We start from the raw sequence: 46,931 nt of genomic DNA, 5'->3' as shown, positions 1-46,931 counted from the left end.
CTCTTGGCCCCAACCCCCTCCGGCCAATTCTCTTGGGCTCGGCTGTTGCCCGTTCAATCCGTCTCGAAATTGCCGCGAGGAACGACGAGATGGTATTCGAGACGATCCCCGCTGATTTCAAGTTTCGCCGTGCCGTTCAACGACGCAGGCACGACGCGCTCGAGCGCGACGCTGCCAAAGCGCTTCTCGCTGGGCTGATTGTCATTGGCTCCGATGGCCTCGGCCCATGTCAGCGACAGCGCGGTCTCGCCAGCGGAAGCGGCCGTCAGATCGGCCGTCACCTCGACGAAGCCGTCGGCTCGCGACAGAGCGCCGTAGCTGACAGAATTGACGGCAAGCTCGTGCATGGCCAAGCCGATATGCAGGGCGGCATTGGGATTGAGGTATGGGTTTGCACCGCGAAAACGCAGGCTGCGCACAGGGTCGGCGCCATAGCGGCCGACCTGGCCGGACACCAGTTCGCGCAATGCCGCTCCCCGCCAGTTGGACGAGGTCACCAGGTCCTGGGATGAGGCAAGCGACTGCAGCCGGCCGCGAAAGCGCGTCAGGAAATCACTGAGCGTGTCCGAATAACGGCTGGTCTGGGTGGCGATGCTCTGGATGATGGCCAAAAGGTTCTTCGAACGGTGGCTGACCTCGCGCAGCAGCGTCTTCAGGGTTTGCTCGCGACGTTTCTGCTCGGTCGTTTCGACCATTGTGGTGACGACGCCCTGCACGGCGCCGCCGTCGTCATGATCCGCGTCTATCCATATTTGGAACCAGCGGACGCCATCGTCGGCGGGAATGCTGAGCTCAAGATGTTCCGGATTGCCGGATGCGACGACCTTGCGTTTGGCTGCGCCGATGCGCTCCGCCTGCGCAAGCGGCAGGATGCCGTTGCCGTCGCCAGTGTCGGAAACCTCCGTGTCGGGAACAACTGTGTCGGAAATCCAGGGCGGGCGCATGTTGCGGGCCCAGACGGTTTTCATCTCGCGATCCTGATAGAGGACCGAAATGCCGGCATTGTGCAGCGCATGGAGAAGGGCCCGGCCAAGCTGCATTCCACTCTCAGCGGACTGCAGAGCGATGATCTCATCGCTCCGTCCGCTGTCTCTCATGTCTCCGGCTCTGGATTGCATCGTTCACTTCACCCGCCCGATGCAGGCTGAACGGCTGACGGAAAATTGGGTTCCAAAAAGAAGTCCGCCGAGCGACGTCCGGCTAAGGACACCGCCCGGCGGTGGCTGGAAACCGCTTGAGGGGTGCGGCTCCCAGTGTTCGATCGCAGTTCACGACGCGCGTTTGAACAAGCCCGCAATAAGCGAAATGATCAGGAAAGCGAGAAAGATGAAAAACAATATCTGCGCTATACCAGCCGAGGTGCCGGCGATGCCGCCGAAGCCAAGAGCGCCTGCAATGATCGCAACGACGAGAAATACGAGGGCCCAGTAAAGCATGGTCCATCTCCTTCAAATAGTATGCCAAAAACGTCTTTCGCTGCCGTTTGTTCCAGCATTTCCCGAAAAAGACGAGCCCCGGAAAGCTTTCCCGCTCGAATTGGATCGTCATGCGCAGGTGAGTTGCAAGTGGCGTGTGCCGGCCGCAAGCGGCCAGCGTTACTCATCTGTGGAAAACGGGCGATCAGTGAAACTGTGGAAAGGGCCGCTCAGGGCCGGGCTGCCCGGCCCTATGCAGCGGCTTTCGCGTGCCGGTCGAAGAAGAGCGCCTGGCTGATCAGGGCCTTGACCATCTCCGGATTGAACGGCTTGGTGACGAGGAAGGCCGGCTCCGGCCGCTCGCCGGTCAGGAGGCGTTCGGGAAAAGCGGTGATGAAGATCACCGGCACCGGGGTGATCGACAGGATCTCGTTGACCGCTTCGATGCCCGAGCTGCCGTCGGCAAGCTGGATGTCGGCCAGCACCATCTTCGGCCGCATCTTGGCGAACATCGCCACCGCCTCGGCATGGGTACGCGCCGTTCCGACAACGCGATGGCCTAGGCTCTCGACCATTTGCTCGATATCCATGGCGATCAGCGGCTCGTCCTCGATGATCAGCACATCGGTTGCCACCTGGCGGGAAATCTCGTTGCTGGCCTCGGCAAGAAGCTCGGAGAACTCCTGGTCGTCGACGTCGAGAATCTCCGCCGCCTCGTCTTCGCTGAAACCTTCGACGGCGACCAGCAGGAAGGCCTGCCGGGGACGGGGTGAGATCGCGTTCAGATTGGCGGCGGCGCGCTGTTCCCACGCCGATTGCGGGTGTTCCTGCGGAACGCGGATGGCGACCGAGGTGAACAGCCTGGCGAAGACCTTGTAGAGTGCGATGCGGTCATTCGACGCGTTCGGAAAGATGTCGACGTCGGCGATGATGGCTTCGAGCATCGCGGCGACCAGCGCGTCGCCACTCTCCTGCGATCCGGAGACGGCCCGCGAAAAGCGGCGCAGGAACGGCAGGTGTGGAGCGATGGTTGCGGACAGGCTCATGATGGACGTCTCCCTCTGACGTAATTGCATAGATTGGAAGCCAAGCTGATAACAAGCCCTGAAACAAACCCTGAAAATACAAACGCCGGCCTGCCGAAAAAGTTCCGACGGCCCTGGAACTAATATAAGAGGAAGGCGTTTGAGATCGGGACGGGCAACCAGACGAGGGGGTCGCCTGCTTTGCGTCGTGTATTGAAGGGCGGCAGGGTACTGGGAACGAAGGGCGAAATGACGACATGAGGAAAGACAACACGGCTGGCGCTGCAACGAACAGGCGCCGGGCTGCTTCCGGCGACCCGCTCGGGCCAAACTCGGAAATCGGCCGCAAACTCAAACAATATTACGACGAGCTGGTCTCCGACAGCGTGCCGGATCGCTTTGCCCAATTGCTCAGCCAGTTGGAACAGGCCCAACCTGCACGGAAAAAGGACTGAGGCATGGCGGCCGTGTCCCAGAGCTTCAAGACGGATCTGCTCGCCTCGATTCCGAGCCTGCGGGCCTTTGCCGTGTCATTGACACAAAATGCCGACAAGGCCGACGATCTGGTGCAGGAAACGCTGGTCAAGGCGTGGGACAAGCATGAGAGCTTCGAGCCGGGCACCAATCTCAAGGCATGGCTGTTCACCATCCTACGCAACGAATTCTATTCGCAGATGCGCAAGCGCGGCCGCGAGGTGCAGGATAGCGACGGCATCATGACCGCCAGGCTAGCCGTCCATCCGGCCCAGCACGGCCAGCTCGACCTCAAGGACTTTCGGAGCGCGCTCGAGCAATTGCCAGAGGACCAGCGCGAAGCCATCATCCTCATCGGCGCGTCGGGCTTTTCATACGAGGAAGCCGCCGAAATTTGCGGCTGTGCGGTCGGAACGATCAAGAGCCGCGTCAGCCGCGCCCGCACGCGGCTGCAGGAAATCCTGAAGATTTCCGGCGACGACGGGTTTGGCCCGGATGCGATATCGGCTCAGGTGACGGGGTCGAACGCCGCCTGAATACGGATCACCGGTAATGTAGGACCTGGTAATCGGGCTCCGGTTTGCAGACATCACACAACCGGACATCAAACAACAGGTCTGCGCCCGCACGCCGACGCCACTGCCTCCACGAGATCGTCTCCCGAATAGGGCTTGGTGACCAATCTGACATCGGGAAATGTCACCTTGATTTCGTCCATGTCGGAATAGCCCGAGGCGAAGACGAAAGGCACGCCCGATTCGCGCAGCCGCGAAGCGAAATCGAGTGTCGAAGTGCCGCCCAGCATGAGGTCGACGATGGCCGCGTCGAATCGCGAGGCAATGCTCTGCCGATCGATCTCAGCCAGATCGCGGGCGACGACCACATCGCCGGCGCCATAGTCGCGGCAAAGCTGCTCGACATCCATGGCGATCAGGAATTCATCCTCCAGAACTAGAATCCGCAATCCGTCCAGCAATGGGGGCACGTGGCAATGTCTCCGTGGGGCGCAGGGAACAGGGAGCGCAAGGGATAGAGGAGTCATGATCCCTATTTGGCTTCCTGTCATTTAAAGTTATTTCGCATCCTGTCATTTAAAAAAGACATGCCGCCGCAGATGGCGGAACCTCGACGCCGGCAGGGCGTTTGCTATCGCCCTCCGGAAGAGGGCTTCGAAGAGGGATTGAAATGTCTGGCCAGAACGGCCGTTCCTTGTCCGCCCGCCGGTATTCATGTGAGAACTGCCCACTGCGGCCGTTGCCGGCGTTCCGGGCGTTCGAGAAGCAGGAACTCGTCTTCGTCAATGGCTTCAAGAAGGGCGAACTGGCCGTCGAGAAGGGCGACACGGTTCTGGTGGAGGGAAGCCGCAGTGCCCATCTGTATACAGTGCTGTCGGGTTGGGCCTTCCGCTACAAATTGCTGTCGGATGGCCGCCGGCAGATTCTGAATTATTCCATGCCAGGCGACCTCATCGGTCTGCAAGGCAGTCTGATGGGCGAAATGCAGCACTCCGTGGAAGCTCTGTCGCCGATGCTGCTCTGCCTCTTCGAGCGGGAGGCCCTCCCCGAACTCTACCGCAGCCATCCGGGCCTCGCCTACGACATCACCTGGATCGCCGCGCGAGAGGAGCGCATGCTCGACGAGAACCTGCTCAGTATCGGCAGACGCACCGCGCTCGAGCGTGCTGCCTATCTCATCGCCTTCATCTCCACTCGCGCCAGGGTGGTCGGGTTGAACGGCAGGACGCCCGTGCAGATTCCGATCACCCAGCAGCACCTCGCCGATACGCTCGGCCTGTCGCTGGTCCACACCAACAAGACAATCCGCAAGCTGATCGATCGCAAGCTTATCTTCTGGCGCGACGGCGGCTGCGAGGTGGTTGACAACGAAAGGCTCAAGGACCTCGCCCACTGGGAAGGGTTGAGCGAAGGTCGCCGACCGCTGATCTGAGCGGCTAGCGGAGACGTGCCGGGCTGGACTCGGCTGCGTAAACACCCTTTCATGGCAGTTGTTCCGATTTCGGAACCTTGGGGTGGGTCGAACGTTTCGACCCGAGCAAACGCAAGGAGTCAAGCAATGGCGACTGCCGCAGGAAAGTCCCCGAACGAAAGCCGGCCGAATTCGGACCTTGAAGAAGACATCAGGCAGCTGAAAGTCGACATTCAGAAACTCACCGAACAGCTGGCCGAGACCGGCCAACACGGTTACGGGGCTGCTCGTCGGGTTGCCGCGGAAGGGGTCGAGCACTTGCGCTCCCAAGGCGAAGCAGCCTTTGAAAATATGCGTAGCAACGCCAAGGATATCGAAGCTCAAGTGGTGGCGAGCGTGCGCGAAAAGCCGGTCACGTCGCTGGCAATCGCGGCAGGCGTCGGCTTTCTGTTTGCGCTTCTCGCACGCCGCTAGTCTCAGCCCAGATGGGGATGCTGGCATCGTTGATCTCGGCTCTTGCCTCAGGTGAAGTCGTTGCAGCCGTGCGCCGCGCGCGCACGGCTGCGATCGTCTATGCGCTCGCAGCACTTGCCGCACTGTGCGGCCTCGGTTTCCTCGTCGGAGCGGCCTATGTCTGGGTGGCGGGTCGCTATGGGCCGATGGCAGCCTGCCTTGGTTTCGGGGTCGGCTTCCTGCTGATCGCAGGGCTCCTCCTGCTCATCCATCAGCTGTCGGCTGGCGCGCGCGCCCGACGCCGGGCGCGGAGGCGCAATGCCGATATGAAGGCGGTCGGCATCACGGCAGCGCTCGCCGTGCTGCCGGCGCTACTCAAGGGGAAAGGCGGCTTGGGCACGATACTCGCCCCGGCGATTGCACTCGCCGCCTACGCAATCTACCGCGAGAACACAAAGCCCGATGCCGACGATCCGGATGCCGGCGAAGCGAAATAGCTCGAAGTGGTTCTTCTTCGGGTTGGCATCGTGTTGGCAATGATCCGAAAAACCGGGTTCCACTTTTCGCTGACATGGACCTTTGGTTCGAGATCCATGGTCGAGCCGTCACTTCGGCAGATCCTCCAGCGGCATCGATATTTCGGCGAATACGCCTTCCGGCCGGAATTCGTGGGTCACTTCACTGGAGATGACCTTGGCCAGGCTGCGGCGGATCAGGATCGAGCCGAAGCCGTGGCGTTCGGGCGAGGCAACTTCAGGCCCGCCGCTTTCGCGCCAGGTCAGGACCAGGCGCCGAGCGCCTTTCCTAACCTGTGCCTTCCAGTCGAGATCGACCTTGCCCGAGGCCGCCGACAGCGCTCCGTGTTGCAGCGCGTTGCTGGCCAGTTCATGCAGGATCAGGCCAAGCCCGACTGCCTGGTCAGGCGAAAGCAGCAGATCGGCGCCTGAGATCGTCATGCGCGGCTGATCGGCGGTGTCGAACGGCTTGACCTCGATCTGCACGAGTTCGCGGATGCCAATGCCGCGCCACTCGCGGTCGGACAGCAGGCTGTGGGCGGCGCCCAGCGCCTGAAGCCTGGCGCTGAAGGCGTCGAGGAAATCCCTCGGCTGGCGGGCATGGCGAACTGTCTGCGTCGCCAGCGCCTGGACGGTGGCCAGCGTGTTCTTGACGCGATGGTTCAGCTCGCGCAGCAACAGCCGCTGCCGCTCATCGCCGAGCTTGCGTTCGGTGATGTCGTAGTTGACGCCGAAGATCAGCGTCGGCTTGCCGTCGCCGTCACGCTCGATGACCCGGCCGCGCGTAGCGAGCCAGCGCGGCGGGCTGAGGCCCTTCACGCGGTATTCGCCAAAATAATCGTCGCCGCCGCTCAGCACGTCGCGAAAGCGCGTCTCGGTCTGGTAGGCGTCACGCGGGTCGATGGCGGCGAGGATATCGCGTGCTCTCAGCCGGGTCGAGCGCGGCAGGTCGAACAGCTCGGACAATCGGGCATCGCATTCGATCATATCGCTATGGATATCCCATGCCCAGCTCGCGAGCGATGCGGCATCGAGCGCAATGCCGCGCCGCTTTTCCTCGCGCGCCAGTGCCGCAGCGGCGCTGGCGGCGTTGCGGGTGGCGTCCTTCAATGCGAACAGGCTGGCAGCGAGGCTGGCGAGCGCCGTCAATTGTTCGAGCTGCGCGGCAGACGGCGACCCGCGCGGCCTCCGGTCGAGCACGCAGAGCGTGCCGATCCGGGCGCCGGCCACCACAATCGCCGCACCCGCATAGAAACGGAAATGATGCTCGCCAGTGACCAGCGGGCTGGCGTTGAAGCGTGAATCCATGGTCGCATCCGTCACCACCATCGGCTGGTCGCCGGCAGCAATGGTGTGGGCGCAGAAGGATGTATCGGTCGCGGCCTCGGTCTCGTCCAGGCCGACACAGGACTTGAACCACTGCCGCTCGACATCGACGAGCGTCACCAGCGCGACAGGTGTTTGCATCACCGCGGCGGCGAGCCCACTGATAGTGTCGAAGTCAGGATCGGCCGCCGTGTCGATTGCATCGAGATCATGGAGCACGGCAAGCCGATCCTGCGCCGTTACCACGCTAAGGACATCGACCGGCAGATTCGGCTTTGTCACTACCCTGCTATCCACAAGTCCCCCAGATGCATCGGCTTGCAGCCATCCGCGCTGGGCCCAGTTGCCGGGCCCTGAAACCGGAACCTTCGCCCTGAGGAACCGTTACCCAACCACATTTTGCCAGCCGCGCCGCCAGCCGCCAACCGACATGCCAGCGCCAAACGAAATGCCAGCGCCAACCGAAATGGAGGCCGATCATGCCCAAGATCGTTCCTGAAGACAAAGCCCGGCAGGGACGCTGGGGGTGGCACACCTTCCGTATCTTGATCGCGGCGCTGCTTTTGGCGTTTATCGCCTGGGGCATCGCCGAGATCTACGGCAACATGATAGACCGGACGCCGACAACCGAACAGGGCGAGCTTCCCAGGAACGAGCAGCAGGGCGAGATTCCCAGAGGCTGAAGCCTTCCGATCGACTGTGCCGGGATGCATCACGCTGCCCTCGCCTGGACGGCGCGCGCCGGGACGAGAACGTTCAGCGCACCAGGATGAATTTCGATCGTCGTTTCGCGGTCAAGCCTGACCAGTTCGCCATCCATGACGGCGCGAAATTTCTTCGTAGCCGAGTGGAGTTTCAAAACGGCCCGGTCAGCCTGGTGGATCTCCACATGCTCGCTGTCGCGCCATTTGCCGCGCGCCATGTCGAAGAGGACCCTGACCAGTTCGCCACGCCGCCGCGCCACCGTGACATAGATGCCGAGCACGCCGCCGGCGGGATTGTCGGCATAGGGCAGATGACCCTCACCGAACAGATTGTTGGTGACGCCGATGCCGGTGGTGCGCGACACGATCTCGGCCTCGCCGATGGTCAGCGTCACCTTCATCGCCGAAGGGTTGTTGATCGCCGCCCAGGCAGCCTTTGCCGAAGCCCGCATCTTTCCCAACCGCGAGCCATACTCCATGGCCTGGCGAAGCTGAACCATCCTGGCATGCATGCCGATCGAGAACTGATGCACGAATGGCTTACCATTGGCGGTTGCCATATCGACTGCGATCACCTCGCCGTCGGCAAAGGATTTCACGGCCGCGTCAAGGGTTTGTGGAATGCCGAGCCCGCGCGCGAACAGGTTCATCGTGCCAGCCGGTAAAATGGCAAGCGCTTTCTTGCTGCCCATCACCCGAGCCGCCGCGGCCGAAATGGTGCCGTCGCCGCCACCGGCCAGCACAATGTCGACACTATGCCTGGAAGCGATGCGGTCCAGCGTTGCGACAATGTCCCTGCCGGCAACGATTTCGATATCGATGCGGTGGCCTGCTGCCTCCAATGTCTGGCGCATTCGGTCGGTGAAGGCGGAGAGATCAACCGTTCGCAGGGTGCCGCCCTCCTGGTTCAGCACCGCCGCAAATCGCATTCCCCCGCTCCGATTTTTCTTGGCTACCATTGGATAATCATCGGCCGTAACAGACCGAGCCATGGGCCGAAACGGGGCGGTTGAAAAAAAGTTCCGCAGCTCTAACGAAAATACAGGAGCCAATCTCACCCGGCCAAACGCATAATTGAGCGCGATTCGGGTGGTTTTTGCAGGACGCTCGCCATGGTGTCGGAACAACCGCGCGGTCACGACGTTGTGAATGTGTAACGCCGCGACCAATCTCCACCGGCGGCTTGTGGCGTGAAGAAATAACGCACGAGGAGAGATTACGATGATCCGCACCCTTTTATCCACCACCGCACTGGCAGCGTTGATTGCGACCGGTGCGTATGCGCAGGAAGCCACAACACCGGCGCCCACCCAGGACCCGGCGGTCCAGGAGACCACTCCGGCGGCTCCCGTTGCGCGGGCCGAGGGCAGCCTGATGACCAATATCATTGGTGAATCCGTCTATAACGGCACCGGCGACGATGCCGAGAACATCGGTGAGGTCAGTGATGTCGTCTTCGATGAAAACGGTCAGGCGAAATCCGTCGTCATCGGCGTCGGCGGCTTTCTTGGCGTCGGTGCCAAGAATGTCGCTTTCGACTACAACAAGCTGCAATGGGCCGAACGGAATGGCGACCGCTGGCTGATTGCCGAAACCACAAAAGATGAGTTGACGGCTCAGCCGGACTTCGATCGCAAGCCCTATGATCCGGCTCCTGCGGCCACCGACACCACGGCTACGGCTCCCGCTCCATCGACCTCGACGGATACAACGGCGCAGAATGCTCCGGCGGCTCCAGCCGATAGCGCCGCAGCTCCGGCCGAACCAGTGAAGAGTGCCGACGGCAACCTTGCCACGAATATCATCGGTGAAACCGTCTATAACGGCACTGGCGACGACGCTCAAAACATCGGCGACGTGAACGACATCGTTCTGGCCAAGGATGGCAAGGCCGAGTCGCTGATCATTGGCGTCGGCGGCTTCCTCGAGGTTGGCGAAAAGAATGTCGCCTATCAGTTCGACAAGGCCAAGTGGGCGGAGAGGGACGGCGACCGCTGGCTGGTGGCCGAGACCACGAAGGAAGACCTGGAGGCGCTGCCGGAGTTCGACCGCGAGCCCTATGATCCCGCCCCGGCGACAACCGCAGCGACTGACGCGGCGACGCCGGCGCCAGTGACCACCACCCCTGCTGTCACTGCGGCTCCAGCCCCGGCGGAGAAGACTGCGGAAGCTCCGGCGGCAACGCCGGAACCCGCGGCTCCGGCTCCAATGGACAAGACAGCCGAGGCTCCGGCGACGACGCCAGACCCGGCTGCTCCGGCACCGGCGGACAAGACAGCCGAGGCTCCGGCTGCAGCAACGCCTGACCCAACCCCCGACCAGACGAAGACCGCGGCGATCGACAAGTCGGCGCTGACCGAAATGCCGATCAACGAAATCCGCTCCGAGGATTTGGTTGGAACCACCGTCTATGGCGCCAACGATGTCAACGTCGGTGAGATTGGTGACGTCGTGCTGACCGGCGACAAGAAGGTTGACGCCGTCATCATCGACGTCGGCGGTTTCCTCGGGGTTGGCGAGAAGGAAGTGGCGATCGGCATGGACAACCTTAAATTCATGACCGACAAGGATGGCAATCGCTATCTCTACACGAACTTCACCAAGGAGCAGCTCGAGGCGCAGGCACCCTATGACAAGGCCACATATGCGCAAAACCGCGACATCCAGCGCATGATGATGCGCTAGCTTGCGCCAACGACGAAAAAGACCCGCGCCGGCAACGGCGCGGGTCTTTTCATGATGGGAAAGATGGCAGGCCTGCGACGTGGCCGGCAACCCCATCCTCGGTCAGTTCGGCAAGCGCCAGCGACTGATCGAGATGTTCGGCCCGCCAGGCAAGCAGCCTTTCGGCAAGCTCCAGCCGGACCGGCAGATAGGCCGGATCGGCAGCGACATTGGTCAGTTCGTCCCGATCCTGCTCCAGGTCGAATAGCAGCGGCGGCAGGCCGCCGCCGAAATGTACATATTTGAATTGTTTCGTGCGGATGACGGCCAGATTGCACTGGCGCGGACCGATGCCGAAACGGCGCTCGGCATCACCGTCGGCGACCGAGCGGAAATCGAACTCCCAATGCGCGGCCTCGCGCCAGTTGCCCGGCTCCCCGGCATCCAGGAACGGCTTCAGCGATTGTCCGTCGAGGTGCGGCGGGGGTTCCTCGCCAAGCAGATCGAGCAATGTCGGCGCTATGTCGACCGCTTCGGTGAAGCGGTCGACGCTGGCGCCGGCTGCCTTGCGGCGACGCGGGTCGCGGATGATCAGCGGAATATGAAAACTGCCGTCGAAGAAGCCGCCCTTGCCCAGCATGAAATGGTCGCCCATCATCTCGGCATGGTCAGAGGTCAGCACGACGATGGTGTCGTCCCAGGCATCCGCCGCCTTTACCGCCTGCCAGATGCGGCCAAGCTGCGCGTCGACTTCCGAGATCATGCCGAAATAGAGCGCGCGGATGCGGCCAAAATTGCCGTCGCCCCAATCGCGCACCTTGCCCTCGGCGCCGGGGCGGAAATTTGCCCGCTGCTGCTGGTCAAGTTCATAGGCGAGGTAGGGGTGGCTCTGCGCCTCGGCCTGCCAGCTCGCAGCGTGGCGGAAGGCTGTTCCGTCGGCTGGGTCATACATCCTGTTGTAAGGCTCCGGCACGATGAAGGGCGGGTGCGGGCTGAGGAAGGAAAGATGCGCGAACCACGGTGTATCGCGCTCCTGTTCGCCGAGCCAGCGGACGAATTCGCCGGTCAGGAAGGCGGCTGGGGTCTCGTCCTTCGAGTAGACGGGCGGTGAGGTGGTCACGGCACCGTCCGTCGTGGCACCAACGATTTCGTCCGCTGGGCGATGGATATCGGGAAAACCGGCGCTGCTATCGATGCCGCGCGCCTTGAGCCATGACAGCCACGGTTTCTGGTGCTCCGGCAGGAGTTGGCGCACGGTGAAGCCGGGCAGCACGCCTTCATAGCTTTTCAGCCGCGGGTCGCCTGGCGCCAGCGTGCGCGGATCGGGCGATACGTCGGTATAGCCGAACAGCGTCGGATCATAGCCGAGACTGCGTGCCGAGAGCGCAATGTTGCCATGGCGGACGTCGAGCGGCGTGCCGTTGCGGCAGACGCGGTTGTTCATCTGGTAAAGGCCGGTGTAGAGGCAGGCGCGTGCCGGCGAGCAGGGCGCCGCCCCGCCAAAGTGCTGTCGAAACAGCACACCCTCGGCGGCGAGCGCGTCGGCATTCGTCGTTCGCACCACCTTGTGGCCTGCCGCCGACAGGCAGTCGCCGCGCCACTGGTCGCAGGTGATCAGGAGAACATTCGGGCGTCTGTCTTTTCTGACCAATGCTGGTGTCCTTCATTGAAAACCTGTCGCGAATACCTGCCGGTCACGGGAGCCGAATTTTTGTGGCGACACAAGCCTCAAGTGTTCGCTAAATGGTGAACAAAAGTCGCTTTATTGTTCACTTATAGAGCACAGTCTATTCGGTGTTTGCGGCCTTTGCCGCCGGCTGGCGGATCCTCATATTGGCGTGGACCGCGGCATGGGCCGCACAGGACAAGGAAGGAGCAGGAAAATGCTCAACCAGATCAGGGGCCTGCATCACGTCACCTCGATGGCCAGGGATGCGCGCCAGAACAACGCGTTCTTCACAAAAAAGCTCGGCCTGCGCCGGGTCAAGAAAACCGTCAATTTCGACGCGCCGGATGTCTACCATCTCTACTATGCCGACGAGCTCGGCACGCCCGGTTCGGTGATGACCTATTTTCCGTTCCCCAACATCGGCAAGGGCCGCCACGGCGTCGGCGAGGTCGGCACCACGGTCTATTCGGTGCCCGAAGGCACGCTTGACTATTGGGAAAAGCGTTTTGCCGATGAGGGCGTCGCCGGGCTGTCGCGCGACGAGAGCTTCGGCGACAAGCGCCTTGGCTTCGCCGGTCCCGATGGCGACGGGTTTGCGCTGGTCGAGAACAAGGCCGATACCCGTGCGCCATGGGCGAAGGGCGATGTTCCGTCCGACGAGGCGATCCGCGGCTTTCACTCGGTGTCGCTCAGGCTGAAGGATGGCGGCGCCACGGAAGAGCTGCTGAATTTCATGGGCTATGAGGAAGTCGACACGTCCGGCACTGTAAAAAGGCTGGCGCTGAAGGACGGCAACGGCGCCAACATCGTCGATATCGAATCGCTGCCGGGCGCCGCTTTTGCCGATCTCGGCGCCGGCTCGGTCCACCACGTCGCCTTCGCTGTCGAAAACCGCGCCAAGCAGCTCGAAGTGCGCAAGGCGCTGATCGACACCGGCTACCAGGTGACGCCGGTGATCGACCGCGATTATTTCTGGGCGATCTATTTCCGCACGCCGGGCGGCGTGCTGTTCGAAGTCGCCACCAACGAGCCGGGCTTCGACCGCGACGAGGACGCCGCCCATCTCGGCGAGGCGCTGAAGCTGCCGTCGCAGCACCAGCATCTGAGGCCCTATCTCGAGCAACATCTGCAAAAGCTGGAAGACTAAAAGCGCATCGCGTTTGACCAGGTTGGGCGACGCGCCTTTAGTTTGGTCATCGCAAAACCGCTGCGCACTTTCGCGCGACATGCATTAAGGACAAGGCCATGAGCAAGGACGCTTACACCTACAAGACACTGCCGGGTTCGCCTGATGGATCGCTGCTCTTCGTCTTCCACGGCACCGGGGCCGACGAGAACCAGCTTCTGTCGCTCGGGCGTGATCTCGCGCCGCAGGCGACTATCGTTTCGCCGCGCGGCGATGTCTCGGAAGACGGTGCTGCGCGCTTCTTTCGCCGCACCGGCGAGGGCGTCTACGACATGGACGACCTGGCGCGGGCGACGGACAAGATGATTGGCTTCGTCAAGGCGCATATCGAGGCGGCAAAGCCCGCGTCGGTGCTTGGCCTCGGCTATTCCAACGGCGCCAACATCCTGGCCTCGGTGATGTTCGCGGCGCCCTCTCTGTTCGACGCGGCGGTGCTGATGCATCCGCTGATCCCATTCGAGCCGGAAATCGAGGGAAGTCTCGCCGGCCGCCGCATCCTGGTCACAGCAGGCAGGCGCGATCCGATCTGTCCGCCCAACCTGACGTCGCGGCTAGAAGCCCATTTGCGCGCCGATGGCGCCGATGTCACAGTGGAGTGGCACGACGGCGGTCATGAGGTGCAGTCGAACGAGATCGAGGCGGCGCGGCGTTTCCTGTCCGCTACGCCGGCAGAAGGAGCGTAAGCAATGCCTGACCAATTGCCGGAGGTCGAACTGGAGGATCGCGGTTCCAAGGGCCGTTATCTCCTGCGCGGGCCTGACGGCGCCGAGGCGGAGATGACTTTTACCAAGGTCGGCGAGCACCAGATCATCATCGACCACACCGAAGTGCCGGATGCGTTTCGCGGCCAGGGCGCGGGACTCAGGCTCGTTACCCGCGCCGTCGAGGACGCGCGCGCGGCGGGCAAGAAGATCATTCCGCTCTGCCCGTTCGCCAACGCCCAGTTCCGACGTCACCAGGAATGGGCCGACGTGCTGAAGCAATAGCGCCGGTCCTGGCGCCAGTGGCTCCCCCTTCTCCCCTTGTGGGAGAAGGTGGCCGAGCGAAGCTCGGTCGGATGAGGGGTGCTCCAGCTTGGCACCGACAGCATTCCGTCCAACACCCCTCAACCGTCTCGGCGCTGCGCGCCGATCCACCTTCTCCCACAAGGGGAGAAGGCAAGAACGCGCCCAAAGCCCTTCGCCTTCAATTCGGCGTCTCCTACCCGATCGTTCGAGCGCTCGTCTTGCCTAGTGGGTATTGCCTTGCCTAAGTAGGATATTGCCCGCCCGACCAATCGAACCGAAATGATCCCTGATGACCGAAACCGATCTTGTTCCCGTCTTCGACGGCCACAACGACACGCTGCTCAGGCTCTACCAGTCGAAAGACGCGGATGTCGAAAAGCTGTTCATCGAGGGAACATCGGGTGGCCACATCGACCTGCCGCGTGCGAAACAGGGCGGCTTTGCCGGCGGCATGTTCGCGATCTTTCCGCCGCCGGTCGAGAAATCCAAGCGCAGTGCGGTTCCTCCCGCGCCAAGCGATATCGAGCCCTTGCCGCCCGAAATTCCGCGCGCCGACGCGCTTGCTTCCACCATCGCCATGGCCTCTATCCTGTTCAGGCTGGAACGAGCGTCGGCGCTCACCGTCTGCCGCAGCGCCGGCGATGTGCGAAACGCGATGGCGCAAGGGGCGATCGCAGCGGTGTTCCATATCGAAGGCGTCGAGGCGATCGACCCCGAACTGACCATGCTCGACGTGCTGCGTGCGGCCGGCTTGCGCTCGCTCGGCATTGTCTGGAGCCGCCCGAACGCTTTCGGCCATGGCGTGCCGTTCCGTTTCCCGTCGACGCCCGACACCGGACCTGGCCTGACCGATGCCGGCAAGGCGCTGGTCAAGGCCTGCAACCAGCTCGGCATCATGGTCGATCTTTCGCACCTCAACGAGAAGGGGTTTCGCGACGTCGCCGAGATCAGCGACGCACCACTGGTCGCGACCCATTCCAATGTCCATGCGATCTGCGGCCATTCGCGTAACCTCACCGAATGGCAGCTCGGCGCGATCCGCGACTCGGGCGGCATGGTCGGGCTGAATTTCGCGACCGGGTTTTTGCGCGAAGACGGCAGGATGAATGCCGATACCAGTCTCGACGTCATGGTGCGCCACGTCGATTCACTGTTGCAGGCTTTGGGCGAAGACGGCGTCGGGCTCGGGTCCGACTTCGACGGCGCCATGATCCCGGCTGTGATCGGCGACGTCACCGGCCTGCCGAAGCTGCTCGACGCGTTCGCCGCGCGCGGCTTCGGTCGCGCGCTGATCGAGAAGATCGCCTACCGCAACTGGATAAGCATGCTGGAAAAGACCATTGGCTAAAGCGGGTCGCCCGGCGGAGCGGCCAGCGACCTGCAATTCGATCGAGCGGGTTTGATGATCTCGACAGGACCGTTGTCTCCGAAGCTCAAGCCGCGGATGATTGCGGACTTCGAGACCTTCAGGGCCGGCCCTTGAAGCGCCAGACCGTACGAACCGATGTCGCCATCGTCGGCGCCGGCTTTACCGGCCTGTCAGCCGCGCATGAATTGAGCAAGGCCGGCATCGATCTTGCGCTGCTCGAGGCGCGCGGCCGCGTCGGCGGGCGGGTCGAATCCCAGTGGAACGGGCTGGGCGAGCGGATCGACAGCGGCGGTCAGTTCCTGTGCGAGGACATGCCGGAACTGATGGCCCTGGTGCGAACGCGCGGCAAGACGTTGGTCGAGACCTATGCCAAGGGCGAGTTCGTTGCCCAGCCGCTGACCGGCGCAAAGCAAGTCGAGCGAATCTACTACGCCTCGACGTCGATCCGCGACCGCATGAACGCGATCGCACCGGGCGATCCGGCTATCGCCGGCTTGACCGTCGCCGCATGGCTCGATCGCCAGAACGATCCCGGCGAGGCCAAGGCGGCGTTCCGCTCGATGATCGAGGGGCTGTGGTGCCAAGCGCTTGAAAAACTGCCGCTTTGGCACCTCATCGACAATGACCGCCGTATCACCAACGAGGTGTCGGAGCTGCAGTACTTCGTGCACGAAACCATGCAGTCCCTGGCGGATGATCTGGCTGGCGATCTCGGCAACCGCCTGCGATTGAACACGCCGGTCAGAACGATCGAGCGCAGACCGGGAGGCGTTCGTCTCGCGTCGACGACGGGCTCGATCACGGCACGAATAGCGCTGATCACCATGCCGCCGATGATGGCTTCGAAGCTGGACTTCGCGCCGCCGTTGCCGGCTGTCTTGCAAAAGGCTCTCGGCGTCTGGCAAAGCGGCGCGGTGATCAAAATACAGCTGCGCTATGCCACCGCGTTTTGGCGCGCCAAGGGCCTGAGCGGCATGGTGATGTGGCGCGATCCGCCGGCACTTTTTGCCTGTGACGCCAGCAAGGATTGTGGCCACCCTGCGTTGGTCGTCTTCGTCGGCGGGCCGCTTGCCCTCCGCTGGCGGGAACTGGGAGATGCCGCGTTGCGCACCGAGGTTATGGCGCGGCTGAGGCAGGCGCTCGGCACGGACGCGGACGGCTTCATCGACTTCAGCTGTCGCGACTGGACCGATGATCGCTGGAGCGGTGGCGGCTACGCCGATCTCATCATCGATACGAGTGCCACCGAGGCCGAACAAACCATCCTGGCCGGCGCGTCGCCGGTGTATTTCGCATCCTCGGAATTGTCGCCGTCGTTTCCGGGCTATGTCGAAGGCGCAATCGTGGCTGGGCGCATTGCGGCACAGAAAATCCTCAGGGAATTTAATCCGCAGTAATCACCAGCGCCTCATGGCCGCAGGCGAGGGCGTCTCAAGGTGGCGACCGGACGTCGCCGGGCCAGAGCGGCGCGATTTGATCCCGTGAACATGCGACTGCACGAAAACAGTTCGGCAACGAACGCCCTCGCCCCTGCATGGCCGCCCGCCGAATTCCCGTTTCAAAGCTGTTACATGGTCAGTTTGCGTGCGTCGTTCGTCCGTTACAAGGTGCGACTAAGTTCGTTTCAACAGAAAAAGAAGATCGCCGAAGGGAAGCGCGATGTATACGAAAATCCGGACTGCCTGCAATGACCGCCGTCTGCAAGCGCCGGGGCGCAAGGATCGGCGGCCGAAGCTGGCGCTGCGCCAGCGCGCCAACGACCATCCGATGGCGCTGTTCGTGGTGCTGGGCGCCGCCGCGTTCGCCGGCATGGCGTTCGCGCCAACGGTCGGTCCCGCCTTTGCTTCACTGAATCCGCCGGCAAACATCGTCAAGGGCGCGCCGACCACGACCAAGACCGCGCGGCTGCCGATGCCGGAGATCGATTTTGTCTGCAAGGGGCAGGCCTGGGGCGCCGAGAGTGCGGACTGCCTGCGCGTCATTGCCGAGCAATCCGGCATTCACAAGGCCCGCGCGGTTCGCGTGATCGCCAATGCCGCGCCGCTGACCGATACTCCGAACGTTTTTTGATGCCCGAGCGACCCCTCCAGCGCTCCAGGCAGGCTCCCGCCGCTCCTCGGCCGGGAGTCTTTTTTCTCTGGAACTTAGCCCTTTGTTGAGCATCGGATTTTTTCAAAAACCGATTTCCACCAGTCCGAAATCTAGCTGCCCAATGCGGCCTGCTCGGCGATGGCCGAGAGCACGCCGCGCACGTCCAGCGTGCTGAACGGCTTTTCCAGGATCTGCGGCCGCTGCGGCGCCGGCAATGCCTCGATTTCGGCTTTCGCGCCGATCAGGTCGCCGGTGACCAGAACGAAGCGCCGCGCCAGATCAGGCTTTTCGGCGAGCAGTTCGCGATAGATCGATATGCCGCTGGTGCCGGGCATGCGCAGATCGGAAAAGACGATGTCCGGTGGCATATGGCCCGACAAGGTCGCGGCGGCCGACGCCCAGGCCGGCACGATCCGCGACTTGATGCCCATCAACTCCAGAATGTCGGACAGCGAGGCGGCGACATCCGGCTCGTCGTCGATGATCAGGGCATGGCGCAATCCGCTCGAGCGCGACGGGCTTTCGCCGGCGGCGGCCGCGCCGCCGGCGATCGCCGGCAACTGGACGACGAAACGGGCGCCTCTCGGCAGAACTTCCTCGAACCAGACATTGCCATTGTGCCGTTCGATGATCGATTTCGAGATCGACAGGCCGATGCCGGTGCCGACGCCGACCGGCTTGGTGGTGAAATACGATTCGAAGATGCGAGAGCGTATCGCTTCCGGCACGCCCGGCCCGTTGTCCTCGACCGAGAAACAGGGATTGCCGCGATCGCTGCGAAACGTGCGAACCTTGATCAGCCGGTCGCCGCCGATGCCGGCCAGAGCGTGCTGGCTGTTGATGAGGAAGTTGGCGGCCACTTGCGTCACATGGTCGGCGTCGGCCATGGCCAGCAGCGGGCCGCTGGCGAATTCGGTGTCGATAATGATGCCGGTCGACCTGGCGCCGTAGGCGGTCACTTCGAGTGCCGCGCGGACCACCTGGTTGAGGTCGGTCTCGGCCTGAGTCGCCGGATGCAGGCGCACCATCGAGAGGAAACTCTTGACGATGCGGCCGCAGCGCTCTGCGGCGGCGCGCACCTTTTCGGCGCGCACCTTGGTCTGCGGGTCAGAGGCGAACTCGTGCAACAAGGTCGATTGGGCGACGACCACGGCAAGCGGGTTGTTGAGTTCGTGTGACACGCCGGCAAGCAGCGAACCCATCGCCGCCATCTTTTCGTTCTGGTGCAGCTTTTCGCGCTGGCGGCCGATCTCCTCCTCGGCACGCAATTTGTCGCGCAGGTCGCGGATCGAGCCGAAGATCAGGCGGCGGTCGGCGACCCGCATCTCGGTTGCCGTCAATTCGATCGGAAAGACCTCGCCGGCAGCGTTCTGGGTGACGGTCTCGATCCGCTGCCCGACCATCGGCGCGCCGCGGCCCGACATGTATTCGGCGCCCGACACGTAGCCCTTGCGATAATAGTCCGGAACGACGGTGTCGAGCAGGTCCTTGCCGAGGATGGTGCTGCGCTGGTAGCCGAACATCTTTTCGGCGGCCGGATTGAATTCGATGATCGAGCCGGTCTCGTCGATGACGATGATGGCGTCGAGCGAGGCCTGCAGCATGGTGCGGCGGATGACTTCGCTGGCGTGGGCATCGGAAAGCGATCGTTCGATGGCGTCGCCGATGGCCAGCGCCACGATGTGCAGCGTTGCCTCTTCCTCGTTGGTCCATTCGCGCTCGTTCACGCAGTCGTTGACCGCCAGCGTGCCCCACAGATGGCCATGCGCAAAGACCGACACCGACAGGAACGACTTGATGTGCTGCTTTTCGAAGTCGGTTCTCAGAAAGCCTTCGAGGTCGCGCGTGTGTCCCGCGAAGATCTTGCCTTGCCGCTCGTCCTCCGCCAACCGTTCCAGCAGCGGGTCCGAATTGACAACCGACTGCATGATCACCGTCGGCGATGCCAACTCGCCACCATATCGGGGGTCGATCCAGTAGGCCGCCACCGATTGGGCAAAGCCTTGGCCGGGCAGCTCGCGCAGCCGAAACAGGATGCCGCGCTGGCAATCCATGGCCCCGCACAGCGTTTCAAGGATGCTGCCCATCTCGCGCTGCCAGTCGCCAGCTTCGTGAAGCCGGCGAACGATGTGGACAGCGGCCATCGCGGCGCCCTGCCTGACGCCGTGCCTATCGCTGCGTGCTTCAGCCGTCATGGTCAACCGTCATGGGGTCAGCCGTCATTTCACAGTCGTGCCACCGAGAGTGGTTGGTCGCGCCGCTCAGTTGCCTTCGCCGGTCGGCAGCGAGAAGATATAGCCTTCGCCGCGGACTGTGCGCAGGAATTTCGGATTGGCCGGGTCCGCCTCGATCTTCTTCCTCAGCCGCATGATGCGGATGTCGACTGCACGTGAGGATTCAGGATCTTCCGCGAAGCCGATAGCCTCGGAGATCGCCGCACGCGTCAGCAAGCGGTTGGCACGCGTCAGGAAGACCTCCAGCACGTCGAACTCGCTCTTGGCCAGGTCGATGACCGTCCCATTGGTGCCGGTGACGAACCGACCGTCGAGATCGGCATGGAAAGGTCCGAAGCTCATGGAACGGCGGTTGGCAGTTGTTTCGGCCTTGGCGGCCTGCGGCTCGGCCGGCTGCGGCACGCGGCGCAGCACGCTGCGGACCCGCGCCAGCACCTCGCGCAATTCGTAGGGCTTGACGATGTAGTCGTCGGCGCCGAGTTCCAGTCCGACGATGCGGTCGAGCGCGGTGCCCGCGGCAGTGGCATAGATGATGCCGATCGGCGTTTTCGAGCGCATCCAGCGGCCAAGCGACAGGCCGTCCTCGCCCGGCATGGCGATGTCGAGGATGGCCAGGTGAAACGACTGCGTTTCCAGCAAGGTTCGAGCAGCGCTGGCACTCTCGGCCGTAGCGACATCGTAGCCGCTGGCGTCGAGATACTCGGCAACCGCGTCCCTCAGATCCGGCTCGTCCTCGACGACGACAATTCGTGCCCGCACGATGTTTTCGCTCCCACTTTCAGCGGAAAGTAGATTGGGTATAAACATCATGTCCAGCACTCATCTCGGGTTGCCGGGTTGCAGGGTGGAAAAAAATGGCTGCACGATCCATCATCGCGCTTGTTTCCGTCGCCGAAGTGGTCGCGACCGATCTCGCCGACCATCTCGAACGGCGCGGTCATGACGTGCGCGCAGTGCGGCAGCCGTGGGAGGCCGAATCCTTGCTTTCCGGAAACGGCATCGATGTCGTCGTCGTCGGCGACAGCCTCAGCCAGGCGGAAGGGCGTGATATGCTCAAGCGCCATGGCGGCGAGGGCGGGCCGGATTTCATCTTGATCTGCAGGCCGGCCGATCTCGTCGACAAGGTGCTGGCGCTCGAGCTCGGCGCCGCCGACGTCGTCGAGAGCCCGCTCAACGTCAGGGAACTCGCCGCCCGTATCGGCGGCTTGCTGGCACGGCGCGGCCGGAACGCCGGGGAATTGGTCGTGCTGGAGAACGCGACGGTCGACCTCCGGTCGGCCATGGTCATGCATCGCTCCGGCACGGAAGAACAATTGTCGCCGGGCCAGGTGGCGCTGCTCAGATTGTTCCTGGCCAGTCCGCGCAAGGTCTTGACGCGCGACGATATCATTGCCGCCGCGCCAGCCGAAAATGCCGATGCCTTCGATCGCTCGATCGATTCGCGCATCGTGCGACTGCGCCGCAAGCTCGACACCGAATCCATCACCACCATAAGGGGTGCGGGCTACCGGTTCGACCCGCCGACGCAGTTCGCCGACTGAGGCTGGGGCGCTCACCGCAGGCCCAGGCGTTCAGCGCACCACAAGAAGAGATGGACCTGACGGCATTTCGCTGGCCGCGACGAATTCACTCGCATGGGCACGATCCCTGAGAAGCACGGTGGCGAGGCCGGCAAAACCGAGCAGGCCCTGTGCGTAGAGCAGTGCGGAAAGCACCGAAGCTGCAAATTTCGTGTTCATCGTTTTCGTCCCCCAAATTTGGTTTCAGGTTCGCTTCAGGGAAAACCCCGAAGTGCCCGCGCCGCCTGCGGAGCCCCCCGTCGCGGCGCGGGCCTTCGGTCCTCTCGGCTGCAAGTTGCCGGAGGTGCCGCGCATCTTCTTCAGCCCAAAACCGACCCGCCAGAGGGCCTTGAGCCGGTTATGCGCAGGCTGGACACGATCCAGACCGTGGCGAAAACAGTGCGGCATGCAAATCAACGCTGCTTCTATGCTTATCCTGAACCAGGAGATCACGTTCGATTGCATGTTCATCTTGGTTTGTGCCGGCTGTTTTCGTTGGGTCAACTTTGCCGGCGGCCTGTATCAACATCATGCCGCTCGAGTCCGCGCTTTGTTGCCGATTGGTTTCGAGCTTTCTTTCATGTGAGGGAAGACCGCGCTTCCGCCAGGAGATGGCAGTAGCTTTTCCGGTCCGGGCTCGACCGGGCAAGCCGCCCTGTCCTTGGTTTCACCCCTGCAAATGCCTCGGATGGGCCTCCGGCCGTTAACCAGAGGAAACAGTTTCGAAACAGAAACGTCGGCCGTGCGAAATCAATTCGAAACGTGACCCAACGACAAGCCAGTCATCGAATTGGAGCCGGGCCATGCCCCGGCAGACAGGGGGATATCATGTACACTGCCATTTCCGCCAAGCTCATCAACATCGCCGCCGCCGTCACCGCGGGCACGGTTCTTCTGTTCGGCGCCGGCAACGGCGTTGCCGATGCTGCCAATCGGGCCGCCAATCGGGCGGCCAATCAGATCGTGGCGCGGATTTCGCTTTCGCAGCAGACGATGGAAGTCCTCGTCGACGGCCGGCCTACCTTCGCGTGGAAAGTCTCGACCGGCGGTAGGGGGCATCACACCCCGACCGGGTCGTTCAAGCCGACCCGCATGCACCAGATGTGGTATTCGAGGAAATATGACAACGCGCCGATGCCGCATTCGGTCTTCTTCAAGGGTGGCTACGCCGTGCATGCGACCAATTTCGTCAGGCGCCTCGGCCAGCCGGCCTCGCATGGCTGCGTGCGGCTGCATCCGGACAACGCCGCCGACTTCTACCAGCTTGTCGAGATGTTCGGTCCGACCAACACCAGGATCGTCATCGTCAAATGATAAGCAAGACGATCCGCCTTTATAAATACGTTGCGGTCGGACATCACTGCCCAAGAAAAAGGCCGGAAATTTCCGGCCTTTTTCTCATCAATCGACAGGCACCGGCATCAGCTTCGGGTCCGGCTTCTCGGCGTGATGCGGCAGGTCCTTGCTGGCGATGAAGGTGTAGAACATCGGCACCACGAACAGGGTGAACATGGTTCCCACCAGTATGCCGGTGAAGATCACCAGGCCCATCGAATAGCGCGCTGCGGCGCCTGCGCCGCTGGAGACGATCAGCGGCACCACGCCGAGCGCCATCGCCGCCGTCGTCATCAGGATCGGTCTTAGCCGCACCCTGGCCGAGGCGACGATCGCATCGCGCCGCCGCATCCCGTGGAGCTCGCGCTGCTGGTTGGCGAATTCGACCAGAAGAATGCCGTGCTTGGTGATCAGGCCGATCAGCGTGATCAGCCCGACCTGCGTGTAGATGTTGAGCGTCCCCAGCCCCAGATTGAGCGGCACGATTGCGCCGAAGATCGACAGCGGTACCGACATCATGATGATCAACGGATCGCGGAAGCTTTCGAACTGCGCCGCCAGCACCAGATAGATCACAAGAACAGCTGCCGCGAAGGCGATGATGATCGTGTAGCCCTGTTCCTTCTCCTGCCGCGACTGGCCGGTATAGTCGATGAAGAACGTGTCGGGCAGGCTTTCCCTGGCGACGTCCTCGATGGTCCTCAGCCCGTCGCCGGTGGTGATGGTGGGCAATGGCAGAGCGGAAATCGTGGCGGAGTTCAATTGATTGAACTGCTCGATCACGGCCGGCGAGGCGTTGGTCGAGATCTTCACCACCGCCGAGAGCGGCACCATCTCGCCCGACGAGCTGCGGACGAAATACTCGGCCAGCTTTTCAGGGTTGTCGCGGAAGTTCTGCGGCACCTGAGGGATGATGTCGTAGCTGTTGGATTCGCGGTCGAACTGCGCCACTTCGGCGCCACCGACCAAAAGGGTCAGCGTCCGGCCGATGTCGGCGATCGGCAGGTTGAGGGCCGCGGCGCGGTCGCGGTCGATCGTCACCGTCACTTGCGGCGCATCGAAGGACATCGAATTCTGCACGGCGAGGAAGCGACCGGAGGCCTGCGCCTTGTTCTTGATGTCCTCGGCCGCCTCGAACACCTGGGAGGCATCGCCGGTCGAGCGCACCACCATGGTGACCGGCAGGCCGCCGCCGGAGCCGGGCAGCGTCGGCGGTGCGAAGACGAAAGCCTCGACGCCCGCCACCTTGGCGAGGCGGGCGGTGATGTCTTCCTGAAGTTCCTTCGAGCTGCGCGCGCGCTCGGCCCAGTCCTTGAAAGCGAAACCGACGAAGGCGCTGTTCGTCGGGCCCCCGAAGGCGACGGCGGAGAACCGCGCCCTGGTTTCGGGAATATCATTCACCAGCCCGAGAATCTGGTTCACATAGGTTTCGGTGTAGTCCGACGTGGCGTAGCGCGGCGCGTTCACAAGAGACAGCAGGAAGCCCTGGTCTTCTTCGGGCGCCAGTTCGCTCGCGGTCTTGGTGAACATGAAGCCGGTCGTGGCGACCAGTGCGATGACGATCATCAGCGTCACTGGGCGGTATTTCAACGAGCCGCTGACCAGCCGCTCATAGACGTTTTCAACGCGCCTGAACGTGTTGTCGACAATGCGCTGGAAGCGGCTGTGCGAGCCGGCCCTCAGGATGCGTGCCGACATCATTGGGGTGACGGTGAGGGCGACGACACCCGAAAGCACCACCGAGCCGGCAAGCGTCACCGCGAATTCGCGAAACAGGGCGCCGGTCAGGCCGCCGGTGAAGGCCAGCGGCGCGAACACGGCGGCCAGCGTTATCGTCATGGCGATGACGGCGGACGAGATCTCCCGCATGCCGTTGAAGGCCGCCTGCATCGGCGACAAACCGTCTTCCTCCATGTGGCGGTGAATGTTTTCCACCACCACGATGGCATCGTCGACGACGAGGCCGATCGCCAGCACCATGGCCAGCAACGACAAAAGATTGATCGAATAGCCGAGCGTAAACAGCAGGAAACAGACGCCGATCAGCGACAGGGGAATAGTCACGATCGGCATCAGCACCGAGCGGAACGAGCCGAGGAAGAGCAGGATGACGACGATGACGATGACGACCGCCTCGCCGATGGTCTTGAACACCTCCTCGATCGATGCGCTGATCTGCTCGGTCGAATCGTAGACGATCTCGATCGTCATGCCTTGCGGCAGCGTCTCCTGGATCGTCGGCACGATGTCGTGGATCGCCCCCGCCGTCGTCAGCGGATTGGCGGCCGGCGTCGGGAAAATGGCGAGAAAGATGCCGGGCTTGCCGTTGAAAGTGACCCTGGTGTCGGTATTCGCCGCGGCGAGCTCGACGCGCGCCACATCGCGCAATCGCACCACATTGCCGCCTGTCGAACGAAGCGGAAGAGCGGCGAAAGCCTCCGGCGTCTGCAGCGTCGAGCGGACGGTGATCGAGGAGGCGACATATTCGTTTTCGGTATTGCCGGGTGCTGAGAGGAAATTCGATGCGTTGATGGCGGTCAGCACGTCCGACGCCGTCACGCCGCGCGCCGCCAGTTTGATCGGGTCGATCCAGACGCGCATCGAATATTCGGCGGCCCCGAAAATCTGCACGTCGGCGACACCCTCGACCGTCGACATGCGCGGCCGCACGACGCGCTCGATATATTCGGTGAGCTGTTCCGGCGTCATGTTCGGATTCTGCATCGAGATATACATCATCGCGAACTGCTCGCCGGTGCCCTTGACGATCACCGGGTCTTCGGACTCGTCCGGCAGGTCGCCGCGCACGCTTTGTACCTTCGACAAGACTTCGTTCAGCGCGACGTCGGGGTTGGACCCGAGTTTCATCTGCACCGTCACGGTGCTTGAGGACGGCCGGCTCGCCGACGTGACGTAATCGATGTTTTCAGTCGAGGCGACGGCACGGGCGATCGGCGCGGAAATGAACCCCTGGATCAGGTCGGCGCTGGCGCCGGGATAGGCTGTGGTGATCGTGATGGCCGTTTCTTCGACCTCCGGATACTGCCGGATCGAGAGGCTGAAGATGCCCTGGAAACCCAGAAGCAGGATCATCAAGGCGAGCACGGTCGAAAGGACCGGACGGCGAATGAAGATGTCGGAGAAGCTCATTTCTGGGCTGCCTGCTGGTTTGCCGGCTTGGTCGGATCGATGGTGTTGTCGACGGCAACGGACATGCCGTTGGAAAGGCGGTTCTGGCCGGCGGTAACGACTTCGTCACCGGGCGCGATGCCATCCAGGATCTCAACCAGGCCGGCATTACGGCGGCCTGGCTTGACGAACACCTGGGCAAGCACGAGCTGCGGCTTCTGTTCTTCCGCCGTCGGTTCGGCCGGCGCAGCAGCTGGTCTTTCCTCGGGTTTTGCTGCGGACGCTTCGGCCGCGGGGTCCGTGGCCGGCTTTTCTTCCGGCTCCGCAGCGGCAGGGGCGGCGCCGTTGGCCGCGGCTGGCTTTGCCGGACGCACCACGTAGACGAAATCACCGTAGAGGCTGGAGGTCAGCGCGGTCTGCGGCACCGTTAGCACGTTGTTTTCCTCGGGCAGTTCGACGCGCACCTGCACGAACTGGCCAGGCGTCAGCTTGCCTTCGGGGTTGGCGACCTCGGCCCTGACCGTTACCATCCGGCTGGTCGGATTGATCTTCGGGTCGATACCGCGGATGGTGCCGGCGAACGGAAGCTCGCCGTCGCCAATGCCCAGCCGCAGCGTCTGGCCGATCTTCAGCAGCGAAAGCTGCTGTTCGGGAACCGAGAAATCGGCTCGCATCGTCTCCAGATCCTGCAGGGTGGCTACGGAAGTGCCGGGTGAGAGATACTGGCCGAGATCGATCCTGGGGATACCAATGGTGCCGCTGAAGGGCGCTGTCAGCAGCTTCTGCTCGAGCACCGCCTGCAGCCTGTTGACCCGCGAAGCGGAAGCCAATGCGGCTGCCCGCGCTGAATCGAGCGTCGATTCCGAGCCGACATCGCGTTTCTGCAATTCAAGGGCGCGTGTCAACGCCGTCTGGTCGAGCGCTGCTTGCGCCTTCGTCGCATCGAGATCGGCGCGCTCGGCAGCATCGTCGAGCTGAAGGAGACCCGCGTTGGCTTCAACCTTCTGATTGGCGTGAAACAGGATATCCTTGACGATGCCGGCGGTTTCGACGGTCAGGTCGACGCCGCGCACCGCACTGACAGTGCCGATCGCCTCGACGCCCGGCGTCCACTCCGTCGGCTTGACGATCATCGTCGACACGGTCGCCGCCGGCGGCTTCATCGTGGCGAAGAATTCCTGCATTGCATTGTCGCGGAACAGGTTGAAGCCGACGATGCCACCGCAGACCACCACGAGCAGAATGAAGGCGATGATGAAACGCTTGATCACGAACAGTCCCCTTGGCCATGGCCCGGCACAACAGTCGGATGACCCAAACACATAGCTGTGACTGGTCCCGATATCAAATGACGGCGACCTTACTGTACCGTCTGGACGGTCTTGTCAATTCCGCGTAGGCTAATGTATGGGGGAGCGATTGATGAAAGCCCGCAGAGCAAATTCGCGTGATAAAATTCTCGCTGCCGCCGCCGATGTGGCACGCGAGACAGGGCCCGGCAGCCTGTCGCTGGACGCCGTCGCCAGCCGGGCCGGGGTGTCGAAAGGCGGCTTGCTGTACAATTTCCCGACCAAGGCGAAGCTGATGCAGGCGCTGGTTGAGGATTATCTTCGCGCCTTCGAGCAGGCGCTGGACGCCGCCCGCACTGCCGGCGTCGCGGGCGAGAGCCCGCTTGCGACCTACATCAAGCTTTCGGCCGAACATGCCGCGGAATCGAAACCGTCGGCGTCCTGGATATTTTCGGCGATCGCCGAGGATCCCGATTTCCTGACGCCGATAAAAGCGTTCAGGCGGCAGGTTTTCGAACGGCTCAAGGGAGAATCGCCGGACCTCAAGGCGCTGCTGGTCTGCTACCTCGCCATCGAAGGACTTCGCAGCATGAATCTCTTCGATTCGGATGTTCTTTCGGTCGACGAGCGCCGGTTGCTGATATCGTCCTTGTTGGAGATTGCGGGATAGATTGCCGCGCAGCGCCGCAGGATAAAGCTATTGTGACAGGTCATATGGTTGAGCTGGTCTGCCAGGGTGAGGGAACTTTTGTCCGGCTGGCGATTTTGGATGTATGGTGAGAAGCCGAACGGCCGGAAGGGGATTGGTGATGACAACAAAACGCTTTGCGATCCGCGCTCTCGTTTTCGCAATGGGCTGCAGCATGTCCGCCGCGGCCTTGGCTGGAGATCGCGATGATCGGCCTCACCCTGAGCGCTACGTTCCCGCCGAAGGCAACATCATCGACATTCTGTTCGGCGGCCCGCGCTACTATGATCGGCAGTTGTTCACGACAGCCGCAGGGCCCTGCTCCTATCATCGGGTCGGGCCCGACGCGAATGCCTTGAACAAGATCAACGATCACCATTGCGGGAAGTAGGCGGCCGGCTGCGGCGGTCGCCAGTCTTCTTCATCTGTTCGATAATCTCGGCCATCAGCGCCAGGTCGCGGCGGGAGTCCGCTAGGTCGGTCAGCGGCTTCGTCCTGGCGGTGATGTGGCGGTGGAAGGTTTCCAGTTCGTTGGAGAAGGCGTCGCCATACAGCGGCCCGAATGTCCGCGTCACCGGGCCGGCTGCCCCGGCTTCCGTCACTTCGAGTCGCGTCGGCAGGCTGCGGATGTAGGGGGTGTCGTAAATGATGCGGACCCGTTTGGTGTTCGAGCGCACTTCGATCATCGCGTCGAACAGGCCGAGATCGTCGACCACTGCGTCGTAGCAGCAGGCGAAATGGCCGTAGTCGAAGGTCACGCTGGTGTTGGCTCCGCCATTGGTGCGGTGCGCCGCCAGCACACGGGCCGGTTCGCCGAGGAGCCCGCGCATCGCCGAAATATGGTGCGAGCTCAGCGCCGTCAGGCCGCGATAGGCGCGTACGAGATCGGCGGGCGCATCGCTGCCCACCACTTCGCGAATCAGCGCCTCGCGCTCCCCGGCGCCGCGTGCCAAAAGGGCCGGATCTATGTCGGTGGGATAGAGGACGTTCTGGCTCTTCTTCAGGAAATGCCGGCCCTCGGAGATCAGGTCGAAGATGCGGACATGGGTTATGTCGGCGAAGTCAGGCAGTTCCTCCATCGCTGCAAGATAGGCCGGAGCGTAGCGGCGCATGTAGCCGACGAAGATCGTCTTGGCGTAGTTTGGCGTCAGTGCCAGAAGCTCGTCGATCTCGCGCACCGTCAGGCAGGCGGGCTTTTCCAAGAGGACATGCTTGTTCGCCTGGACGGCGGCACGGACGAAACGGCTGTGGGTCTCGTCTGACGAGAGGATGAAAACCGCGTCGATATCCGGCGAGTCGATTAGCGCCTCTGCCGTTTCGAAGGCTTTGGCGGTCGGGTATTCGGATGTGCACAGCGCCATCAGGCTCGGCGACACATCATAGATGCCTGATACCAGCCAGCTGTCGCGCTGATCGCTCAGCACCGGCAGATGGATTGATTGCGCGACCTCTCCAAGACCCACTAGCCCGACACGGATCACCGCCACGGCACACTCCCTTCGCAAACCAATTGTTTCAGCCAACAGCTCGTTATAGCTACAGGTGCGGCTCGACCCGGCCGTCCGTCATGCAGCGCCGGTGACGAGCGCGACGAGTTCGTTGCCGGTCGTCTCGGATGAACGGACGGTCGCCACCATCCGTCCCGCTCGCATCACCCAGATCTGGTCGGACAGGCGCCGCACCTGATCGAAATTGTGGCTGACCAGGATGACGCTGACGGCCTGTTCGCGCAGCCGCCGGATCAGGGCTTCGACATTGGCCGTCTCCTGCACGCCGAGCGCTGCGGTTGGCTCGTCCATCACCACCAGCTTGGCGCCGGAACCTGCGGCGCGGCAGATCGAGATCGCCTGTCGCTGTCCGCCCGACAGGCGCCGCACGCGCTGGCTGACCGAAGGCATGTTGATCGACAGGCGTGACAGCATGGCGCGCGCCTGCTGCTTCATCGCCTTGCGGTCGAGCAGCGCGAAGGGGCCGATCCGGCGCACGATCTCACGGTTGAGGAACAGGTTCTGGGCGACGGTCAATTCATCGATCAGCGCGAGGTTCTGGTGCACCGTCTCGATGCCGGCCTTGCGCGCCTCGTCGGGATTGGCGAAGGGGTGCAGCCGGCCGTCGAAGAAAATGTCTCCAGCGTCCGGCACATGCACGCCGACCAGGCAGCGTATCAGCGTCGACTTGCCGGCGCCATTGTCGCCGATCACCGCGGTGACCTCGCCACGGCGGGCCTGGAAGGCGACATCGGTGAAGGCGCGGATGCCGCCGAAATGCTTGCTCAGTCCTTCGCAGGCGAGGATTGCGTCGGCCGACGGGGAGTGATTGACGGCGCTCATTTCTGATACCGCATGATCAGTGCCGCCAGCACCACGATGGCGCCAACGGCCAAGGGCTGGTAGAAGGCCGAAACGCTGAGCAGCGTCAGCCCGTTGACGAGAGCGGTTAGCATCAGCGCTCCGATCGCCGGGCCGAGAATGCTGGCGCGTCCACCAAACAGGCTGACACCTCCCAAGACGACTGCCGCCACCGAATTGAGCAGAAGGCTGGTATTGATCTGCGGTTCAGCCGAGCCGATGCGCGCCACCAGAAGCAGTGCGGCGATGCCGGCGCAGAAGCCTGAAATCGTATAAGCGACGATCTTGACCCGGTTGGTGTGGATGCCGAGCGCGCTGGCGCTTTCGACCTGGCCGCCGGTCGCCAGCAGATGCACGCCGAAGCGGGTGTGGAAGAGCGCGATATGCGCCACCAGAACGGCTGATATCGCCACCCAGACGGGATAGCCGAACGGTCCAAGGGAGCCCGAGGCCAGCCGCAGCAGGAAGGTCGAGCCGACCATTATCGGCTCGCCGCCCGACAGGATCAGGCCGAGCCCGGTGACGCCCGAAAGCGTGCCGAGCGTTACCACGAAGTCGGGTATTCGCCCGGCTGTGATGAGCGCGCCGTTCAGGAAACCGACCGCGCTGGTGGCGGCTACGGCGAGCACGCAGGCGAGAAAGATGCCATAGCCCGCGGCATCGACGAGCCCGAGGATGATGGCGCCCAGCATGACGGCTGCCGCCAAGGAGAGATCGATGCCGGCGGTCGCGACGACGAAGGTCTGGCCGATCGACAGCACGACCAGGATCGCCGCGGCCAGCAGCAGGGCCTGCAAGTTGGCGATGCTGAGGAAGACCGGCTGACTAATGCCGAAGACGATGACGAGGCCGACAAGACCGACGACCGATGCCCAGTCGGCCCAGAAGGAAGGATCCAGGAGGAGAGCCGACAGGGAGGGGCGGCTCTCCTCCGCCGCGCCCGCGGTATGCACGGGCGCGTCTTGTTCAGGAATGCTCACTTCAACATCTCGCGGAAGGGATCGGGATAGTCGTCGCCTGGACGCGGGAAGTTCTTCAGCGAGGCTTCGGCATTGTCCTTGTTGATCAATAGAACCGGCGCCGGCACGTTGGCGGGCAGTTCCTTGCCCATGGCCGCTGCCTTGCAGGCTTCCACGCCCATGGCACCGACGACATAGGGATATTGCGCGACGGTCGCGGCGAGTTCGCCGGCCGCCACCGATTTCAACGCGTCGACGATGCCGTCGAGGCCGCCTTGACGTCCTTGCCCGAGGTCTGGACGGCGCGCTGAACGCCGAGCGCCATGATGTCGTTGGCGGCGAAGAAGCCGGCGAGATCGGGATGCGCGGCCAGGATGTCGGTGGCCGCGGTAAGCGCCTTCTCGCGATCCCAGTCGGCGCTGACCATCACCACGACTTCGAGCTTGCCTTCGACAGCCTGCTTGAAGCCCTTGATGCGGGCGTTGCTGCCGACATCGCCGACAATGCCGGCCACCAGCGCGACCTTGGAGCCTGCAGGAACCAGCTTCAGCATCTCCTCGCCCGCCAGAACGCCGGCGGCAACGTTGTCTGTGCCGATGTAGGTTGAGATGGTGAAGCCGGCGGCCTTGGCCTGCTCGGCGTCGATGGTGCTGTCGATGTTGACGATCGGCTTGTTCTTCTGGGCGACAGGGACAAGTGCCTGGACGAGGTTGCTGACGCTGATCGGATTGACCAGATAGCAGTCGAAATCCTGCATGGCCATGGCGGTCAATCGATCGGCCTGCCCGGTAGCGTCGCCCATATTGGCGGCTGCCTGGATAGTGACGGCCACGCCGTCGGCCTTGGCCTGCTCTTCGATGCCTTGGTGCATGTACTGGAAGAAGGGATTGTCGAGACCCTTGACGATCGCCGCGACGCGGGCCGCGTCCTCGGCATGGACCGGCACTGAAATCACGATTGCAAACAGGCCTGCGCCAAGCGTCAGGCAATTGAACATACGCATGCTCTTCCTCCTCCTAATTTGTTGGTGGTGTCGCAATCGACCCGTTGCCCGGCGAACGGAATGGCTGTGCCGGCGAAGGCCAGCCCGGCGCTTGCGATGACAGGCGACCGACCGACCGGCGATCGCCGCACGGCGGTTTCCGAGCGCCCGGTCATGGCCATTTTCGTGTCTGGCATTTCTCCTCCCGGAGCGCTGACCGATGCCTTGTCAGCATTTCCGCATGTTTTAGAAAAAATTAACATGCGTCAACATTTAAAATGGTATGCAGAGGTTTTTGATGTGCTGCGGTGCAGCAGAAATTGACGCTGCGGGGGCGAAGCAGCTTGATGCCGGCGTCGTCAGTTGTGTGGCTTCAGCCTATGAATCCACCGCGAACCCCGAATGCAGCGGCACCAGCGCCCGGGCCACAGGTGACCGGCGCCAGCAGCTTGAGCTCAGCGATGGATTGCCTCCCTGCCGGCGACACGTTCGGTCCGGCCGCCTTTGCTGTCCTTGTCCTGCGCCATCGCCAACGGCGAGCCCGGTTCGCCTTCCCACAGGATCAGGCTGGCCGCGCCGATCAGTCCTGCGCGGTCGCCAAGCTGCGCCGGCACGATCGGCACATCCCTGTAGGCCGGCATCGCCCGCTGCTCGACGGTTGCCCTGATGGTTGGAGCCAACAAGTCGAAACCGTTGGCGAGGCCGCCGCCCATGACGATCAGATCCGGCGAATAGAGGTGAAGCAGATTGGTGAAGCCGATGCCGAGCCACTTCGCCTCAGCCTCGATCAGTTCGAGCGCGCTGATATCGCCGGCACGTGCGGCTTCGACGACCTGCCTCGCCGAAACGTCGCCGTCAGCCGAAAGGCGCCTAAGCAGGGAGCCGTCGCCCGGCGCGGTCAGCGCCGTGGCACGCCGCCCGAGCGCGGTACCGGAGGCGACCGCCTCGAAACAGCCGACGGCGCCGCAGAAGCAGCGGTCGCCTTCGCCGGTGATGGTCATGTGGCCGATCTCGGCCGCCAGCCCGCGCCGGCCGTGATAGATGTGGCCGTCGGCGACGACGCCGCCACCAATGCCGGTTGATACGGTGACGAACACGAGGGATCCGGTACCTTGGCCGGCGCCGAAGCGCCATTCGCCCAGCGCTGCCGCGTTGGCGTCGTTTTCCAGACGCACCGGCAGGCCGAAATGTTTGCCGAGAATGTCGATCAACGGCACATCGTGCCAGCCGGCCAGCGTCGGCGGCGCGATCACGATCCCGGCCTTGGGATCGAGCGGTCCCGGCGCGCCGATGCCGATGCCGACGACATCCGCCTGTGGGCGCTGTGTCAGAAGAGCCCCGGCCAGTGCGATGATCTGGCCGATCACCGCATCCGATCCCGCAATCGCCATCGTCGGCGCCGAGACCTGCGCGACAACGCCGCCGTCGCTCTCGACCAGCGCGCCGCGCAGCTCCGTTCCGCCGAGATCGAAGGCGAGGGCCAGTCTTGTCATCAGGCGGCGACCTTCAGCCCATGCAGCCAGCGAATGCGCTGCGCGAGGTCGGGGTCGCCGAACGCCAGCGATCCGAGCACCACCGTCTCGGCGCCAGAGGCGCGCAGGCGGGGCACCGTCTCGTGGCGGATGCCGCCGTCGGCAGCCAGGATGATGTCGGTCTCGCGACCGGCTTTTCTCATCAGTGCGCGCGCTTCGATCAAACGTGGGCAGGCCTGCTCGGAAAGGCTCTGGCCCTTGACGCCGATGGATGTGCCGAGAAGCGTCACAAACGCCACTTGCGACAGGAACGGCGTGACCGCGGCCACCGGCGTTTCCAGCCTGAGCACCACGCCGGCCTCGGCGCCGAGCGCATGCGCCAGCCGCACGGCGCGCAGGCCGGCTTCGCCGTTTTCGGCGTGGACACTGACCAGATCGGCGCCGGCCTCGATGAACTGACGCGTCTGCTCCTCGACGATCTCGGCTTCGACCATCAGGTGCACATGGATAGGCCTTGCCGTCAGCCGGGCGATCCGCGCTACCAGGTCCGGGAAGAACAGGAAGCCCGGAGTGAAGCGGGCGTCCGCGACATCGATGTGGTGGAGGTCGACATGAGGTTCTATGCGCTTCAGGTCGCGCTCCATGTTGGCAAGATCGGCCGACCACAGCGAAAACTCGCCGAGCAGCCGGCTGCGCGGCAGGGCGGCGATGGCGGCGGGACCGGACAGGGTTTTGGTCGTCATGACGGAATGAGGCTCCGAAAATTCGAGTGGGTGTGAAGGAAGGTCGTGATCTCGGCCTGCAACTCGGCGAAATGCCTGACGCTGTCGAGCGCCTTGGGATGGATTTCGGCAAAGGTCGCGCCGGGAATGGCTGCGGCGAGCGTTAGGGCGGCCGAGAGCGGATGCACCGCATCCATGGCATTGCCGATGACCAGGGTCGGAATGCCAAGCACCGCGGCGTCACGCGCCGAAACACCCGGGCCGTCGGCGGCAATGTCGGCGAGGACCTGCGCGAATGGCGCGGCGCCCGGCCGGTCGAAATAGCCGATCAGCGAGGCAAAATTGTCGGGTGCTTCACGCTGCAGGCGCGCGGCGGTTTCCGATTGCGCGAAGATCGACCTCGCCTTGTCGGGCCCATGGTCCAGGATAAGCCTGGCAACCTCGGCGATCGGCAGCAGGTTCACCGGCGCGTCGTCGAAAATCCAGGCCGGCCGCACCAGGAGAAGACCCGCGACGCGGTCCGGATGACGGCAGGCGAGGCGCATGGCGATCGCCGCGCCCATCGAAATGCCGCCGGCGACGAAACGATCGAGACCGGCCTGATCGGCGGCGGCAACAACATCGTCCGCGAACATCTCCAGGGAAAACGGCCGGCGGCTGCCCAGTCCGGAGGCGCCGTGCCCGCGGCATTCCAGCGTGATGCGCCGCAAGCCCGGCCCGGAAGGGAAGGCCTGGGCGACCTGCGCGTCGCCACCGCCCAGCCCATGCTGAAAGATGACCGCAATGCCGTCGCCACTATCGGAAATCCGAAGCGTGGCGTCATCGCGAAGCAGCGTGGCCAGGCGCGCCATCACACCAGCCCTTTGAGGAAGCGGGCAACGCCGGGGGCCTCTTCGGCCGAGAGGCCATGCGTGACCAGCGCCCCGTCAAAGCCCGATGCTTTCAGCCTGGCGACGAAATCCGCAAAGTCGACGACACCCCGGCCGGCCGTCGTGAAGCAGCCGTCAGCGAAACGGTCCTTGGCATGGGCCATGGCGACGTGGCCCGCTGTGCGTTCGACGGCGGCGGCGACGATGGCGCGTGCTTCCTCGGGGCTCGCCTGCTCGAACAGGTTGGCCGGATCGAGCACGATGCGCAGCCGTGTCGACCCCATCTCGGCGATCAGGCGCATCGCGTCCGACGCCGAGGTGACGATGTTGGCCTGTTCGGGTTCGATGCCGAGATCGACGCCGTGACGCTCCGCGAGCTGCAACGCCTTTTCCATCTCGCCCGCCATGTCGTCCCATGCCGAGGGCTCGCTATTGTCGGGATGATATGCCCACTGATCGTGTGCGTTGCGCGTTCCCGTGCACAAGGTGACCAGCGGAACGGAAAGGTCTGCCGCGGTCTCGATGACCACGCCAAGCCGACGCAGGCCGTCGTCGCGCACAGCTTTGGCGGGATGGGCCATGTTGTAGGTTCCCGAGAGCGCTGCAAGGACGACACCGCAAGCATTCGATGCGGCCGCGATGGCATCAATGGCGTCCTTTTGCACCGCATCCGGCATCGACGGCAGCCCGGCGCAGGCAAGGTTGAACTGGGTGACGGCAAATCCCGCGTCGCGGACCGCTGCCAGCACGCCAGCCGGCTCGCTGCCGGGGAAGGCCTTGGCGAACACCCCGATCTGCATCAGACCGCTCCCGTTACGGAGGCGATCTCGACGCGATCACCGGTTTCGACCGAACGGGCGATCGCCACCATGGCGCGGATCGAGGCAAGGCCGTCCTCGACGTTAGCGCCGCGCATCGGCTTGCCGTCAAGGATTGTCTCGGCGAGGCCTTCGAGCTGGCGCCTGAAGAAATGCCCGTCGGCGCCGAGCGGCCTTCGCGACGTTGCATCCTTCTCGTGAAAGATATCGACCTCACTCGCCCGGAAATACCAGGGATTGAAGGTCTTCGCGATCACCGAGCCGTTTTCGCCATAGAGCTGAAAACCCTCGTGCCAGTCCATGCGGACAGCCACGGTGAGGTCAAGGTGGCCGAGCGCGCCATTGGCGAATTCGGTTTCGACGAACCAGCAATAGGCGCCGAAACGCTCGTTGAGCCGGGCACGCACGGCAACGATCTCGCCGCACAGGAAGCGCGCGGTGTCGACGAGGTGCGAGCCGTGCGCGAGCATGAAATACTGCCTGAGATCGGCCTTTGGATTGCCGCCCGGCTTGCGCGCCAGCTTGCTGGTGACCGGCAGCGGCTGGACCGCGTCGGTGTTGGTGTAGCGGTGCGTGGAATCGCAATACCAGGCTTTTAGCGCCAGGATCTCGCCGATCTCGTCGCGGACGAAATCGCGCGCCGCTTCCAGTGCCGGGTCGAAGCGCTTCATGTGGCCGACCTGCAGCACCTTGCCGGAGCGCCGGACCGCATCGGCGAGCATCTCGCCTTCCTCGACCGAGACGCCGATCGGCTTTTCACACAGCACGTGCTTGCCGGCCTCGAGCGCCTTGATCGACATCGGCACGTGATAGGCGTCGGAGGTCGCCACGATCACCGCTTCCAGTTGCGGGTCGGCGAGCATCTCATCGTAATCGCCATAGATTTGTTCGGATTCATAGGTCGCGGCCATGCGCGCCAGAAGATCGGGGGCGGCATCGCAGATCGCATAGAGATCGGCGTTGCCGGCCTTCACGCAGGATTCGAGATGCGCGAATTGGGCGATCGGCCCGCAGCCGAGCACGCCGACACGAAGGCGACGGTCTTGCTTCCGGATCATGGTCTCTTCCTCACGCGCCGTAGCCGCGCATCGTCTGGCGGTTGGTCTTGACCGCGGCGGCCGGATCGCCGGCGGCGGTCTCGGATTCCTCTTCCAGCACAAGCCAGCCGTTGAAACGAGGTGCGGCGCTGGCGATATCGATCACCGCTTGGGTGTCGCAGACGCCCTTGCCGAGCATAGCCCAGGTGCCGCTGGCGTCGACGTCTTTCAGATGCACGTAGCGGATGCGGTCGCGGTAGGTGGTGAGCGTATCGATCATGTCTTGATGGCCGCGCAAGATGTGTCCGGTGTCGGGCACCCAGCCGACGAGCGACGGATCGACCAGTTCGAAAATCCGATCGTAGTCGGCACGGTCGAACAGCAGCGTGTTGTGGTGGGAACTGGGATGGACGGCGATGTCGACGCCGGCCTTGCGTCCGAGTTCGCCGGCCTTGTTGTAGACCTCGGCCGCGATGGCAAACTTGTCGTCACGCGGGCCGTCGGACACGACGGTGGCCGAGCCCATCGAGACCAGCGCGCCTGGAAAGGCAGCGGCAAAATCGATCCAGCGTTTCGCTGTCTCCAGGTCGGCGCCGATGCTCTCGATCAGCGTAAAGCCGCTCTTCGAGCCGAAGGCGAAAGAAACAAGGATGAGGCCGGCCGATCTCAGCGCCGCGGCGAATTCCGCCGGCCTGTCGGCATAGCGGCCGATCGTCGTGTCGGTGATCTCGATGCCGGCATAACCGCCATCGGCGATCGCCTTGAGCAGATCGTCGGGACCACCGGCAAACCGGTCTCCGAGCATTTCCCAGGTGAAGGTCTGGCAACCGACTTTCAGGTCTTTCATGCTTTCATTCCTTGATGCCGCCCTGCGTCAGCCCTTTGTTGATGTGGCGCTGGACGAACAGCACGAGCACGATTCAGCGGCGCTATGAAGACGCCCGAGGCCGCGGCGATATCGCCTGCCAGCAGAGAAGGTCCAATCCATCGATTTCGACGCGCGGCCTTCCCCATCGGTTCTCCGTGGGAGGGACATCCTACTTGACCGAGCCCGCGGTCATGCCGGCGAGGAAGAACCTCTGGGCAACGAGGTAGATGAGCAAGAGCGGTAGCGAGCCCAGCACGCTCATCGCCATCATCTGGTTCCATTCGAAGGCGTGCTGCCCCATCAAAAGTTGGATGCCGATCGGGACGGTGCGCATGGACGTTGACTTCGTCAGCGTCAGCGCAAAGAGAAATTCGTTCCAGCACAACAGGAAGGTGTAGACCGACGTCGCCACGATACCAGGCAGTGAAATCGGGACGATCACCCGCCAGAGTGCGGTCCAGCTGGTGCCGCCGTCGACAGCCACCGCTTCATCGAGATCGCGGGGCAAGGTGTTCAGATATCCCGTCATCAGCAGGATCGCGTAGGGCAGCGTAAACACCAGGTAAGTCAGGATCAGTGCGACGTAGGTGTCGAAGATGCCATACGAGACGACAAGCCCGAAGAAGGGGATCAAAAGCGTGATCGGCGGAATCGTCTGCGTGCTGATGATGAGTGTGTTGAGGCTGCCCTTTCCACGGAAATTGAAACGGCTGAACCCATAAGCCGCCAGCAAGGCGATCAGGACCGTCAGCACGGTCACCGCTCCGGCCACGAAGTAGCTGTTGAAGAAGAAGCGCAGCTTTACCGGGTCGCCAAGGATGGCCGCATACGCTTCCAGCGTGAAGGCCTTCGGCAGGACGGTTGGTGGCAGGGCAAAGATTTCGGTATTCGACTTGAACGAGCTGCTCAGCATCCAGTAGATCGGGAAGGCCGCGAAAAAGAGCCCTGCGGCAAGCGCGACATGGAGCGCGACGGTGATCAGTCTGTCTTTCGGTGTGTGCCTTTTCCTCATGGTGACTACCGAGCCTTTTGATAGCGGATGTAGAACAGCGTCAGGCCGAGAGAGATCAGCAGGATGACCACGGCGCTCGCCGACGCCTGCGACAGGTTGTAGCTCGAAAACGCCAGCTTGTACGTGTAGGTGCTGAGGACCTCGGTCGAGTAGATCGGACCGCCGCCCGTCGTTATCCAGATCAATGGAAAGACCTGCATGGTCCAGATGAAGTCGAGCAGCGAGATGCTGATGATGATCGGCATCAGCTGCGGGATGGTGATGAAGATCAGCTTCTGGTAGGCTTTCGCCCCGTCGATATCGGCGGCCTCGTAGAAATCCTTGGGAATGCCCTGCAAGCCTGCGAGCAAGCTGACCATGAAAAGCGGGTAGCCCGCCCAGATATTGGCGAAGGTGACGGCGTGCAGCGCGGTCGCCGTCGAGGAAAACCACTCGACCTTGGAACCGATGATGCCCATCTGCATGAGAACGGCGTTCACGACACCGTTCGGCTCGAGCAGGAGGCGCCAGATCACGGCGATAATCACCGCGGTGAACAGCCAAGGCAGTATGTAGAGCACGCGCAGAATGTTGCGCAGCGTCGGATTGATGCGGTCGCTGTTCAGCATGAGTGCGAAGACCATGCCGATGGTCATATGGAAGATGACACTCATGCAGGTGAAGTAGAGCGTGTGCCACAGCGAGGCCCAGAACACCGGATCGGCAAAGATCGCGTGGTAGTGTTTCAGTCCGGCAAAGGATGGGTCGCGACGCAGCACTGCGCTGTTCTGGAACGAATAGCCAATCACCGTCACCATCGGCAGTAGCATCAGAAGGCCGATGATGAGGAGCGAGGGTGACAGATAGAGATAGGGTGCGACCGCTCGTTTCAGTCGATGGTGGGAGCGCTTCTGCCGAGTCATGTGCCACCCTTGGGATGTGCCTTCAAGAGGAAGGTGCGCTTCGGAAAGAGGTCCATCTCTAATTGCCGATCCGTTGTTGACGGGTGGCCTGCCCTAAGTCAGGCTACCCGGTGGAAGATAGCAACGGGGAACAGGTCGCTCAGAATTTCGCCATCCAACCCTTTTGAGCGTTGGCTGCGGCTTCTTCCGGAGACTGCTCGCCGGCGAGCATCTTCTGGGCTTCCACGTCGAACTGAGTCATCAGGTCTTCAGCCACCGGCAGACCCGTGAACTCGTTGGCGAGATAGCCGGTCTTGAAGATTTCGAAAGCCTTGGCGAAAGCCTTGTCCGAGGTCACGAAATCGGGCTTGGCATTGACGTTGCCCGGGAAGGCGTTTGCAAGCGTCACGAGCTTGGCGTTCACCTTTTCACTCATCAGATATTGGACGAGCTTCCAGGCTTCCTCCTGATGTTTTGAGGCCGCAGAGATGCCGATGCCCCAGGAGGCGTAGGGAAGGCCGCGCTTGCCGTTGTAATTCTCCACGACCGGGACAGGGATGAGGTCGAAGTTCAGCTTGGGATTGCGTTTGCGAATGAGGTTCACATGCGCGAGCGAGTCGATCATCATTCCGACCCGATCGTTCACGAATTCCTCGACCTTTTCCTGCTCGGTCTTGGTGGCAATGCCGGGCGAAATGACGCCGGCGTCGTTCAGCGATTTGACGAAGGTGAGCATATCGACGACCGGCTTGCCCTCGAGAGCCGGCTTGCCGTCAGCCATCATCGATTGACCCGAGGCCCAGACCCACGACATCAGGTCGTTCTGGACACCGGACGGCGTTTGCAGCGACAAGGGCAGCACCCAGCCATACTGGTTCTTGTCGGCATGGGTCATCTTCTTGGCGGCTTCGAGAAACTCCGCGCGGGTCGACGGCAGCTTGGTCACGCCTGCCTGGGCGGCGAGATCCATGTTCACGAAGACCGGATAGACGAACGAAGCCACGGGAAACATCACCGCCTTGCCGTCCACCTTGATGATATCCGCGACCTGCGTCTGGTCGAACTTGCTCGCATCCATCATCGGGTTCATGTCGGCCAGCGCATTCTGCGCGTTCAGATTGTTCACCCAGGCGCCGTCGAGACCGACGACGTCGCTAAGCGTTCCAGTTGCAGCACCAACCGAGATCTGGTCTCGCGTGGTTGCATAGGGGCCGCTGACCAGCGTCACCTTGATTCCGGGGTTTGCAGCCTCGAAGTCATCCATGATTGCCCTGAGCGAGTCGGCCGGTAATTCGGGCTCCCACCATTGGGTGAATTCCAGCGTCGTGTCCGCCATAGCGCCGGTTGCGCCAAGCAACCATGCGGCCGCGGCTATTTTCAGCATCGCGGGTTGTATCCGAAACATGATTTTCTCCTCCTTCTTTAAGATCGACCGCACAATGCGGACGATCGTCTGCTCTACTCAGAAGCCTTCTTGCGTTTCGCAGGCGCCTCGCTCTCGCCTGCGGTCTGCCGCAGATCTTCAGATCGCCAGATGCGTCTCGGGATCGAAGAAATGGAACTTGGCATCATCCACGGCCAACCGGATTTCCGAGCCGGAGTGGACGGCGCTGATCGGCTCGAATCTCGCCACCGCGTTCGATGCCAGGCCAAAATCGTCCACCGCGTCCGGATCGCCGGAGTCCACCCGGACCGCGTCGATGTTCAGATGGACAATATGTTCGGATCCGAGTTCTTCGATCGAGGTCACCCTGGCCGGTATCGTCTGATACTTGCGACCGGATTCGAGGCTGCTGTCATAAAGATCCTCCGGTCGTATGCCGAACACGACCTTGCGCCCCGCAAGCGACCTCAAGCCCGGCCTGCGCACGAAGGCTGCCTCCTGCAGCCGGATGGCGAAGGTGCCGAACATCAGTTCGTCGCCCGTCAGGGTCGCCTCGAAAAGGTTCATCGAAGGAGAGCCGATGAAGCCGGCAACGAAGGCGTTCACCGGCGATTCATAGAGCCTCTTGGGTGTATCGACCTGCTGCAGCACGCCGCCTTTCAACACCGCGACCCTGTCCCCCATCGTCATCGCTTCGATTTGATCGTGGGTCACGTATATGGTCGTTACGCCGAGCTGCTTTTGCAGACTGGTGATTTCGGCGCGCATTTGCACGCGCAGTTTCGCGTCCAGATTGGAAAGGGGTTCGTCCATGAGAAAGGCGGCCGGCTCGCGCACCATGGCGCGGCCCATGGCAACCCGTTGACGCTGTCCGCCTGAAAGGTTCGCGGGTTTGCTGTCCAGCAAAGACGTCAGCTGAAGGGTTTTGGCGATCTCGTCCACGCGCTTCTTGCGCTCGGCCTTCGGCTTGCCTGCCAGCCGCATCGAAAAGGCGATGTTTTCGAACACCGTCATATGCGGGTAGAGCGCGTAGCTTTGGAAGACCATCGCGATGTCGCGGTCCTTGGGCGACATGTCGACGACGTCTATTCCGCCGATCCGAAGGCTGCCGCTGGTGATGTCCTCCAATCCCGCGATCATTCGCAACGCGGTGGATTTGCCGCAGCCGGACGGCCCGACGAGAATCAAGAACTCGCCGTCCTCGACCGATAGGTTCAATTGGTCGATTGCGCGAAAATTGTTACCGTAGGTTTTGCAGATATTCTCAAGAATGACTTCTGCCATATTCCTCCCTCCGCAAGTGTAAGCCGCTGATTTTTATAACCCTCCTCGGAGCATGTTCACCTGCGAAATATTTCATCGTATAGTTTCTAGCTATGTTCCAGTATTGACATGCGTTTTTTTCAGTTCGACTGCTGACGGCGCGTTCGTCGATGCCAGGAGTTCCGTAACCTGGTCGTCGGTCGGAAGCGCCTCGCGCCCGCCACGGCCCGTTATCGAAAGGGCTGCCGCCGCGGCCGCGAATGCCACCCGGCCTGCGGTGCCGGCTCCGCGCGTCAACGCATGGGCATAGGCGCCATGAAAGCAGTCACCCGCACCGGTCGAGTCGACGACCACAATCCTGTGCGGGGGCAGGTGCCAGAGACCTGTCTCTTCACGCCCGCGATAGTACACGCCCCTGCCACCGTCAGTCAGAACCACTGCGGACCGCGACGGCAACCACAATGTATCGAGCATCTCGGCGGGCGATCGGCACCCCGTGGCAGTCCGCGCAAAGCCGAGTGGAAGAATGAGATGGTCGCAGAGCGCGATCAGCCGCTCCGTGGCTGGGCCGCTGCTCCATTCGATATCGCCGAGGATCGCAAGGCCGAGATCGCAAGCCCGAGCCACGACATCCAGGGACCGGATCGCGTAGCTATCGACGATCAGGACGGTCGCGCGGCTGAGGATATCGTCCGGAAAATCCGGAGCGGTGCCCAGCATCGCATCGTCGTCATACGCGATGAACCGTTCTCCGTCCGAGCCGACGGTGATCCGCGAGCGCACCGGGCGCGCGTCGGGGTGGCGCGGCGCGAACGCGGTTTCAACGCCGCTCGCAACGAGATCGCACAACACGGCGTCGTCGGCGGCACTGCCCAGCCATCCGACGAAGCCGGCGGTTCCGCCGAGCCGCGCGACGGCGGCAAGTGCCGTCGCGACATTTCCCCCGAAAGCGCGGGCACTTTGCAGAACCTTTCCCTTGCCCGCCGACAACGGCTGATCGACATAGACGATGTCGTCGATCGCAATAGCTCCGAAGCCGAGGATTGAAGGGACGGTGGGCATCGTTCAGGCACCCGCGTTCGCCAGGGCGTGTTGCGCCGAAAGGCCGTCATGGATGACGCCCCGAAAGGCAATTGCTGCCTTTTCCGGATCGCCATGCCCCCAGAGATTGCGGCCCACCACGGCACCGCGCGCGCCGGCACGGATGGCGTCCGCCGTCTGCTGAAGCGCGCCGAGCAGCGTATCGGTCTTCGGACCACCCGCGATCACAACCGGCACCGGGCAGGTCCGGACGGTCTCTCGGAACGACTCGAAATCGCCCGTGTAGCCGATCTTGATCACGTCGACGCCGGACTCGTAGCCGATGCGCGCCGCATAGGCGATCTCGTCGGGGGTGAAGACGATTTTTGCTCCGTCGGTGAAATCGCGAGGGTAGATATGCGCCACCACAGGCATGCCGTAGCGGGCCGCTGCATTCACCGAATCGGTCAGCCAGCGTATGTATTTGCCCTCGGTCGCGCCGCGCACCGGAATGGCCACGGCCAACGCATCGGCCCCCGCGCGCACCGCATCCTCGGGGGTTGCGATCAACTCGCTGATGCGATCGTCCGGAGTGAAGCAGCCCGCCTGAATCACCAGGGAAGCTTTGCCCGCATATTGCGGCCACAGATGGCGCGCGGTGCCAGGCTGGATGCTGACGTAGTCGGGTTTGCCTACCATGACGCGTGCGAGCGCACCCGGCAGGTCGGCAAGGCCGCCTTTGCGCACGTCGCCATAGCCGACGAAGTGGTCGACCGCGCCGCCAAAAAGGTTCCCCGATGGATGCGAGAAGAGGCGCGCAAGACGCACCTTGGTTCCGAGGCTCATGAGTGCAAAACTCCCCAATCGTTTGATTTCAAAATCCTGGACCCAGTGTTTCCGAAAGAAATGAGAAAGACAATCTTTCGAAAGCTTTCGAATTTGCGTATTTTTGGTAAGGTGAGCCGAGGCCAGAGCGGTTGCTTGGCGCAGCGAGGCAAGGACAGGGCAATGTTGTCGGAGCAGAGACGCCAATCGATCCTGGGTGAAGTGCAACGCAACGGACAGGTTCGCATCAAGGACCTGTCAGACGGGTTTGGCGTGTCGGAAGTCACGGTGCGCTCCGACCTCGAGATACTTGACCGCAAGGGACTACTGACCAAGACCCGTGGAGGGGCGGTGACCCGGACCACCGATTCGACTACGGCCGCGTTCGCCCGGCGAATGCAAACGAACCTCGACGCAAAGAAGCGCATCGCCCAGGCGGCGCTAGACCTGTTCGAGGACAACCAATCGGTCATCTTCGACGGCGGCTCGACATTGATGCAGGTTGCCATGCAGTTACCGCCGCTCAGCAATGTCGTGGTCGCGGCCACGGCCATGAATATCGTGCAGCATCTTATGCATCGTCCCGGGCTCGACGTTCATATGATCGGCGGCCGGGTCTATCCCGACACGGTGAGCACGCTGATCACCGATGCCGATACGGCTCTCGGCGGCTTGGTAGCGCATCAGGTCTTTGTTGGAGCGCATGCGATAGACTCGTCACTGGATGTGGTCGACGTGAACGAAGACATGGCGCGAACGAAGCGAAACCTCGTTCGCATGGCCCGGCGCGTTGTCCTCCTCGCCGATTCGAGCAAATGGGGCGTCAGCGGGACCTCCAAGGCATTTTCGCTGTCGGCCGTCGATGTGGTGATCACCGACGATGGCCTGCCCGGTCCAATACGCAGCCAGCTTGAGATGACCGGGGCCAAGGTGATCTATGCCTGAACCCATCTCGGTCCCTGACCGCGACGGAAAGATCCAATGCGCGCATGACCCACGGGATTCGCATCGGCTGTTGGCCGTTTTTTCATGTCAGGCATGTTCTCCTCCTCAATGCTGGCGGCCTCCAATGTTGCGCCATCATTTTCGCATGTTCTATAATAATTTTACGCGCGTCAATATTTAAAATGTTGTATAGCGGCTTTCGACTGTGATCCGTTGGACGCAACGGCTGAGGCAGACCATCACCGCGTTGGGAGGTACGATCTAAAATGCACGGGAGATCAAAGACAAAGCTTGGCATTGGCGTCATCGGCTGCGGCAACATCTCGATGACCTATCTGCGCAATGCGGCTTTGTTCGACGGGGTCGAGCTCAGCGCCTGCGCCGACATTTCGGCCGATATGGCTGCGCTGCGCGCCAAGGAATATGGCATCCGCGCGCTCGGCGTCGACGCGCTTCTGGCCGACCCGAACATCGACCTTGTCCTCAACTTGACGATACCGGCGGCGCATTTCGATATTTCGCTTTCGGCGCTTTCGGCGGGAAAGCACGTCTTCACCGAAAAGCCGCTGGCGACCTCGGCCAAGGACGGCAGGCGGCTTGTCGCCGAGGCGGCGGAGCGCGGGCTGCTGCTGGGCTCGGCCCCGGACACCTTCCTTGGCGCCGCCGGACGGCGGGCACGCCGCCTCATGGACGAGGGCGCGATCGGCCGGCCGGTGACCGGCACCGCTTTCATGATGGGGCGCGGCATGGAGCACTGGCATCCCAATCCGCAATTCTATTATCAGCCCGGCGGCGGACCGGTCTTCGACATGGGTCCCTACTACCTGACGATGCTGGTCAATTTGCTCGGGCCGGTGGCCCGCGTGATGGCGATGGCGACGCGGGGCCAGGAGGAGCGGCTGATCACCGCCGAAGGCCCCTACCGGAACACCAGCTTCAAGGTCGGCACACCGACCAACATCCTGTCGCTGCTGGAGTTCCGCTCAGGCGCCACCGTCACCTTCGGCGCCTCGTGGGATGTCTTCAGGCACTCCAACCACCCGATCGAGCTGCATGGGACGGAAGGCTCGCTCAGGCTGCCCGATCCGGATACGTTCGGCGGCACCGTCTCGCTGTCGGAACGAGGGGCCGACTGGGCCGACTTCCACAGTGAGAGCGAACTCTATGGCGCGCCCAATTGGCCCTTCGCCGCGCCCGACCGCGCGAATTACCGCATGCTCGGCGTTGCCGATCTTTCGCGCGCGCTGACAACAGGAAGAAAGCCGCGGGCGTCCGGCGACCTTGCGCTTCATGTGCTGGAAATCATGGAGGCGATCCTCGCTTCGGGTGAGAGCCGCGAGTCCGTCGCCGTCAACGCAACGGTCGATCAGCCGCCGCTCTTCCAGGACGCCGAAGCGGCGAGCCTGCTCGTCTGATATCGGAGGGCTTACGATGACGACATTGCTTTCACCCTTGCTCGATCCGGAGG

Annotated in this window: 51 protein-coding genes (1 of these 51 cut by a window edge); 22 read left to right on the top strand and 29 right to left on the bottom strand. The window is 62.8% G+C overall.

Annotated elements, in window-relative coordinates; genetic code table 11:
* Positions 1–53: 53 nt before the first annotated feature.
* The 3 genes from AC0L2V_RS21045 to AC0L2V_RS21035 all read right to left on the bottom strand — a co-directional run bounded on the left by AC0L2V_RS21045 (position 54) and on the right by AC0L2V_RS21035 (position 2,461).
* A complete protein-coding gene (locus tag AC0L2V_RS21045) occupies positions 54–1,118 on the bottom strand; it encodes a sensor histidine kinase (RefSeq protein WP_473521083.1) in 1,065 nt (354 codons plus the stop codon).
* A 150-nt stretch (positions 1,119–1,268) separates the two neighbouring features.
* Positions 1,269–1,436, bottom strand: coding sequence for a DUF1328 domain-containing protein (locus AC0L2V_RS21040; RefSeq protein ID WP_023797107.1), 168 nt, complete (start codon positions 1,434–1,436; stop codon positions 1,269–1,271).
* A 230-nt stretch (positions 1,437–1,666) separates the two neighbouring features.
* On the bottom strand, positions 1,667–2,461 hold the full coding sequence (locus AC0L2V_RS21035; RefSeq protein WP_473521082.1) for a response regulator: 795 nt from the start codon (positions 2,459–2,461) through the stop codon (positions 1,667–1,669).
* A 236-nt stretch (positions 2,462–2,697) separates the two neighbouring features.
* Between AC0L2V_RS21035 and AC0L2V_RS21030 the strand changes: the two genes are divergently transcribed.
* Together AC0L2V_RS21030 and AC0L2V_RS21025 are read left to right on the top strand one after the other, a co-directional pair.
* Positions 2,698–2,895 carry a NepR family anti-sigma factor gene (locus AC0L2V_RS21030; protein WP_027153467.1) on the top strand — a complete coding sequence of 66 codons (198 nt, stop codon included), beginning with the start codon at positions 2,698–2,700 and terminating at the stop codon, positions 2,893–2,895.
* A 3-nt stretch (positions 2,896–2,898) separates the two neighbouring features.
* Complete coding sequence (locus AC0L2V_RS21025) at positions 2,899–3,450, top strand: RNA polymerase sigma factor (protein ID WP_473521081.1); 552 nt, start codon at positions 2,899–2,901, stop codon at positions 3,448–3,450.
* A 68-nt stretch (positions 3,451–3,518) separates the two neighbouring features.
* Here the strand turns inward: AC0L2V_RS21025 and AC0L2V_RS21020 are convergent, their stop codons facing one another.
* Complete coding sequence (locus tag AC0L2V_RS21020; RefSeq protein ID WP_473515519.1) at positions 3,519–3,839, bottom strand: response regulator; 321 nt, start codon at positions 3,837–3,839, stop codon at positions 3,519–3,521.
* Between the two features lie 260 nt (positions 3,840–4,099).
* Between AC0L2V_RS21020 and AC0L2V_RS21015 the strand changes: the two genes are divergently transcribed.
* From AC0L2V_RS21015 to AC0L2V_RS21005, 3 genes are all read left to right on the top strand, one after another.
* Positions 4,100–4,861, top strand: coding sequence for a Crp/Fnr family transcriptional regulator (locus tag AC0L2V_RS21015; protein WP_473521080.1), 762 nt, complete (start codon positions 4,100–4,102; stop codon positions 4,859–4,861).
* A 126-nt stretch (positions 4,862–4,987) separates the two neighbouring features.
* Positions 4,988–5,314, top strand: a complete 327-nt coding sequence (locus tag AC0L2V_RS21010; protein ID WP_473521079.1) for an ElaB/YgaM/YqjD family protein — start codon at positions 4,988–4,990, stop codon at positions 5,312–5,314.
* An 11-nt stretch (positions 5,315–5,325) separates the two neighbouring features.
* Entirely contained in the window at positions 5,326–5,790 is a 465-nt protein-coding gene (locus tag AC0L2V_RS21005; protein WP_091593224.1) for a hypothetical protein, read from the top strand.
* Between the two features lie 108 nt (positions 5,791–5,898).
* Here the strand turns inward: AC0L2V_RS21005 and AC0L2V_RS21000 are convergent, their stop codons facing one another.
* Positions 5,899–7,431: a sensor histidine kinase gene (locus AC0L2V_RS21000; protein ID WP_473521078.1), complete on the bottom strand. Its 1,533-nt coding sequence runs from the start codon at positions 7,429–7,431 to the stop codon at positions 5,899–5,901.
* Between the two features lie 182 nt (positions 7,432–7,613).
* Between AC0L2V_RS21000 and AC0L2V_RS20995 the strand changes: the two genes are divergently transcribed.
* Entirely contained in the window at positions 7,614–7,817 is a 204-nt protein-coding gene (locus tag AC0L2V_RS20995) for a hypothetical protein (protein WP_473521077.1), read from the top strand.
* A gap of 29 nt (positions 7,818–7,846) precedes the next feature.
* On the opposite strand, the gene AC0L2V_RS20990 is transcribed toward AC0L2V_RS20995, so the two are convergent.
* Positions 7,847–8,767 carry a diacylglycerol/lipid kinase family protein gene (locus AC0L2V_RS20990; protein ID WP_473521076.1) on the bottom strand — a complete coding sequence of 307 codons (921 nt, stop codon included), beginning with the start codon at positions 8,765–8,767 and terminating at the stop codon, positions 7,847–7,849.
* 292 nt (positions 8,768–9,059) lie between these two features.
* Here AC0L2V_RS20990 and AC0L2V_RS20985 point away from each other — a divergent pair, with 292 nt between their 5' ends.
* A complete protein-coding gene (locus AC0L2V_RS20985) occupies positions 9,060–10,523 on the top strand; it encodes a PRC-barrel domain-containing protein (RefSeq protein ID WP_473521075.1) in 1,464 nt (487 codons plus the stop codon).
* A 49-nt stretch (positions 10,524–10,572) separates the two neighbouring features.
* Here AC0L2V_RS20985 and AC0L2V_RS20980 read toward each other — a convergent pair whose 3' ends face one another.
* On the bottom strand, positions 10,573–12,153 hold the full coding sequence (locus AC0L2V_RS20980) for an alkaline phosphatase family protein (protein ID WP_473521074.1): 1,581 nt from the start codon (positions 12,151–12,153) through the stop codon (positions 10,573–10,575).
* Positions 12,154–12,385: 232 nt separating this feature from the next.
* Here AC0L2V_RS20980 and AC0L2V_RS20975 point away from each other — a divergent pair, with 232 nt between their 5' ends.
* From AC0L2V_RS20975 to AC0L2V_RS20950, 6 genes are all read left to right on the top strand, one after another.
* Complete coding sequence (locus tag AC0L2V_RS20975) at positions 12,386–13,318, top strand: VOC family protein (RefSeq protein ID WP_473521073.1); 933 nt, start codon at positions 12,386–12,388, stop codon at positions 13,316–13,318.
* A gap of 98 nt (positions 13,319–13,416) precedes the next feature.
* Positions 13,417–14,040 carry an alpha/beta hydrolase gene (locus AC0L2V_RS20970; RefSeq protein WP_473521072.1) on the top strand — a complete coding sequence of 208 codons (624 nt, stop codon included), beginning with the start codon at positions 13,417–13,419 and terminating at the stop codon, positions 14,038–14,040.
* Between the two features lie 3 nt (positions 14,041–14,043).
* Entirely contained in the window at positions 14,044–14,343 is a 300-nt protein-coding gene (locus AC0L2V_RS20965; RefSeq protein ID WP_023797123.1) for a GNAT family N-acetyltransferase, read from the top strand.
* A 310-nt stretch (positions 14,344–14,653) separates the two neighbouring features.
* Positions 14,654–15,712, top strand: coding sequence for a dipeptidase (locus tag AC0L2V_RS20960; RefSeq protein WP_473521071.1), 1,059 nt, complete (start codon positions 14,654–14,656; stop codon positions 15,710–15,712).
* A 131-nt stretch (positions 15,713–15,843) separates the two neighbouring features.
* Positions 15,844–17,130, top strand: coding sequence for a flavin monoamine oxidase family protein (locus tag AC0L2V_RS20955; protein WP_473521070.1), 1,287 nt, complete (start codon positions 15,844–15,846; stop codon positions 17,128–17,130).
* A 262-nt stretch (positions 17,131–17,392) separates the two neighbouring features.
* Entirely contained in the window at positions 17,393–17,803 is a 411-nt protein-coding gene (locus tag AC0L2V_RS20950; protein WP_473521069.1) for a hypothetical protein, read from the top strand.
* 131 nt (positions 17,804–17,934) lie between these two features.
* Here AC0L2V_RS20950 and AC0L2V_RS20945 read toward each other — a convergent pair whose 3' ends face one another.
* The gene (locus tag AC0L2V_RS20945) at positions 17,935–20,019 is read right to left on the bottom strand and encodes a GAF domain-containing sensor histidine kinase (RefSeq protein WP_473521068.1); all 2,085 of its coding nucleotides are present in this window, start codon (positions 20,017–20,019) and stop codon (positions 17,935–17,937) included.
* A gap of 66 nt (positions 20,020–20,085) precedes the next feature.
* Complete coding sequence (locus tag AC0L2V_RS20940) at positions 20,086–20,865, bottom strand: response regulator (RefSeq protein WP_473521089.1); 780 nt, start codon at positions 20,863–20,865, stop codon at positions 20,086–20,088.
* Positions 20,866–20,912: 47 nt separating this feature from the next.
* On the opposite strand from AC0L2V_RS20940, the gene AC0L2V_RS20935 reads away from it, so the two are divergent.
* Complete coding sequence (locus AC0L2V_RS20935) at positions 20,913–21,599, top strand: winged helix-turn-helix domain-containing protein (protein WP_473521067.1); 687 nt, start codon at positions 20,913–20,915, stop codon at positions 21,597–21,599.
* Positions 21,600–21,629: 30 nt separating this feature from the next.
* On the opposite strand, the gene AC0L2V_RS20930 is transcribed toward AC0L2V_RS20935, so the two are convergent.
* Positions 21,630–21,797: a hypothetical protein gene (locus AC0L2V_RS20930; RefSeq protein ID WP_023797130.1), complete on the bottom strand. Its 168-nt coding sequence runs from the start codon at positions 21,795–21,797 to the stop codon at positions 21,630–21,632.
* On the opposite strand from AC0L2V_RS20930, the gene AC0L2V_RS20925 reads away from it, so the two are divergent.
* Both AC0L2V_RS20925 and AC0L2V_RS20920 read left to right on the top strand, forming a co-directional pair.
* Positions 21,790–22,203, top strand: a complete 414-nt coding sequence (locus AC0L2V_RS20925) for a hypothetical protein (protein ID WP_287218455.1) — start codon at positions 21,790–21,792, stop codon at positions 22,201–22,203. The two genes, AC0L2V_RS20930 and AC0L2V_RS20925, sit on opposite strands and share 8 nt — an antisense overlap.
* Before the next feature lie 242 nt (positions 22,204–22,445).
* Positions 22,446–22,931 carry a L,D-transpeptidase gene (locus AC0L2V_RS20920; RefSeq protein WP_473521066.1) on the top strand — a complete coding sequence of 162 codons (486 nt, stop codon included), beginning with the start codon at positions 22,446–22,448 and terminating at the stop codon, positions 22,929–22,931.
* 87 nt (positions 22,932–23,018) lie between these two features.
* Here the strand turns inward: AC0L2V_RS20920 and AC0L2V_RS20915 are convergent, their stop codons facing one another.
* Positions 23,019–26,102 (bottom strand): efflux RND transporter permease subunit, encoded by a 3,084-nt coding sequence (locus tag AC0L2V_RS20915; RefSeq protein WP_473521065.1) that lies wholly within the window; start codon positions 26,100–26,102, stop codon positions 23,019–23,021.
* Entirely contained in the window at positions 26,099–27,352 is a 1,254-nt protein-coding gene (locus tag AC0L2V_RS20910; protein WP_473521064.1) for an efflux RND transporter periplasmic adaptor subunit, read from the bottom strand. Before AC0L2V_RS20910 ends, AC0L2V_RS20915 begins: the two co-directional genes overlap by 4 nt.
* A 151-nt stretch (positions 27,353–27,503) precedes the next feature.
* Here AC0L2V_RS20910 and AC0L2V_RS20905 point away from each other — a divergent pair, with 151 nt between their 5' ends.
* Positions 27,504–28,040 carry a TetR/AcrR family transcriptional regulator gene (locus AC0L2V_RS20905; RefSeq protein WP_473493787.1) on the top strand — a complete coding sequence of 179 codons (537 nt, stop codon included), beginning with the start codon at positions 27,504–27,506 and terminating at the stop codon, positions 28,038–28,040.
* A gap of 139 nt (positions 28,041–28,179) precedes the next feature.
* Positions 28,180–28,449: a hypothetical protein gene (locus AC0L2V_RS20900; RefSeq protein ID WP_091593198.1), complete on the top strand. Its 270-nt coding sequence runs from the start codon at positions 28,180–28,182 to the stop codon at positions 28,447–28,449.
* Here the strand turns inward: AC0L2V_RS20900 and AC0L2V_RS20895 are convergent.
* The 5 genes from AC0L2V_RS20895 to AC0L2V_RS20875 form a co-directional block, all read right to left on the bottom strand.
* A complete protein-coding gene (locus AC0L2V_RS20895; protein WP_473521063.1) occupies positions 28,424–29,545 on the bottom strand; it encodes a Gfo/Idh/MocA family protein in 1,122 nt (373 codons plus the stop codon). The genes AC0L2V_RS20900 and AC0L2V_RS20895 overlap by 26 nt on opposite strands.
* Before the next feature lie 78 nt (positions 29,546–29,623).
* Complete coding sequence (locus tag AC0L2V_RS20890) at positions 29,624–30,388, bottom strand: ATP-binding cassette domain-containing protein (RefSeq protein WP_473493789.1); 765 nt, start codon at positions 30,386–30,388, stop codon at positions 29,624–29,626.
* A complete protein-coding gene (locus tag AC0L2V_RS20885) occupies positions 30,385–31,386 on the bottom strand; it encodes an ABC transporter permease (protein WP_473521062.1) in 1,002 nt (333 codons plus the stop codon). Before AC0L2V_RS20885 ends, AC0L2V_RS20890 begins: the two co-directional genes overlap by 4 nt.
* Positions 31,383–31,613, bottom strand: a complete 231-nt coding sequence (locus AC0L2V_RS20880) for a hypothetical protein (RefSeq protein ID WP_473521061.1) — start codon at positions 31,611–31,613, stop codon at positions 31,383–31,385. Before AC0L2V_RS20880 ends, AC0L2V_RS20885 begins: the two co-directional genes overlap by 4 nt.
* Positions 31,610–32,368, bottom strand: coding sequence for a substrate-binding domain-containing protein (locus AC0L2V_RS20875; RefSeq protein ID WP_473521060.1), 759 nt, complete (start codon positions 32,366–32,368; stop codon positions 31,610–31,612). Before AC0L2V_RS20875 ends, AC0L2V_RS20880 begins: the two co-directional genes overlap by 4 nt.
* 60 nt (positions 32,369–32,428) lie before the next feature.
* Between AC0L2V_RS20875 and AC0L2V_RS20870 the strand changes: the two genes are divergently transcribed.
* Positions 32,429–32,671 (top strand): hypothetical protein, encoded by a 243-nt coding sequence (locus AC0L2V_RS20870; RefSeq protein WP_473521059.1) that lies wholly within the window; start codon positions 32,429–32,431, stop codon positions 32,669–32,671.
* A 131-nt stretch (positions 32,672–32,802) separates the two neighbouring features.
* Here AC0L2V_RS20870 and AC0L2V_RS20865 read toward each other — a convergent pair whose 3' ends face one another.
* From AC0L2V_RS20865 to AC0L2V_RS20810, 12 genes are all read right to left on the bottom strand, one after another.
* The gene (locus tag AC0L2V_RS20865; RefSeq protein WP_473521058.1) at positions 32,803–33,840 is read right to left on the bottom strand and encodes an ROK family protein; all 1,038 of its coding nucleotides are present in this window, start codon (positions 33,838–33,840) and stop codon (positions 32,803–32,805) included.
* Positions 33,840–34,562: a ribulose-phosphate 3-epimerase gene (locus AC0L2V_RS20860; RefSeq protein ID WP_473521057.1), complete on the bottom strand. Its 723-nt coding sequence runs from the start codon at positions 34,560–34,562 to the stop codon at positions 33,840–33,842. Before AC0L2V_RS20860 ends, AC0L2V_RS20865 begins: the two co-directional genes overlap by 1 nt.
* Positions 34,559–35,392, bottom strand: coding sequence for an alpha/beta fold hydrolase (locus AC0L2V_RS20855; protein WP_473521056.1), 834 nt, complete (start codon positions 35,390–35,392; stop codon positions 34,559–34,561). The genes AC0L2V_RS20860 and AC0L2V_RS20855 overlap by 4 nt, the downstream gene beginning before the upstream one ends.
* Positions 35,392–36,210, bottom strand: a complete 819-nt coding sequence (locus tag AC0L2V_RS20850; protein ID WP_473521055.1) for a sugar phosphate isomerase/epimerase family protein — start codon at positions 36,208–36,210, stop codon at positions 35,392–35,394. Before AC0L2V_RS20850 ends, AC0L2V_RS20855 begins: the two co-directional genes overlap by 1 nt.
* Positions 36,210–37,286 carry a Gfo/Idh/MocA family protein gene (locus AC0L2V_RS20845; RefSeq protein ID WP_473521054.1) on the bottom strand — a complete coding sequence of 359 codons (1,077 nt, stop codon included), beginning with the start codon at positions 37,284–37,286 and terminating at the stop codon, positions 36,210–36,212. The genes AC0L2V_RS20850 and AC0L2V_RS20845 overlap by 1 nt, the downstream gene beginning before the upstream one ends.
* Before the next feature lie 10 nt (positions 37,287–37,296).
* The gene (locus tag AC0L2V_RS20840) at positions 37,297–38,112 is read right to left on the bottom strand and encodes a sugar phosphate isomerase/epimerase family protein (RefSeq protein WP_473521053.1); all 816 of its coding nucleotides are present in this window, start codon (positions 38,110–38,112) and stop codon (positions 37,297–37,299) included.
* A gap of 190 nt (positions 38,113–38,302) precedes the next feature.
* Positions 38,303–39,145, bottom strand: coding sequence for a carbohydrate ABC transporter permease (locus AC0L2V_RS20835; protein ID WP_023797144.1), 843 nt, complete (start codon positions 39,143–39,145; stop codon positions 38,303–38,305).
* A 5-nt stretch (positions 39,146–39,150) separates the two neighbouring features.
* Entirely contained in the window at positions 39,151–40,047 is an 897-nt protein-coding gene (locus AC0L2V_RS20830; protein ID WP_473512081.1) for a carbohydrate ABC transporter permease, read from the bottom strand.
* A gap of 139 nt (positions 40,048–40,186) precedes the next feature.
* Entirely contained in the window at positions 40,187–41,431 is a 1,245-nt protein-coding gene (locus AC0L2V_RS20825) for an ABC transporter substrate-binding protein (RefSeq protein WP_473521052.1), read from the bottom strand.
* Positions 41,432–41,548: 117 nt separating this feature from the next.
* Positions 41,549–42,694, bottom strand: a complete 1,146-nt coding sequence (locus AC0L2V_RS20820; RefSeq protein WP_473521051.1) for an ABC transporter ATP-binding protein — start codon at positions 42,692–42,694, stop codon at positions 41,549–41,551.
* Between the two features lie 90 nt (positions 42,695–42,784).
* Complete coding sequence (locus AC0L2V_RS20815) at positions 42,785–43,735, bottom strand: PfkB family carbohydrate kinase (RefSeq protein ID WP_473521050.1); 951 nt, start codon at positions 43,733–43,735, stop codon at positions 42,785–42,787.
* Positions 43,736–43,738: 3 nt separating this feature from the next.
* Positions 43,739–44,539, bottom strand: coding sequence for an aldolase (locus AC0L2V_RS20810; RefSeq protein ID WP_473521088.1), 801 nt, complete (start codon positions 44,537–44,539; stop codon positions 43,739–43,741).
* A 162-nt stretch (positions 44,540–44,701) separates the two neighbouring features.
* Here AC0L2V_RS20810 and AC0L2V_RS20805 point away from each other — a divergent pair, with 162 nt between their 5' ends.
* The 3 genes from AC0L2V_RS20805 to AC0L2V_RS20795 form a co-directional block, all read left to right on the top strand.
* On the top strand, positions 44,702–45,463 hold the full coding sequence (locus AC0L2V_RS20805; RefSeq protein ID WP_473521087.1) for a DeoR/GlpR family DNA-binding transcription regulator: 762 nt from the start codon (positions 44,702–44,704) through the stop codon (positions 45,461–45,463).
* Positions 45,464–45,729: 266 nt separating this feature from the next.
* Complete coding sequence (locus tag AC0L2V_RS20800) at positions 45,730–46,878, top strand: Gfo/Idh/MocA family protein (RefSeq protein ID WP_473521049.1); 1,149 nt, start codon at positions 45,730–45,732, stop codon at positions 46,876–46,878.
* Positions 46,879–46,894: 16 nt separating this feature from the next.
* Positions 46,895–46,931 carry the 5' portion of an alpha/beta hydrolase gene (locus tag AC0L2V_RS20795; RefSeq protein WP_473521048.1) on the top strand. The gene runs 941 nt beyond the window's last position, so 37 of the gene's 978 nt are visible here — the first part of the coding sequence; its start codon is at positions 46,895–46,897; its stop codon lies beyond the right edge, outside the window.

The sequence above is a fragment of the Mesorhizobium sp. WSM4814 genome, from assembly GCF_055811595.1.
Note: the sequence above shows the minus strand (reverse complement) of the source record. Positions and strands in the feature narration are given on the sequence as shown.

What these genes read in the sequence shown, in the direction of transcription:
- AC0L2V_RS21045 (WP_473521083.1), bottom strand. Translation starts at nt 1,118, where the DNA reads ATGCAATCCAGAGCCGGAGACATGAGAGACAGCGGACGGAGCGATGAG.
- AC0L2V_RS21040 (WP_023797107.1), bottom strand. Translation starts at nt 1,436, where the DNA reads ATGCTTTACTGGGCCCTCGTATTTCTCGTCGTTGCGATCATTGCAGGC.
- AC0L2V_RS21035 (WP_473521082.1), bottom strand. Translation starts at nt 2,461, where the DNA reads ATGAGCCTGTCCGCAACCATCGCTCCACACCTGCCGTTCCTGCGCCGC.
- AC0L2V_RS21030 (WP_027153467.1), top strand. Translation starts at nt 2,698, where the DNA reads ATGAGGAAAGACAACACGGCTGGCGCTGCAACGAACAGGCGCCGGGCT.
- AC0L2V_RS21025 (WP_473521081.1), top strand. Translation starts at nt 2,899, where the DNA reads ATGGCGGCCGTGTCCCAGAGCTTCAAGACGGATCTGCTCGCCTCGATT.
- AC0L2V_RS21020 (WP_473515519.1), bottom strand. Translation starts at nt 3,839, where the DNA reads ATGGATGTCGAGCAGCTTTGCCGCGACTATGGCGCCGGCGATGTGGTC.
- AC0L2V_RS21015 (WP_473521080.1), top strand. Translation starts at nt 4,100, where the DNA reads ATGTCTGGCCAGAACGGCCGTTCCTTGTCCGCCCGCCGGTATTCATGT.
- AC0L2V_RS21010 (WP_473521079.1), top strand. Translation starts at nt 4,988, where the DNA reads ATGGCGACTGCCGCAGGAAAGTCCCCGAACGAAAGCCGGCCGAATTCG.
- AC0L2V_RS21005 (WP_091593224.1), top strand. Translation starts at nt 5,326, where the DNA reads ATGGGGATGCTGGCATCGTTGATCTCGGCTCTTGCCTCAGGTGAAGTC.
- AC0L2V_RS20995 (WP_473521077.1), top strand. Translation starts at nt 7,614, where the DNA reads ATGCCCAAGATCGTTCCTGAAGACAAAGCCCGGCAGGGACGCTGGGGG.
- AC0L2V_RS20990 (WP_473521076.1), bottom strand. Translation starts at nt 8,767, where the DNA reads ATGCGATTTGCGGCGGTGCTGAACCAGGAGGGCGGCACCCTGCGAACG.
- AC0L2V_RS20985 (WP_473521075.1), top strand. Translation starts at nt 9,060, where the DNA reads ATGATCCGCACCCTTTTATCCACCACCGCACTGGCAGCGTTGATTGCG.
- AC0L2V_RS20975 (WP_473521073.1), top strand. Translation starts at nt 12,386, where the DNA reads ATGCTCAACCAGATCAGGGGCCTGCATCACGTCACCTCGATGGCCAGG.
- AC0L2V_RS20970 (WP_473521072.1), top strand. Translation starts at nt 13,417, where the DNA reads ATGAGCAAGGACGCTTACACCTACAAGACACTGCCGGGTTCGCCTGAT.
- AC0L2V_RS20965 (WP_023797123.1), top strand. Translation starts at nt 14,044, where the DNA reads ATGCCTGACCAATTGCCGGAGGTCGAACTGGAGGATCGCGGTTCCAAG.
- AC0L2V_RS20960 (WP_473521071.1), top strand. Translation starts at nt 14,654, where the DNA reads ATGACCGAAACCGATCTTGTTCCCGTCTTCGACGGCCACAACGACACG.
- AC0L2V_RS20950 (WP_473521069.1), top strand. Translation starts at nt 17,393, where the DNA reads ATGTATACGAAAATCCGGACTGCCTGCAATGACCGCCGTCTGCAAGCG.
- AC0L2V_RS20945 (WP_473521068.1), bottom strand. Translation starts at nt 20,019, where the DNA reads ATGACGGCTGAAGCACGCAGCGATAGGCACGGCGTCAGGCAGGGCGCC.
- AC0L2V_RS20940 (WP_473521089.1), bottom strand. Translation starts at nt 20,865, where the DNA reads ATGTTTATACCCAATCTACTTTCCGCTGAAAGTGGGAGCGAAAACATC.
- AC0L2V_RS20935 (WP_473521067.1), top strand. Translation starts at nt 20,913, where the DNA reads ATGGCTGCACGATCCATCATCGCGCTTGTTTCCGTCGCCGAAGTGGTC.
- AC0L2V_RS20930 (WP_023797130.1), bottom strand. Translation starts at nt 21,797, where the DNA reads ATGAACACGAAATTTGCAGCTTCGGTGCTTTCCGCACTGCTCTACGCA.
- AC0L2V_RS20920 (WP_473521066.1), top strand. Translation starts at nt 22,446, where the DNA reads ATGTACACTGCCATTTCCGCCAAGCTCATCAACATCGCCGCCGCCGTC.
- AC0L2V_RS20915 (WP_473521065.1), bottom strand. Translation starts at nt 26,102, where the DNA reads ATGAGCTTCTCCGACATCTTCATTCGCCGTCCGGTCCTTTCGACCGTG.
- AC0L2V_RS20905 (WP_473493787.1), top strand. Translation starts at nt 27,504, where the DNA reads ATGAAAGCCCGCAGAGCAAATTCGCGTGATAAAATTCTCGCTGCCGCC.
- AC0L2V_RS20900 (WP_091593198.1), top strand. Translation starts at nt 28,180, where the DNA reads ATGACAACAAAACGCTTTGCGATCCGCGCTCTCGTTTTCGCAATGGGC.
- AC0L2V_RS20890 (WP_473493789.1), bottom strand. Translation starts at nt 30,388, where the DNA reads ATGAGCGCCGTCAATCACTCCCCGTCGGCCGACGCAATCCTCGCCTGC.
- AC0L2V_RS20875 (WP_473521060.1), bottom strand. Translation starts at nt 32,368, where the DNA reads ATGCGTATGTTCAATTGCCTGACGCTTGGCGCAGGCCTGTTTGCAATC.
- AC0L2V_RS20870 (WP_473521059.1), top strand. Translation starts at nt 32,429, where the DNA reads ATGGCTGTGCCGGCGAAGGCCAGCCCGGCGCTTGCGATGACAGGCGAC.
- AC0L2V_RS20865 (WP_473521058.1), bottom strand. Translation starts at nt 33,840, where the DNA reads ATGACAAGACTGGCCCTCGCCTTCGATCTCGGCGGAACGGAGCTGCGC.
- AC0L2V_RS20860 (WP_473521057.1), bottom strand. Translation starts at nt 34,562, where the DNA reads ATGACGACCAAAACCCTGTCCGGTCCCGCCGCCATCGCCGCCCTGCCG.
- AC0L2V_RS20855 (WP_473521056.1), bottom strand. Translation starts at nt 35,392, where the DNA reads ATGGCGCGCCTGGCCACGCTGCTTCGCGATGACGCCACGCTTCGGATT.
- AC0L2V_RS20850 (WP_473521055.1), bottom strand. Translation starts at nt 36,210, where the DNA reads ATGCAGATCGGGGTGTTCGCCAAGGCCTTCCCCGGCAGCGAGCCGGCT.
- AC0L2V_RS20845 (WP_473521054.1), bottom strand. Translation starts at nt 37,286, where the DNA reads ATGATCCGGAAGCAAGACCGTCGCCTTCGTGTCGGCGTGCTCGGCTGC.
- AC0L2V_RS20840 (WP_473521053.1), bottom strand. Translation starts at nt 38,112, where the DNA reads ATGAAAGACCTGAAAGTCGGTTGCCAGACCTTCACCTGGGAAATGCTC.
- AC0L2V_RS20835 (WP_023797144.1), bottom strand. Translation starts at nt 39,145, where the DNA reads ATGAGGAAAAGGCACACACCGAAAGACAGACTGATCACCGTCGCGCTC.
- AC0L2V_RS20830 (WP_473512081.1), bottom strand. Translation starts at nt 40,047, where the DNA reads ATGACTCGGCAGAAGCGCTCCCACCATCGACTGAAACGAGCGGTCGCA.
- AC0L2V_RS20825 (WP_473521052.1), bottom strand. Translation starts at nt 41,431, where the DNA reads ATGTTTCGGATACAACCCGCGATGCTGAAAATAGCCGCGGCCGCATGG.
- AC0L2V_RS20820 (WP_473521051.1), bottom strand. Translation starts at nt 42,694, where the DNA reads ATGGCAGAAGTCATTCTTGAGAATATCTGCAAAACCTACGGTAACAAT.
- AC0L2V_RS20815 (WP_473521050.1), bottom strand. Translation starts at nt 43,735, where the DNA reads ATGCCCACCGTCCCTTCAATCCTCGGCTTCGGAGCTATTGCGATCGAC.
- AC0L2V_RS20810 (WP_473521088.1), bottom strand. Translation starts at nt 44,539, where the DNA reads ATGAGCCTCGGAACCAAGGTGCGTCTTGCGCGCCTCTTCTCGCATCCA.
- AC0L2V_RS20805 (WP_473521087.1), top strand. Translation starts at nt 44,702, where the DNA reads ATGTTGTCGGAGCAGAGACGCCAATCGATCCTGGGTGAAGTGCAACGC.
- AC0L2V_RS20800 (WP_473521049.1), top strand. Translation starts at nt 45,730, where the DNA reads ATGCACGGGAGATCAAAGACAAAGCTTGGCATTGGCGTCATCGGCTGC.